Annotated in this window: 48 protein-coding genes and 2 pseudogenes (1 of these 50 running past the window's edge); 30 read left to right on the plus strand and 20 right to left on the minus strand. The window is 72.8% G+C overall.

The genetic code is table 11. The features are described 5' to 3' along the window. Positions 1-82: 82 nt before the first annotated feature. Together ACFWVE_RS19140 and ACFWVE_RS19145 are read right to left on the minus strand one after the other, a co-directional pair. Positions 83-409 (minus strand): ATP-binding protein, encoded by a 327-nt coding sequence (locus ACFWVE_RS19140; RefSeq protein WP_384015395.1) that lies wholly within the window; start codon positions 407-409, stop codon positions 83-85. A gap of 369 nt (positions 410-778) precedes the next feature. Continuing rightward, the gene (locus tag ACFWVE_RS19145) at positions 779-1783 is read right to left on the minus strand and encodes a heavy metal transporter (RefSeq protein ID WP_384015398.1); all 1005 of its coding nucleotides are present in this window, start codon (positions 1781-1783) and stop codon (positions 779-781) included. Positions 1784-1864: 81 nt separating this feature from the next. On the opposite strand from ACFWVE_RS19145, the gene dapE reads away from it, so the two are divergent. Further along, a complete protein-coding gene (dapE, locus tag ACFWVE_RS19150; protein ID WP_384015401.1) occupies positions 1865-2944 on the plus strand; it encodes a succinyl-diaminopimelate desuccinylase in 1080 nt (359 codons plus the stop codon). 156 nt (positions 2945-3100) lie between these two features. Further along, entirely contained in the window at positions 3101-3859 is a 759-nt protein-coding gene (locus ACFWVE_RS19155; protein WP_384015404.1) for a TIGR00730 family Rossman fold protein, read from the plus strand. Between the two features lie 212 nt (positions 3860-4071). Here the strand turns inward: ACFWVE_RS19155 and folP are convergent, their stop codons facing one another. Next, positions 4072-4932 (minus strand): dihydropteroate synthase, encoded by an 861-nt coding sequence (gene folP / locus ACFWVE_RS19160; RefSeq protein WP_384015406.1) that lies wholly within the window; start codon positions 4930-4932, stop codon positions 4072-4074. A gap of 182 nt (positions 4933-5114) precedes the next feature. Here folP and ACFWVE_RS19165 point away from each other — a divergent pair, with 182 nt between their 5' ends. Beyond that, positions 5115-5471, plus strand: coding sequence for a DivIVA domain-containing protein (locus ACFWVE_RS19165; RefSeq protein WP_384015501.1), 357 nt, complete (start codon positions 5115-5117; stop codon positions 5469-5471). Beyond that, positions 5468-6052, plus strand: a complete 585-nt coding sequence (locus tag ACFWVE_RS19170) for a DNA-3-methyladenine glycosylase I (protein WP_384015408.1) — start codon at positions 5468-5470, stop codon at positions 6050-6052. The genes ACFWVE_RS19165 and ACFWVE_RS19170 overlap by 4 nt, the downstream gene beginning before the upstream one ends. 56 nt (positions 6053-6108) lie before the next feature. On the opposite strand, the gene ACFWVE_RS19175 is transcribed toward ACFWVE_RS19170, so the two are convergent. Continuing rightward, positions 6109-6912 (minus strand): enoyl-CoA hydratase/isomerase family protein, encoded by an 804-nt coding sequence (locus tag ACFWVE_RS19175; RefSeq protein WP_384015410.1) that lies wholly within the window; start codon positions 6910-6912, stop codon positions 6109-6111. 379 nt (positions 6913-7291) lie between these two features. Here ACFWVE_RS19175 and ACFWVE_RS19180 point away from each other — a divergent pair, with 379 nt between their 5' ends. Further along, the gene (locus tag ACFWVE_RS19180) at positions 7292-7459 is read left to right on the plus strand and encodes a DUF3117 domain-containing protein (RefSeq protein WP_003966491.1); all 168 of its coding nucleotides are present in this window, start codon (positions 7292-7294) and stop codon (positions 7457-7459) included. A gap of 115 nt (positions 7460-7574) precedes the next feature. Here the strand turns inward: ACFWVE_RS19180 and ACFWVE_RS19185 are convergent, their stop codons facing one another. Further along, positions 7575-8258, minus strand: a complete 684-nt coding sequence (locus tag ACFWVE_RS19185; protein ID WP_384015412.1) for an O-methyltransferase — start codon at positions 8256-8258, stop codon at positions 7575-7577. Positions 8259-8507: 249 nt separating this feature from the next. On the opposite strand from ACFWVE_RS19185, the gene sigE reads away from it, so the two are divergent. The 5 genes from sigE (at position 8508) to ACFWVE_RS19210 (ending at position 13849) form a co-directional block, all read left to right on the plus strand. Beyond that, the gene (sigE, locus tag ACFWVE_RS19190) at positions 8508-9209 is read left to right on the plus strand and encodes an RNA polymerase sigma factor SigE (protein ID WP_384015414.1); all 702 of its coding nucleotides are present in this window, start codon (positions 8508-8510) and stop codon (positions 9207-9209) included. Next, entirely contained in the window at positions 9206-10225 is a 1020-nt protein-coding gene (locus ACFWVE_RS19195) for a zf-HC2 domain-containing protein (RefSeq protein ID WP_384015416.1), read from the plus strand. Before sigE ends, ACFWVE_RS19195 begins: the two co-directional genes overlap by 4 nt. A 171-nt stretch (positions 10226-10396) precedes the next feature. Continuing rightward, positions 10397-12253 carry a trypsin-like peptidase domain-containing protein gene (locus tag ACFWVE_RS19200; protein WP_384015418.1) on the plus strand — a complete coding sequence of 619 codons (1857 nt, stop codon included), beginning with the start codon at positions 10397-10399 and terminating at the stop codon, positions 12251-12253. Positions 12254-12473: 220 nt separating this feature from the next. Beyond that, a complete protein-coding gene (locus ACFWVE_RS19205) occupies positions 12474-12923 on the plus strand; it encodes a sec-independent translocase (protein ID WP_384015420.1) in 450 nt (149 codons plus the stop codon). A gap of 248 nt (positions 12924-13171) precedes the next feature. Further along, positions 13172-13849, plus strand: coding sequence for a hypothetical protein (locus tag ACFWVE_RS19210; RefSeq protein WP_384015421.1), 678 nt, complete (start codon positions 13172-13174; stop codon positions 13847-13849). Positions 13850-13993: 144 nt separating this feature from the next. Here ACFWVE_RS19210 and ACFWVE_RS19215 read toward each other — a convergent pair whose 3' ends face one another. The 3 genes from ACFWVE_RS19215 to ACFWVE_RS19225 are packed head-to-tail and all read right to left on the minus strand — an operon-like array spanning position 13994 to position 17172. Beyond that, a complete protein-coding gene (locus ACFWVE_RS19215; protein ID WP_384015423.1) occupies positions 13994-15127 on the minus strand; it encodes an Mrp/NBP35 family ATP-binding protein in 1134 nt (377 codons plus the stop codon). 43 nt (positions 15128-15170) lie between these two features. Further along, positions 15171-15794 (minus strand): DUF1003 domain-containing protein, encoded by a 624-nt coding sequence (locus ACFWVE_RS19220; protein WP_384015425.1) that lies wholly within the window; start codon positions 15792-15794, stop codon positions 15171-15173. Further along, on the minus strand, positions 15784-17172 hold the full coding sequence (locus tag ACFWVE_RS19225; protein ID WP_384015427.1) for a magnesium transporter MgtE N-terminal domain-containing protein: 1389 nt from the start codon (positions 17170-17172) through the stop codon (positions 15784-15786). The genes ACFWVE_RS19220 and ACFWVE_RS19225 overlap by 11 nt, the downstream gene beginning before the upstream one ends. 262 nt (positions 17173-17434) lie before the next feature. Between ACFWVE_RS19225 and ACFWVE_RS19230 the strand changes: the two genes are divergently transcribed. Then, positions 17435-18223 (plus strand): hypothetical protein, encoded by a 789-nt coding sequence (locus ACFWVE_RS19230; protein ID WP_384015429.1) that lies wholly within the window; start codon positions 17435-17437, stop codon positions 18221-18223. Positions 18224-18244: 21 nt separating this feature from the next. On the opposite strand, the gene ACFWVE_RS19235 is transcribed toward ACFWVE_RS19230, so the two are convergent. Beyond that, a complete protein-coding gene (locus ACFWVE_RS19235; protein WP_384015431.1) occupies positions 18245-18766 on the minus strand; it encodes a hypothetical protein in 522 nt (173 codons plus the stop codon). A gap of 33 nt (positions 18767-18799) precedes the next feature. Then, positions 18800-19918 carry a magnesium and cobalt transport protein CorA gene (locus tag ACFWVE_RS19240; protein WP_384015433.1) on the minus strand — a complete coding sequence of 373 codons (1119 nt, stop codon included), beginning with the start codon at positions 19916-19918 and terminating at the stop codon, positions 18800-18802. Positions 19919-20494: 576 nt separating this feature from the next. On the opposite strand from ACFWVE_RS19240, the gene ACFWVE_RS19245 reads away from it, so the two are divergent. The 4 genes from ACFWVE_RS19245 to ACFWVE_RS19260 all read left to right on the plus strand — a co-directional run bounded on the left by ACFWVE_RS19245 (position 20495) and on the right by ACFWVE_RS19260 (position 23798). After that, positions 20495-21079 carry a suppressor of fused domain protein gene (locus tag ACFWVE_RS19245; RefSeq protein WP_384015435.1) on the plus strand — a complete coding sequence of 195 codons (585 nt, stop codon included), beginning with the start codon at positions 20495-20497 and terminating at the stop codon, positions 21077-21079. Positions 21080-21330: 251 nt separating this feature from the next. Continuing rightward, positions 21331-21975: a DUF6758 family protein gene (locus ACFWVE_RS19250; protein WP_384015437.1), complete on the plus strand. Its 645-nt coding sequence runs from the start codon at positions 21331-21333 to the stop codon at positions 21973-21975. Positions 21976-22139: 164 nt separating this feature from the next. Next, positions 22140-22997 carry a PHP domain-containing protein gene (locus ACFWVE_RS19255; RefSeq protein WP_384015439.1) on the plus strand — a complete coding sequence of 286 codons (858 nt, stop codon included), beginning with the start codon at positions 22140-22142 and terminating at the stop codon, positions 22995-22997. A gap of 195 nt (positions 22998-23192) precedes the next feature. Continuing rightward, positions 23193-23798, plus strand: coding sequence for a MarC family protein (locus tag ACFWVE_RS19260; RefSeq protein ID WP_384015441.1), 606 nt, complete (start codon positions 23193-23195; stop codon positions 23796-23798). A gap of 112 nt (positions 23799-23910) precedes the next feature. On the opposite strand, the gene ACFWVE_RS19265 is transcribed toward ACFWVE_RS19260, so the two are convergent. Next, positions 23911-24063 (minus strand): hypothetical protein, encoded by a 153-nt coding sequence (locus ACFWVE_RS19265; RefSeq protein ID WP_384015443.1) that lies wholly within the window; start codon positions 24061-24063, stop codon positions 23911-23913. A gap of 227 nt (positions 24064-24290) precedes the next feature. Between ACFWVE_RS19265 and ACFWVE_RS19270 the strand changes: the two genes are divergently transcribed. Beyond that, a complete protein-coding gene (locus ACFWVE_RS19270; protein ID WP_384015445.1) occupies positions 24291-25184 on the plus strand; it encodes an NYN domain-containing protein in 894 nt (297 codons plus the stop codon). Here the strand turns inward: ACFWVE_RS19270 and ACFWVE_RS19275 are convergent. Continuing rightward, a complete protein-coding gene (locus ACFWVE_RS19275) occupies positions 25181-26149 on the minus strand; it encodes an alpha/beta fold hydrolase (RefSeq protein ID WP_384015447.1) in 969 nt (322 codons plus the stop codon). The two genes, ACFWVE_RS19270 and ACFWVE_RS19275, sit on opposite strands and share 4 nt — an antisense overlap. A 122-nt stretch (positions 26150-26271) precedes the next feature. Beyond that, on the minus strand, positions 26272-28785 hold the full coding sequence (locus ACFWVE_RS19280) for a DEAD/DEAH box helicase (protein WP_384015448.1): 2514 nt from the start codon (positions 28783-28785) through the stop codon (positions 26272-26274). 475 nt (positions 28786-29260) lie between these two features. Between ACFWVE_RS19280 and ACFWVE_RS19285 the strand changes: the two genes are divergently transcribed. After that, positions 29261-30016: a ferritin-like fold-containing protein gene (locus ACFWVE_RS19285; RefSeq protein WP_384015450.1), complete on the plus strand. Its 756-nt coding sequence runs from the start codon at positions 29261-29263 to the stop codon at positions 30014-30016. Positions 30017-30088: 72 nt separating this feature from the next. On the opposite strand, the gene ACFWVE_RS19290 is transcribed toward ACFWVE_RS19285, so the two are convergent. The 4 genes from ACFWVE_RS19290 to ACFWVE_RS19305 form a co-directional block, all read right to left on the minus strand. Beyond that, on the minus strand, positions 30089-30358 hold the full coding sequence (locus tag ACFWVE_RS19290; RefSeq protein ID WP_384015452.1) for a hypothetical protein: 270 nt from the start codon (positions 30356-30358) through the stop codon (positions 30089-30091). Between the two features lie 362 nt (positions 30359-30720). Further along, entirely contained in the window at positions 30721-30948 is a 228-nt protein-coding gene (locus ACFWVE_RS19295; protein ID WP_384015454.1) for a DUF3107 domain-containing protein, read from the minus strand. Positions 30949-31116: 168 nt separating this feature from the next. Next, a complete protein-coding gene (locus ACFWVE_RS19300) occupies positions 31117-31761 on the minus strand; it encodes a TetR/AcrR family transcriptional regulator (protein WP_384015456.1) in 645 nt (214 codons plus the stop codon). 227 nt (positions 31762-31988) lie between these two features. Continuing rightward, complete coding sequence (locus ACFWVE_RS19305; RefSeq protein ID WP_384015458.1) at positions 31989-32219, minus strand: hypothetical protein; 231 nt, start codon at positions 32217-32219, stop codon at positions 31989-31991. Positions 32220-32418: 199 nt separating this feature from the next. Here ACFWVE_RS19305 and ACFWVE_RS19310 point away from each other — a divergent pair, with 199 nt between their 5' ends. The 7 genes and pseudogenes from ACFWVE_RS19310 (at position 32419) to moeZ (ending at position 41413) form a co-directional block, all read left to right on the plus strand. Then, positions 32419-33492, plus strand: coding sequence for an alpha/beta fold hydrolase (locus ACFWVE_RS19310; RefSeq protein WP_384015460.1), 1074 nt, complete (start codon positions 32419-32421; stop codon positions 33490-33492). Between the two features lie 8 nt (positions 33493-33500). Then, on the plus strand, positions 33501-35069 hold the full coding sequence (locus ACFWVE_RS19315) for a DUF3152 domain-containing protein (RefSeq protein ID WP_384015462.1): 1569 nt from the start codon (positions 33501-33503) through the stop codon (positions 35067-35069). A gap of 176 nt (positions 35070-35245) precedes the next feature. Next, positions 35246-37099 (plus strand): DUF3492 domain-containing protein, encoded by a 1854-nt coding sequence (locus ACFWVE_RS19320; protein WP_384015464.1) that lies wholly within the window; start codon positions 35246-35248, stop codon positions 37097-37099. Next, positions 37096-38280, plus strand: coding sequence for a hypothetical protein (locus ACFWVE_RS19325; RefSeq protein ID WP_384015467.1), 1185 nt, complete (start codon positions 37096-37098; stop codon positions 38278-38280). Before ACFWVE_RS19320 ends, ACFWVE_RS19325 begins: the two co-directional genes overlap by 4 nt. Positions 38281-38320: 40 nt before the next feature. After that, a complete protein-coding gene (locus tag ACFWVE_RS19330; RefSeq protein WP_384015469.1) occupies positions 38321-39349 on the plus strand; it encodes an NAD-dependent epimerase/dehydratase family protein in 1029 nt (342 codons plus the stop codon). Positions 39350-39397: 48 nt separating this feature from the next. Then, positions 39398-40170 (plus strand): annotated as a pseudogene (locus tag ACFWVE_RS19335) (phage tail protein). 64 nt (positions 40171-40234) lie between these two features. After that, entirely contained in the window at positions 40235-41413 is a 1179-nt protein-coding gene (moeZ, locus tag ACFWVE_RS19340) for an adenylyltransferase/sulfurtransferase MoeZ (RefSeq protein ID WP_384015471.1), read from the plus strand. 115 nt (positions 41414-41528) lie between these two features. Here moeZ and ACFWVE_RS19345 read toward each other — a convergent pair whose 3' ends face one another. Beyond that, positions 41529-43019, minus strand: a complete 1491-nt coding sequence (locus ACFWVE_RS19345; RefSeq protein WP_384015473.1) for an alpha/beta hydrolase — start codon at positions 43017-43019, stop codon at positions 41529-41531. Between the two features lie 149 nt (positions 43020-43168). Further along, on the minus strand, positions 43169-46021 hold the full coding sequence (locus ACFWVE_RS19350) for a YbhN family protein (protein ID WP_384015475.1): 2853 nt from the start codon (positions 46019-46021) through the stop codon (positions 43169-43171). Between the two features lie 199 nt (positions 46022-46220). Between ACFWVE_RS19350 and ACFWVE_RS19355 the strand changes: the two genes are divergently transcribed. The 5 genes from ACFWVE_RS19355 to nudC all read left to right on the plus strand — a co-directional run bounded on the left by ACFWVE_RS19355 (position 46221) and on the right by nudC (position 56609). After that, the gene (locus tag ACFWVE_RS19355; protein ID WP_384015477.1) at positions 46221-46643 is read left to right on the plus strand and encodes an MGMT family protein; all 423 of its coding nucleotides are present in this window, start codon (positions 46221-46223) and stop codon (positions 46641-46643) included. A 219-nt stretch (positions 46644-46862) separates the two neighbouring features. Further along, positions 46863-50210 (plus strand): ATP-dependent helicase, encoded by a 3348-nt coding sequence (locus ACFWVE_RS19360; RefSeq protein WP_384015479.1) that lies wholly within the window; start codon positions 46863-46865, stop codon positions 50208-50210. Positions 50211-50352: 142 nt separating this feature from the next. Beyond that, positions 50353-54078, plus strand: coding sequence for a UvrD-helicase domain-containing protein (locus ACFWVE_RS19365; protein ID WP_384015481.1), 3726 nt, complete (start codon positions 50353-50355; stop codon positions 54076-54078). Between the two features lie 10 nt (positions 54079-54088). Further along, a complete protein-coding gene (locus ACFWVE_RS19370) occupies positions 54089-55510 on the plus strand; it encodes a M20/M25/M40 family metallo-hydrolase (RefSeq protein ID WP_384015483.1) in 1422 nt (473 codons plus the stop codon). Between the two features lie 154 nt (positions 55511-55664). Beyond that, positions 55665-56609 carry an NAD(+) diphosphatase gene (nudC, locus tag ACFWVE_RS19375; protein ID WP_384015485.1) on the plus strand — a complete coding sequence of 315 codons (945 nt, stop codon included), beginning with the start codon at positions 55665-55667 and terminating at the stop codon, positions 56607-56609. Between the two features lie 71 nt (positions 56610-56680). Here the strand turns inward: nudC and ACFWVE_RS19380 are convergent. Beyond that, positions 56681-56752, minus strand: a pseudogene (locus ACFWVE_RS19380) (NrdH-redoxin); the annotation flags it as partial. A 285-nt stretch (positions 56753-57037) separates the two neighbouring features. Between ACFWVE_RS19380 and ACFWVE_RS19385 the strand changes: the two are divergent. Continuing rightward, positions 57038-57671 carry the 5' portion of a class I SAM-dependent methyltransferase gene (locus tag ACFWVE_RS19385; protein ID WP_384015487.1) on the plus strand. Its footprint extends 92 nt past the window's final position, so only the first 634 of its 726 coding nucleotides appear in the window; it begins with the start codon at positions 57038-57040; its stop codon lies beyond the right edge, outside the window.

The following is a 57671-nucleotide window of genomic DNA, read 5'->3' on the forward strand; positions in this document are numbered from 1 at the left end:
GGGCCCAGGTTCTTCCTGGGCCCCGACGGCGTTCGCGCGGTCCGGGTGGAGCAGGGTGAAGCCGGGCGTGGATCCGTGCGGGTCAGCCGAGCGGCAGCGCCGTGGCCGGGAGGGTCCGGGCGGCCGGCACGCCGTCCAGGCCGACGGCGTCGGTCGGCAGCGCGTCCCCGGCGGCCTGCTCGAGTGCCTGGCCGCCGGCGTTGCCCGCGGTGTCGGTGACGGTGTGCGTCGCGCCGTCCACGGCGCCGGTCGCGCCGGCCCCGTCCAGGACGGTCAGGCCGCCGAGGCTCGGGGTGGCCGGCAGTTCGGGGGCCGCGCTGGCGGAACCGGCCGCACCGACCCCGGCGGCGGCTCCGGCGGCGACGAGCAGCGCGGCACGGGCGATCCGACGGGTCAGGGGGAGGGACATGGTGCTCCTTCGGCGGGAGAGAACGGTGAAACGTCCAGCCGGACCCGGTGATAGGTCTCCGGGCTCGGACGCAGTGACTACCGCTCGAAGGGCAGGAAGGTTGCGGTGCGGCGACGTAAAGAGTTGGCAATGCGTCGCATTATCGGCTACGCCGAAAAGCGGACGAACAGTGCGTCGTTCGATGGACTGCCGAATGGTTACAGCGCCCAAGCCCCAAGGAGTACGCCCCACCGGGGGCGGGACGCGGAAACCCGCTCGCCTCGTCAAGGGCCCGACCCTCAGGCCAACCCCTGGGGGTGAGTCCTCGGGCAACTGTGCGGACGGCTGTGCGGGGGCCGTGCGGGCATCTCCGCACGGCGGCCGCGCGGACTACCGCGCGGTCGTGATCCGCACCGAGTCCGCACCGCCGCCCGCACCGCCGTCCGAGCCCGCGGAGTTCTTGCCGTCCTCGTCGTCCTCGTCGTCGACCGGGCTCCACCGGCCGTCGTCCCCGGCGGTCCACTCCTGCCCCGCGTACGCGACCCGCTCGATGTGCAGCGCGGAGGCGTTGGCCACGGCCCAGTACGCCAGCTGCCAGCCCTGGTCCCTGCCCTTCCGGCCCGGGTCCGCCCCGGTGGAGACCGGCAGCGTCATGGTCCGCCCGTCCGAGCCGGCGTCCGCGTCCCCGGGAGCGGAGGGGCCCGCCGGGTCGCCGACCTCGGTGCCGGCCGGCTCCAGGGCGTCCCGCCCGAAGTCGCGGGCCAGCGCCTCCCGTACCGCGTCCGTTCCCGCCGCGCGAGTCGCCGCCGGGCGGCCCTCGCAGGTCAGGGTGGCCGCCGAACGGCGGCCGGTGAGGGCGGCGGCCAGCAGGGTGGCGTCGGGCTCGTGCTTGGCGTACGCCTGCGGGAAGCCGCTGAGCTGCACCCGCTGGGCGGCGACGGTGAGCGGCAGCCGGGTGTACCCCGGCACCTCCTCCAGACCGTCGTAGAACTTCCCCGCCGAGTACGCCGGGTCCATGATCTCCTCCGGCGTGCCCCAGCCCTGCGAGGGCCGTTGCTGGAACAGGCCGAGCGAGTCACGGTCCCCGAAGTCGATGTTGCGCAGCGCCGACTCCTGGAGGGCGGTCGCCAGCGCGATCGTCACAGCCCGCTCGGGCAGGTCGCGCGCGGTGCCCACGGCCGTGATCGTCGCCGCGTTCACCGCCTGCTCCGGCGTGAACTCGTACGTGGCCCCGTCGCCCTTGGCGGACACGACCCGGCAGCCCGGCCCGCTCGGACCGCCGCCCGTGTCGTACTGGACCACCAGGTAGCCGACGACTCCGAGAAGGACCACGGAGGCCGCTCCGAAGCGGAAGAAGCGGCCCCGACGCTTGGAAGGAGGCGGTGACTCTGACACGCGTACAAGGTACTGGAGAGTACGAGGCGTGTGTGCCGGGTGTGGACAACGGGCCCGGACCAGCGCGTTAGGGTCGTCGGCATGGCCGACACCCCGCTTGACCTCACCCTGGACGCGGCGCTTCTGACCGCGCGGCTCGTCGACTTCCCCTCCGTCAGCGGCACGGAGAAGCCGCTCGCGGACGCGATCGAATCCGCCCTGCGCACCCTGCCGCACCTCACGGTCGACCGGTACGGCAACAACGTCGTGGCCCGTACGAACCTGGGGCGCGAGGAGCGCGTGATCCTCGCCGGGCACATCGACACGGTCCCGATCGCGGACAACGTCCCCTCCCGGCTCGACGAGGACGGCGTGCTGTGGGGCTGCGGAACCTGCGACATGAAGGCGGGCGTGGCCGTCCAGCTGCGCATCGCGGCCACCGTCCCCGCACCCAACCGGGACCTGACCTTCGTCTTCTACGACAACGAGGAGGTCGACGCGGACCTCAACGGCCTCAAGCACGTCGCCGAGCAGCACCCCGACTGGCTGGAGGGCGACTTCGCGGTCCTCCTCGAGCCCTCCGACGGCCAGGTCGAGGGCGGCTGCCAGGGCACGCTCCGGGTGCTCCTGAAGACCACCGGCGAGCGCGCCCACTCCGCGCGCGGCTGGATGGGCTCCAACGCGATCCACGCGGCGGCCCCCGTCCTCGCCCGCCTCGCCTCCTACGAACCGCGCCACCCGGTGATCGACGGCCTGGAGTACCGCGAGGGCCTGAACGCGGTGGGCGTCTTCGGGGGCGTGGCCGGCAACGTCATCCCCGACGAGTGCGTCGTCACCGTCAACTTCCGCTACGCACCCGACCGTTCGGAGGCCGAGGCCCTCGCCCACGTCCGCGAGGTCTTCGCCGGCTGCGGCGTGAGCGAGTTCGTCGTCGACGACCACAGCGGCGCGGCCCTGCCCGGTCTCTCCCACCCCGCCGCGGCCGCCTTCATCGAGGCGGTGGGCGGCACCCCCCAGCCCAAGTACGGCTGGACGGACGTCTCCCGCTTCTCCGCGCTCGGCGTCCCGGCCGTCAACTACGGCCCCGGCAACCCGCACTTGGCGCACAAGCGGGACGAACGCGTGGAGACGGCGAAGGTCATCGCGGGGGAGGAGCGGCTGCGGACCTGGCTGACCGCGTGAGCGCGCCGCCGTATCAGGGCGTTTGGAACGCTTTTCTGCGGACATGCTGACGTCCCCCAGACGTAACCCGCGTGGATCTACGCTGAAGTGGAACGACCTCTCCTCCGGATCTCGGCATCTCCCGAGCGGGGGAGACCGCAACCGGAGGGAGCACATATGGCTACTGGCAACCCCGAGGGCAAGCAGAGCCCACCGGAGGAGCGGCGGCTGGGTCCGGTGCTCCGCAGACGGGACCAGGTCCAGGCGAGCACCACGGACCAGCGGCTGCTGGACGGGCGCGCGCCCTCGGACTGGGTGCACACCGACCCCTGGCGGGTGCTGCGCATCCAGGCGGAGTTCATCGAGGGCTTCGGCACACTCGCCGAGCTGCCGCCCGCCATCAGCGTCTTCGGATCGGCCCGCACACCGGTGGACTCGCCGGAGTACGAGGCCGGCGTCCGACTGGGCCGGGGCCTGGTCGAGGCGGGCTTCGCCGTCATCACCGGCGGTGGCCCCGGGGCCATGGAGTCGGCCAACAAGGGCGCCTGCGACGCCAACGGCGTCTCGGTCGGCCTCGGCATCGAGCTGCCCTTCGAGCAAGGGCTCAACAGTTATGTCGACATCGGCCTGAACTTCCGGTACTTCTTCGTCCGCAAGCTGATGTTCGTCAAGTACTCGCAGGGCTTCGTCGTCCTGCCCGGCGGCCTCGGCACCCTCGACGAACTCTTCGAGGCGCTGACCCTGGTCCAGACGCAGAAGATCACCCAGTTCCCCATCGTCCTGTTCGGCACCGAGTACTGGGGCGGCCTGGTCGACTGGCTGCGCAGCACGGTCATCGCCCAGGGCAAGGCAGCCGAGAAGGACCTTCTCCTCATCCACGTCACGGACGACGTGGACGAAGCGGTGTCCCTGGTCTCGAAGGAAGCGGGTCGCTGAGGACCACCTTCCGACCGGCCGGGTGCCGGCGTGGGGGTGTGGGGGGGGCTTCGGGGCACCCTGACCGACCGAGTCGGGTGGTGGGCGGGCACAGGCCGGGGCCCAGGGCCGGAGCCCCTGGCGGGGTCCGGGGCGGAGCCCCACGCCCGGAGCCCGGGGGCGGCGCCGACGAAGGGGGGCGTAGGGACAGAGCCGTTCCCCGGGACGGAGCCCTACGCAAGCCCCCGCCGGGCCACCGCCGGCGGGCGACGGCCCGCGATCGACGCCACCATGTCCAGCACCTGCCGCGTCTCCGCCACCTCGTGCACCCGGTACACCCGCGCCCCCAACCACGCCGACACCGCAGTCGTCGCCAACGTCCCCAGCAGCCGCTCCTTGACCGGCCGGTCCAACGTCTCGCCGACGAAGTCCTTGTTGGACAGCGACACCAGCACCGGCCACCCGGTGGCGACCATCTCGTCCAGCCGCCGCGTCGCCTCGAGACTGTGCCGGGTGTTCTTGCCGAAGTCGTGCCCGGGGTCGATCATCACCGACTCCCGCGGCACGCCCAGGGACACCGCACGCTCCGCGAGCCCCAGCGTCCGGTCCAGGATGTCGGCCATCACGTCGTCGTACTCCACCCGGTGCGGCCGGGTCCGCGGCAGCGCGCCTCCCGCGTGGGTGCACACCAGCCCGGCGCCGAACCGCGCGGCGACCTCCGCGAGCCGCGGATCGACCCCGCCCCAGGCATCGTTCAGTACATCCGCCCCCGCCTCGCACACGGCCTCGCCGACCTCGTGCCGCCAGGTGTCCACGCTGATCACGACGTCCGGGAAGCGCCGCCGCACCTCGGCGACGAAACCGACCGTCCGCCGCGCCTCCTCCTCGGCGGACACCTCCTCGCCCGGCCCGGCCTTCACCCCGCCGATGTCGATGATCGCGGCGCCCTCGGCCACAGCCTGCTCCACGCGCGCGAGCGCCGGTTCGTCGCGGAAGGTCGCGCCCCGGTCGTAGAAGGAGTCCGGGGTCCGGTTCACGATCGCCATGATCACCGGCTCGTGCGGTGCGAATTCCCGCCTGCCCAGCCTGAGCATCCCCTGAGACCTCTCCTCGTTCGATTCCTCGTCGGGTCCGGGCCGCGGCCGTACCCGGCTGTCTGCGACCCCGACTGTCAGACTCGCATGGCACGATCGGAGCCACACATCCGACTCCGGCCCGATTCCAGCCCTTCCGATCCAGCCCTCCCGATCCAACCCTGGGGACCTCAGCGATGGTTATGTTCTTGTTCCTGGTCGTCGCGCTCGCCGTCGTGGTCGCCGCGGTGACCCTCGCGGTGGTGGGCGGCGGTGAGAGCGGCCCGCTGCCCGACGCGGCCCCCGACCGTCTGAGGGACACCCTGCCGCCGGACCGCCCGGTCCACCGCGCGGACGTGGACGGCCTCCGCTTCCCGCTCGCCGCCCGCGGCTACCGCATGGCCGACGTGGACGACGCGCTGAGCCGCCTCGGCGCCGAACTCGCCGAGCGCGACGCCCGGATCGCCGACATGGAGTCCGCGCTGGCCGGTGCCCGTGCCGTCGCGGCCCACATCGCCCTGGACAAGTCCGCCGTGCGCCAGGAGGGCGACCAGCCGTGACCGACGGAGCCGCCCTCGCCGGTCCGGACGGCGCCCCGCGCTGCCCCTGGGCCCTGTCCACCGAGGACTACATCGCGTACCACGACGAGGAGTGGGGCCGCCCGGTCCACGGGGACGACGCCCTGTTCGAGCGCCTCAGCCTGGAGGCCTTCCAGTCCGGGCTGTCGTGGATCACGATCCTGCGCCGCCGTCCGGGCTTCCGTACCGCCTTCGCCGGCTTCCGGATCGCGGACGTCGCGGAGTTCACCGACGCCGACCGTGAGCGCCTGCTGGCCGACACCGGGATCATCCGCAATCGCGCCAAGATCGACGCGACCCTGGGCAACGCGCGGGTGCTGGCCGGGTGGGCGCCCGGCGACCTGGACGCCCTGATCTGGTCGCACGCCCCCGACCCGGCCGGCCGGCCGGCGCCGGTGACCCTCGCCGACGTCCCCCCGGTCACCCCCGAGTCGACGGCGCTGTCCAAGGCCCTGAAGAAACAGGGCCTGCGCTTCGTCGGCCCGACCACGGCGTACGCGCTGATGCAGGCCTGCGGCCTGGTCGACGACCACCTGAAGGACTGCGTGGCCCGACAGACCTGAGCCGCGGAGGCGGGCAGACCCCGCCGCAGGCCGCCCGGGACCTCCCGTTCCCTCGGTCAGCGACCCTGGTACTTCGGCTTCTCCTTGTCGACGAAGGCCTGTACGGCGATCGTGTGGTCCTCGGAGGCCCCCGCCCGGGTCTGGAGCTCGTCCTCCTTCTCCAGGGCCTCCTCCAGGGAGTGGGTGAGCCCGTACGCCACCGACTCCTTCAGCGCCGCGTACGCCACTGTCGGCCCCGCGGCCAGTGCCCGCGCCGTCTTCAGGGCCTCCGCGCGCAACTCGGCGGCCGGGACCAGCCGGTTCGCGATCCCGAGGTCGTACGCCTCCTGGGCCGTGATGCTGCGGGGGAAGAGCAGCAGGTCGGTGGCGCGGCTCGGGCCGACGACCCGCGGCAGCGTCCAGGAGATCCCGGAGTCGGCGGTCAGCGCGACCCCGGCGAACGACGTGTTGAACGCCGCCGTGTCGGCCACGATCCGGTAGTCCGCCGCCAGCGCGAAGCCGAAGCCCGCCCCGGCCGCGACCCCGTTCACCGCGGCGACCACCGGCTTCGCGGTCCCGGCGAGCGCCTTCACGATCGGGTTGTAGTGCTCGCGCACCGTGCTCATCGTGCGCCGGCCGCCGTCCTCGCGGTCGGCGGCCAGCAGTCCGACGTGCTCCTTGAGGTCCTGTCCGACGCAGAACGCCCGGTCACCGGCCGCGGTCAGCAGCACGGCCCGTACGCCGTCGTCGTCCGCGGCGGCCCCGACCGCGTCCCGGAGCGCGACCTTCGCCGCCACGTTCAGCGCGTTCATCGCCTCCGGGCGGTTCAGCGTGATCGTCGCGAGTCCGTCGCTCACCTCGTAGAGCACGGTGTCGGCCATGGTGTATCCCTCCGCGTCGCGGCTCGTGGACCTACCCGTCAGTACGTCCCTGTGCAGGACAGCATGACGGAGATCGACGGCGGTGGAACGGAGCCCGTATGTGACCTGCGTCAAAGAATTCCGGTGCGTTTTCCGTCGGTGGAGCGGTGCGCGGTGGCGCAGTATCGCAGCCACATCGCCGAATTGAGTGGTTTTGCTCGCGCGCGTTGCCCAAGCGATGCCGACCGATGTTGGTCATCGGGTCCTGAGATGCGGGATAATGGCCTGGAAGCAATGTGTTCGATGCCGGTGGCGTGTGTCCTGCTTCAAGGACCGCAGGTGCCCTTCAGTGGGCCGTCGGCTTAGACGGTTGAGCTGGGTTTCAGGAAGGGGAACGAGCATGGCGGCCATGAAGCCGCGAACGGGTGATGGCCCGCTCGAGGTGACCAAGGAGGGGCGGGGCATCGTCATGCGCGTTCCGCTCGAAGGCGGCGGTCGGCTCGTCGTCGAGCTGACCCCGGATGAGGCCGACGCGCTCGGCGACGCCCTCAAGAAGGTCGTCGGCTGACGCGCAAGCGACCATACCCTTTCAGTCGCCCCGGTGCCGCATGCGGCACCGGGGCGACTGTTTGCACAGGTCAGAGGTCAGGGCGGAGGCCGCTGCCCCCATCCGAAGCCGTCCGCTACCGCTTCACCGCGCAGAGCAGTCCGTCGCCCACGGGCAGCAGGGACGACACCATCTCCTGGCTCTCGCGCAGGGCCCGCACCAGTTCCCGCAGCCGCAGCACCTCGGTGGGCTGCGGACCGGAGTCCACCGTCCGGCCGTTCGCGAAGACCCCTTCGAAGGCGACCAGACCTCCCGGACGCAGCAGACGCAACGACTCGGCGAGATAGTCCTGGTACTCGAGCCGGTCGCCGTCGCAGAAGACGAGGTCGTAGCCGGAGTCCGCGAGGCGGGGCAGGACGTCCAGCGCCTGGCCCGGGATGAAGCGGGCCCTGTTGGCGGCGAAGCCCGCCGTACGGAAGGCCTGGCGGGCCGACTGCTGGTGCTCCGGCTCCAGGTCGACCGTGGTCAGCACACCGTCCGGCCGCATACCGTGCAGCAGGTGGATCCCGGAGACGCCGCAGCCGGTGCCGATCTCCGCGACCGCCTTGGCGTCCACGGTGGCCGCGAGCAACCGCAGGGCCGCACCCGTACCGGGCGACACCGAGCGCAGCCCTGCTTCACGGGCCCGGTCCCGGGCCCAGTGCAGCGCCTCGTCCTCGGCGACATAGGCGTCCGCGAACGCCCAGCTCGTCTGCCGGTTGGCGGTAATGACCCTCTCCTGTCCCCGTGGTTGCCTCGGCGTGACTTTATCCGTTGACACCGGGAACCCACTGATGGGACCGGTCGTTCAAAGGGAAGAGCGAGCGGCGTGTGTCGTGGAGGGGGTGGGCGGATGAGCGAGGACACCGAGCAAGTGCTGACGCGGGCCCACGAGCCGGGGCAGCCCACATCAATTTCTCGCAAAACCGCTTATCCGGAGCTAACGGGCGAGGTGGCTATGGTAGGGGCTCCACCGGACACCATGAGAGCCGATAGGGGAGGTGCGGCTGCGCCTATGGATCGGGGGGGAGTGCTGAGGCGCTTCCTCGGATCGGCGGGCAGGCCGAAATCCGTGAACGACACCGCTGCTGACCACAGTCACGCCGCTGACCCGGCCCAGACCGCGAGCTTCTCCACCGACGCGGACGGGCAGGCGTGGACTCCGCCCACGTGGGAGGAGATCGTCAGCACGCACAGCGGCCGGGTCTACCGGCTCGCCTACCGCCTCACCGGTAACCAGCACGACGCGGAGGACCTCACCCAGGAGGTCTTCGTCCGCGTCTTCCGCTCGCTGTCGACGTACACGCCGGGCACCTTCGAGGGCTGGCTGCACCGCATTACCACCAACCTCTTCCTGGACATGGTGCGCCGCAAGCAGCGCATCCGTTTCGACTCCCTGGGCGACGACGCGGCCGAGCGGCTCCCCAGCAAGGAGCCCACACCCCAGCAGGTCTTCAACGACACCCACTTCGACGCGGACGTCCAGCAGGCCCTCGACACGCTCGCGCCCGAATTCCGCGCCGCGGTCGTCCTCTGCGACATCGAAGGGCTGTCGTACGAGGAGATCGCCGCGACCCTCGGCGTCAAACTCGGCACGGTCCGGTCCCGGATCCACCGCGGGCGCTCCCAGCTGCGCAAGGCCCTCGCCCACCGCTCGCCCCAGGCGCGGGCGGAGCGCCGCTCCTTCATGCCGCGTGTTCCCGCACTGGGGGGAGGGGGCACGAGCACGTGAGCGGTTCACGGCCGGAACCTGCCGAGGGACACCTCGCAGAGCAGCACCTGGGAGACCGGCTTTCCGCCCTGGTGGACGGAGAGCTCGGTCATGACGCGCGTGAGCGCGTACTGGCGCACGTCGCCACCTGCGCGAAGTGCAAGTCGGAGGTGGACGCGCAGCGCCGCCTGAAGAACGTCTTCGCACACGTCCCGCCCCCGCCCCCGTCCGAGAGCTTCCTGGCCCGCCTCCAGAGCCTTCCCGCGGGCGGTGACCTCGACGGCGGCTCGCCGCCGGCCGGCGGAGGACTGCCGGGCGACCCGCCCGTGCGGCTCGGCGGGATGCCGGGAGCCTTCGGGACCGGCAGGCGCGGCGAGCGGTTCGAGTTCGCCTACACCCCCGCCCGGCGGCCCTCCCCCCTGCTCACGTCCCCGTCGGGCGTGGTCCGGGCGGAGCGGGGCTTCCCCCTCCACGACGTCAGCCGGCACGAGCAGGAGCGGTCCTCCTCACGCGGGATACGGTTCGCCGCAGCGGCGGCGGGAGCGGTGTCCCTCGCGGCGATCGCCCTCGGCGGTGTCGCCACCGTCACCCCCACCGACGCGGAGGTCCGCGGCCCGGGCAACGGCAGCAATGTGACGCCGCTGCGTACCCAGGGCGGCACGGCGACGACGCCCGAGTCCCAGCGACGCCGGGGTGCCGCCCCGCTGCTGGGCCAGCTGCAGGGCCAGAGCGTGCTGGGCGACATTCCGGCCGCCGCGACCCGGGCGTCCGCGCCGCTGCTCCCCGGGGTGCCACCGACCGCCCTCCGGCGCCACAGCCCCCTGGCGGCCACCCCCGTCATGGCCGGCGGGCCACCGATGGCCCCGCTCATAGCGCCGCTGTCCCTGTCGAAGTGGGAGACGACACCGGGGCTCAAGGCCCCCGGCGGCTTCTCCACCGCAGCCGTCTCGGCGCCCCCTGTCTCCTCCGCGCCCTCCGTCGGTGCGACCGCGGCGCCCGACCCCGTCGCCTCCTCCCGCTCCCGCACCATCCGTTGACCGGTGCACCGGCCTGTGCACCGGCCCCGTCCGCTGCGCACGGGCGTGCGAACCTGATTGAATCCAGGGGACGCGCCCAGGCCCATGCGGCCGGGCGCCGCACCAGGAGCTCCTGCGCGGAGGCGTACGGGGCCACGGAGTCGAGGATTCGCGGCCAGCTGTGGGGAGAGCATGAACGAGGGGAAGCCCCCGAAGGCGAGCCCATCGGGGGAGCAGAAACAGCCGGGTGGGGACGGGGACTTCGAGCTGGAGCGCCCGGCGCCGTCGGGAGGCTCCGACGACTTCGAACTCGCGCGCCCCGCCACGCCCCCGGCCGACACGGGGGACGACTACGAACTGCACCGGCCCCTGAACGCCGGGGCGACGGGGACCGGCCTGCCGGAGGACGTCGAGCCCGCGGGGGCCACCGAGCCGCGTGAGTCCGGTGTGGCCCCGGAGTCCGCACGGCCCGCCGGACCCGCCGCACCCGGTTTCCCCGGAGGCCGGTCCGAGCAGCCCCGGCCGTTGCACGACCCCGATCCCTACAGCACCCCGCCGTACGGGGAGCCGGGGCCGTGGGCGCCCGCACCCCCGGTTCAGCACCCGGCGGCAACTCCCGCGCAGGGCACATCGGTTCCGGCCCCGGCGGCGGGCACCCCGCCGCACGGCATGCCCGCCCCCGCCGCCCCCGCCGCCCCCGCAGTGCCTGCCCCCGCCGTGCCCGCCCCCGGCGCCCCGGACGCGAGCCACCCCGCAACCGGGCCCGCGCCCGCAGTGGAACCCGCACCCCCGGCCGTATTCCCGGCCCCGGACGCTCCGGCGGCGGATGCCCAGGTGCCGGCCGACCCCTGGCGGCGTTACGACCCCTGGGCCGCCGCCGCGGCGAGCGCCCCGTTGCAGCAGACCGGGGGCGTGGTCGCCACGGAGGGGCAGCGGCGCAAGCAGGGCAGGAGGGTGCTCGTCGGCCTCATGCTGGTGGTCGCGCTCGTCTCCGGCAGTGTCGGCGGGATCGTCGGCACCCAGCTGGAGCGCAACGGCGGTGTCGGTTCCGTGGAACTCCCGCAGGCCGAGGGGAAGCCCGCCGGACGGGAACCCGGAAGTATCGCCGGGATCGCCGCGCAGGCCCTCCCCAGCGTCGTCACCCTGCACGTCAGCGGGGCGGCGTCGGCGGGCACCGGTACCGGATTCGTGCTCGACGACCGCGGACACATCCTCACCAACGACCACGTCGTGCAGCCCGCCGGACGCGACGGCGAGATCACCGTGACCTTCCACAGCGGCGACACCGCCGAGGCCACGGTCGTCGGCCGGGACAGCGGCTACGACCTCGCCGTGGTGAGGGTCAAGGGCGTCAGCGGGCTGGCCCCCCTGCCCCTCGGCAACTCGGACAACGTGCAGGTGGGCGATCCAGTCGTCGCCATCGGCGCCCCCTTCGACCTGGCCGGCACGGTCACCGCCGGCATCATCAGCGCACGCGAACGCCCCATCACGGCGGGCGGCGAGCAGGGCGACGGCAGTGACGTGTCCTACGTCGACGCCCTGCAGACCGACGCGCCGATCAACCCCGGCAACTCCGGCGGCCCCCTGCTCGACGCCGAGGGCCACGTGATCGGCATCAACTCCGCCATCCGCTCCGCCGGCGGCGGTGGCGACGCCGAGGGCGGCCAGGCCGGCTCCATAGGCCTCGGCTTCGCCATCCCGATCAACCAGGGCAAGCGCGTCGCCGAGGAACTGATCAACACCGGCAGGGCGACCCACCCGGTGATCGGCATCACCCTGGACATGGACTACGCCGGCGACGGCGCCCGTGTCGGCGCCAGGGGCAGCGACGGCGGCCCCCCGGTCAGCAGTGGCGGCCCCGGGGACAAGGCCGGGATCAAGGCCGGCGACGTCATCACGAAGGTCGACGGACAGCGCGTCCACTCCGGTGAGGAACTCATCGTCAAGACCCGCGCCCACCGTCCCGGAGACCGCCTGGAGCTCACCCTGGAACGGGACGGCAAGGAGCGTGAGGTCTCGCTCGTCCTCGGCTCCTCCGGCGGTGACTAGACACAGGGCGGCACACGGAGGCGCGGCAGGGAAGGGAAGGCGAACAGCCGGCGAAGACCGTACGCGTCACGCAGCCGGGGCCCCGGCACAGTACCGGTCGTACGGGGTGGCCGGGTACCGTGGACCCGGCCCGGACCACGGAAGACCGCACGGACGCACGGACGCGTCGACGCACTGACCACCGAGGGCCGAGGGCCGAGGACATCGCAAGGAGCTTCAGGTGTTCAATGACATAGGACCGCTCGAGCTGGTGACGCTCGTCATCCTCGCCGTGCTCGTCTTCGGTCCGGACAAGCTCCCCAAGGTCATCCAGGACGTGACCAGGACGATCCGTAAGATCCGCGACTTCTCGGACAGCGCCAAGCAGGACATCCGCGAGGAACTCGGCCCGGAGTTCAAGGACTTCGAGTTCGAGGACCTCAACCCCAAGACGTTCATCCGCAAGCACCTGGACAACGACGAACTGGGGCTCAAGGAGATCCGCAGCGGATTCGACCTGAAGAAGGACATGACCGAGGTCGCGGACGCCGTCCACGGCCGCGACCCCGAGTCCTCCCCGGCCTCCACGTCCTCCTCTGCCTCCGCCGCGGGCGGTCGCCTCGACATGACGAAGAAGCCCGAGAAGGCGGCCGCCGACGACCGTCCGCCCTTCGACGCGGACGCCACCTGAGCCCCACCGGGCGCCGGCCCGGCCGGACGCGCGGGGCCCCGTACACCCCCTGTACGTGACGCGTTTCATACTCCGTCAGGCCCCCGTACGGCATGAACCGGACGCCCGCGCGGCCCACGCGCCGAGCGGTTTCCCGGCGCGCGCCCACGAGGTGGCTATGCTGCCCGAGTTGTTGTGCGGTCCGGACGAGTACGCCCGAAGGGGGGCGGGCCGCCCCCGGTCCGACGAGAGCGAGGAGGCGTCCGGACATGGAGACGACGAGTCGGGCAGTCGCGCAGGCGTCGGCCGCGGAGGATGGACGACAGGTCCCCTTCGGCCGGCGTACGGTCGACGGCTACCTGAGCGCGCCCTTCCCGTGGTACGGCCTCGACGAGGCGTTCACGGGGCGGCGCTGGCTGATGCAGGTCGGCACCGCGGCCGACGGGGCCGTCGAGCACGGGTCGATCGGGCACGGTGACGAGCCCTCGGTCCGCAGCGAGTACACGGCCCAGACCGGCCAGGACGCGAAGGAGAGGTTCGCGGTCGCCGTGACGGTGGCCGCGAACCCGGTGCGCCGCAGCGCGGACGGCACCGGCACGATGGAGGCCACCTCGGTGTCCTCCGCCGCCTGGCTGGCCGGAGTGGGGCTGCTGTCGTTCACCTGGCCGGGCCAGATGGACCACTCCCTGCGCGACGACTGGCTGGAGCAGCAGACGGAGACGGCCTGGGTGCTGGCGGACGACCTCGACGGACCGGACTGGTCGACGCTGTCCCTCCCCGTGGACGGGGTGCCGACGCCGTTCCGCTACCGGGAGTCCGAGTTCGGCTGGGTGCTCGCGGGATCGACGCGGGCGGGCGTGCACGTCGGCGCGTACGGCAGGGGCATGAGCGCGTACGGCCTGGGCTTCGCCGTGGTCAAGGACATCACCGCCTACACGGCCGCCTGAGCCGCGGAGCGTACCGCTGTCCCCCCGTACGGGCGGTTCCCGTACGGGTGCCCCCTACGGCGAAGGGCGCCGCCCCGACGGACGGCGCCCCGCAGCGCAGCGGATCACGGCACGCTCACGGCCCCGTACGGGCCCCTGGAGCGCTCAGAACTTGTTCCGCGGCGTGATACCCAACGCCAGGCCCGCCAGGCCGCGCCGGCGCCCGCCGAGCTTGCCGGCGATCGAGCGGAGCGCCGCACCCGCGGGGGACTCCGGGTCGGACAGGACGACCGGCCTGCCCTCGTCGCCGCCCTCGCGCAGGCGCACGTCGATGGGGATGGAACCGAGCACCGGGACGTTGGCCCCCGTGGTGCGGGTCAGTCCGTCGGCCACCGACTGGCCGCCACCGGTACCGAAGACGTCGACCATCTCGCCGCAGTGCGGGCAGGGCAGGCCGGACATGTTCTCGACCACGCCGACGATCTTCTGGTGGGTCTGCACGGCGATGGAACCCGCCCGCTCGGCGACCTCGGCCGCCGCCTGCTGAGGCGTGGTGACGACCAGGATCTCGGCGTTCGGCACGAGCTGCGCGACGGAGATCGCGATGTCGCCGGTGCCCGGCGGCAGGTCGAGCAGCAGCACGTCCAGGTCGCCCCAGTACACGTCCGCCAGGAACTGCTGCAGGGCGCGGTGCAGCATCGGGCCGCGCCACACCACCGGGGCGTTGCCCGGGGTGAACATGCCGATGGAGATGACCTTCACGCCGTGCGCGGACGGCGGCATGATCATGTTCTCGACCTGGGTCGGACGCCCGTCGGCACCCAGCATGCGCGGCACCGAGTGACCGTAGATGTCGGCGTCCACGACGCCCACCTTCAGGCCGTCGGCCGCCATCGCCGCCGCCAGGTTCACCGTCACCGACGACTTGCCGACCCCGCCCTTGCCGGAGGCGACCGCGTACACCCGGGTCAGGCTGCCCGGCTTGGCGAAGGGCACCTCGCGCTCGGCCTGGCCGCCGCGCAGGGCGTTCGCCAGTTCCTTGCGCTGCTCGTCGCTCATCACGTCCAGCGTGACGTCGACCCGGGTGACGCCTTCGAGCCGGGAGACCGCGTCCGTCACCCGCTGCGTGATCGTGTCCCGCATCGGGCAGCCGGAGACCGTCAGGTACACGGTGACCGCGACCGCCCCGTCCGCACCGATCTCCACCGATTTGACCATCCCGAGCTCGGTGATGGGCCGGTTGATCTCGGGGTCGTTCACCGTCGCCAGTGCCTCACGCACCGCGTCTTCCGTAGCCATGGTGTCGATGGTACGGCGCCCGGTACGTCCCCCGGTAAGCCCGCTACTGGTCGTCTGCGTCACGTCCCGGAGGCCGTTGTGCCCGCATTGCCGTGATGGTGTCGTGGTGGTCCTGGTGGGCCCGGTGTCCGTTCTGCCGTCCCTCGAGTTCCCTCATCATGTCCTGGAGCTCCGAGCGGATCCAGTCGCGCGTCGCGACCTCCCCGAGCCCGACCCGCAGGGCGGCGATCTCCCGGGTCAGGTACTCGGTGTCCGCGATCACCCGCTCGTCCTGCTTGCGGTCCTGCTCCAGGTTGACCCGGTCGCGGTCGTCCTGCCTGTTCTGCGCGAGCAGGATCAGCGGGGCGGCGTACGAGGCCTGGAGGGACAGCATCAGGGTCAGGAAGATGAACGGGTACTCGTCGAAGCGCAGTTCCTCGGGCGCGGCCACGTTCCACACCAGCCACACGATGACGACGACCGTCATCCAGACGATGAACCGCCCGGTCCCCAGGAACCGCGCGATCCGCTCCGACAGGCGCCCGAAGGCCTCCGGGTCCCACTCGGGCAGCAGCCGGCGCCCGGGCGGGAGCGGCTGGTCCAGCCGGGGCGTACGCGGCCGGTGGCCGGAGGCCGTGGCCCCCGCGGGCTGACGCTGCTCGCGCGCGCCGTCGCGCTCAGGTGCCATCGGTCACCACCCCCTCGTCGTCGTCCCTGACGTCCCTGCCGTCCGCGTCATCGGTACCGCCCGCGTCGTCCGTGCCCGTCGTGCCCTCCGGGCCCCCGATGCCGTCCGGGGCGTCGTCGTCGTTCAGATGGAACTCGGTCTCCCGCCAGTCGTCCGGCAGCATGTGGTCCAGTACGTCGTCCACCGTCACCGCACCCAGCAGCGCGCCCGTCTCGTCGACCACGGGCGCCGCCACCATGTCGTACGCGGCGAAGAACCCGGCGACCACGGGCAGCGCCGCACCCGGCGCCAGTGACTGCAGATCGTCGTCGATGATCGAGCCGACCAGCGTGTACGGGGGGTCGCGCAGCAGCCGCTGGAAGTGGACCGTGCCCAGGTACTTGCCGGTCGGGGTGTCCTCCGGCGGACGGCACACGTAGATCTGGGCCGCGTGCGCCGGGGACAGGTCCGGGTTGCGGATGCGGGCCAGGGCGTCGGCGACGGTCGCGTCGGGCCTGAGCACGATCGGCTCGGTCGTCATCAGACCGCCCGCGGTGCGCTCCTCGTACGCCATCAGGCGCCGCATGTCGGCCGCGTCACCGGGCTTCATCAGGCTCAGCAGCCGCTCCTTGTCCTCCTCGGGCAGCTCGGAGAGCAGGTCGGCGGCGTCGTCCGGGTCCATGGCCTCCAGGACGTCGGCGGCGCGCTCCTCCTTCAGCTTGCCGAGGATCTCCACCTGGTCGTCCTCGGGCAGCTCCTCCAGCACGTCCGCGAGGCGGTCGTCGTCCAGGGCGGCGGCCACCTCGGCGCGGCGCTTGGCGGAGAGGTGGTGCAGGACGTTGGCCAGGTCGGCGGGACGCAGCTGCTCGAACGTGGCGAGCAGACTCTCGGCGCCCTGCCCCTGCTCCTCCAGCGAGAAACCGGTGACCGCCGACCACTCGACGGTCAGCGTCTCCCCCTTGCCCCGCCGAAACGTTCCACCCTTCTTGCCCTTGCGGACGAACACCCGGTCGATCTCCCATTCCCGGCGGGCCTGCAGCTGATGCACCGACAGGTCGAGGACGGTGACCTCCTCACCGGGCTCCACGAGCGTCACCCTGCGGTCCAGGAGCTCGCCGAAGACGAGCCGCTCGGTGGGCCGCTGCTCGAAGCGCCGGACGTTGAGCACCCCGGTGGTGATGACCTGGCCGGACTGCACGGCGGTCACCCGGTTCATGGGCAGGAAGATGCGGCGCCGGCTGGGGAGTTCGACCACCAGACCGAGCAGCCTCGGCGGACGCCCGCCCACCCGCAGCATGACGACCAGGTCGCGCACACGTCCCACCTGGTCACCGGCCGGATCGAAGGCGGCGACGCCGGAGATGTGCGAGACGAAGAACCGGGGGGCGCCCGCTGCCATGACGGCGGCTCCTTTTCGTACGGGGCGGTGCTGCCGTGCCGCCTTGACTGTGCTGCGTGCTGCCTGCTCTGGCCCTGCCGTTTTTCTCCCCCGAGTACCGTGCCGGTGGTCCGGATGCCCCGTTCAGGCGGCTTCAGGCTAGCCCGTCCGGACCGGCGGTGCTTCGGGAGCCGGTCCGGACGGACTGCCTCCGAGGGGCCGGTGCGGTCCCGGTAATCTGCGGTACGCCGTTCAGGTCCCCGTCAGAGAGGCAGCGCAACCTGTGACTCCGATCTCCCCGGGCCGTTCCCGCACAGCCACGCTGGCGAGTGCCGTGTGCGCGCTGCTCGTGACCGGAACGGCGCTCACGGGATGCTCCTCCGAGGAAGAAGACCCGAACAAGGGCACCAACGGCGTCGGCAAGCTGTCCGCCGCCGAGATCCAGAACAGGACACGGACGGCCGCCAAGTCGGTCGACACCGTGCGGCTGCACGGGAACGTGGTCACCAGCGGGCGTACGTACACGCTCGACATGCGCCTCAAGCCCGAGGGCGGCATCGGATCGGTCACCGCCGGTGGACAGACCTTCCGGCTGCTGAAGGTCGACGACGAGCTCTTCCTGAAGGCCGACGCCAAGTTCTGGGGCCAGGCGGAGGGCGGGGCCGGCGGGGCCGATGCGAAGGGCGAGGGCGAGGGTGCGTCGGACGCGGTGGCGGCCGGCAAGCTGGCCGAGAAGTACGTGAAGGTGCCGGAGGGCGACCCGTCGTACAAGAAGTTCATCGGGTTCGCGGACAAGGACCTTCTCCTCGACAGCCTGCTGACCCTGCACGGCACCCTCGCCACCGACGGCCACCACGAGCAGGGCGGCGTCCGCAGCATCCGCGTCACCGGCGACAAGGGCTCCGGCGGCACCCTGGACGTCTCCCTCGAGGGCAAGCCGTACCCGCTGCGCCTGGTGCGCGCCGGCAAGGCCGGCACCCTCACCTTCTCGGCCTGGGGCGCCGACTTCGCCCTGGAGAAGCCGGCCAGGGACGAGACGCTGGATTACGAGGGGCAGCTCCCGACGTCGTAGGAGGCCCGGCACAGCGGCCGGTCAGCGGCGCTTCCTCCGCCCCGCCAGCAGCCGGGGCAGGCCCGCGGGGGCCGGGTGCCGGGTCGTCACCGGGGTCGGCAGCGGGGGCTCGGCCAGGGAACCGTCGGGCAGCGGTGCCGTCACCCCGGTCGGCTCCAGGCGCAGGACCCGGCACTCACGGGCCCAGCGTTGCGTCATCGCCTCGCCGTCGGGCGCGTTGAGCCGCTTGCCCTTGAGCACGGCGACCGCCGCCTCCCACTCCTCGGACCCGGACGGCAGCTCCACGACCGTCGCGCTCCAGGAGACCAGCCGGCCGCCCTTGTCCTTGCTGCGCACCGTCACCTCGGCCGGCCCGCCGTCCACCAGCCCCGGCAGCGGCTGCTCCCCGGGACCGTCGCCGACCAGGCACATCGCACCCTCGTGCCACACGTGCCACAACGGCCGGGCCGGGACACCGTGCCCCCGGACCCAGACGAGGCCGGACTTCTTGGTGGCCTCCTCGACGAGGGCCCGGTCGAACAGCGCACTGGTCGCACTTGTCATGGGCCCAGCCTATCCAGGGCCTCGGGGCCGAGGTCAGAGCCAGCCGTTGCGCTTCAGCGTGCGGTGGATGCCCAGGCAGAGGGCGACGGTCACGCTGAGGATCACCGGGTAGCCGTACTTCCACTGCGTCTCCGGCATGTAGTCGAAGTTCATGCCGTACACCCCGCAGACCATCGTCGGCACGGCGATGATGGCGGCCCACGAGGTGATCTTGCGCATGTCCTCGTTCTGGGCCACGGACGCCTGCGCGAGGTTGGCCTGGAGGATGGAGTTGAGCAGCTCGTCGAAGCCGATCACCTGCTCGTGCACCCGGGCCACGTGGTCGGCGACGTCCCGGAAGTACTTCTGGATCTCCGGGTCGATCAGCCGCATCGGCCGCTCGCTCAGCAGCTGCATGGGCCGCAGCAGTGGTGACACCGCCCGCTTGAACTCCAGCACCTCACGCTTGAGCTGGTAGATCCGTCCGGCGTCGGTGCCGCGCGGGGTGCCCCCCCGGCCCGGCGAGAACACCTCCGTCTCCACCTCGTCGATGTCGTCCTGCACCGCGTCGGCGACCGCGATGTAGCCGTCGACGACGTGGTCGGCGATGGCGTGCAGGACCGCCGAGGGGCCTTTGGCCAGCAGCTCGGGATCCTCCTGGAGGCGGTGCCGCAGGGCCCGCAGGGAGCCCTGGCCGCCGTGCCGGACGGTGATGAAGAAGTCCCGGCCGGTGAAGCACATCACCTCACCGGTCTCGACGACCTCGCTGCTGGAGTTGAGCCGGTCGTGGTCGAGGTAGTGGATGGTCTTGAAGACCGTGAAGAGCGAGTCGTCGTAGCGCTCCAGCTTGGGCCGCTGATGGGCCTGGACGGCGTCCTCCACGGCCAGCGGGTGCAGCCCGAACTCGCGGGCGACACCGGAGAACTCGTCCTCGGTCGGCTCGTGCAGGCCGATCCACACGAAGCCCGAGTCACGGCGCACCAGACGCATCGCCTCCTGCGGGGTGAGCGGGCCCTCGGTCTCCACGCGCCGGCCGTCGCGGTAGATGGCGCAGTCGACGACCGCGGTGGTCGTCGCCGGGTCACGGGTGGTGCCGTACGGGGCGCTGCTCTCCTTGCGCAGCGAGACAAGGGAGGGACGGACCACGGCACGCAGGTCGCGGATCATCGACATGGCGGGCTCCTTCGCGAAACGGGCAACGAAAGGCGCCGGTGCAACGGGTGGAACCACCCGGAATGAGGACGTCCTGACCAGAGACGACCCGGCCTCCGGGAAAGTCGGGGCAGGGATGTTCGGCACGTCCACAAAGCGGGGAGCACCGCATCGTCGCGGTGGCGTGTCTCGTCGCTGATGCAGCTACTGGGGCAGATCGGACGGGACGAAACGAAATGCTCTTCCGATGGAGACGCGATGATGCGAGATGGCAGCCGGAACGGAGCAGCTACATCAACGGGTGGAAGAGCGGGTGCTACTGCACGGTCGACTTCGGTCCATGCCAGCCCCACCTCCTCCGGCCGGTCCCCCGTAAGGGACGATCCTCATCCCCTGAGGGGATTCCCCCGCAGGGGAGTGTCATGGCGGTACCGGGGCTCCGACGGACTCTCCCAGTGCCCTGCAAATGCCCTGACGGGCCTGGGCGTTGCCTGGGGGGCCTCCTGTGTGCTGCCCCGAACCACCGGGCCACACTAGCAGCCGCCCCCGTGTCAAGGCGCCGCCTCGACTGCTGCCGACGAGTTCTATGCTCGCCGCATGGCAGATGTTCTTCCTCTGGTCGAAACCCGGTTGCGTACGGCCCTGGGCGAACCGGACGCGCGCGCGGCGGTCACCTTCCTGGGTACGGACCGCGTCGAGGTGCTGCGCTTCCAGGAGGGCGACATCGTGCGCTACGCCACCCTCGGCATGTCCGCGCAGCCCATGGCCGACCCCACGGCGGTGATCGCGGACCCGGTCGCGGGCCCGCGCGCGGAGCTGGTGCTGTCGGTACGGACCGGGCTCGCCGACACCGACAAGGTGCTCCGCCCGCTCGCGGTGCTCGCCGCGTCCCCGCAGGTCGAGGGCGTGGTCGTGGCACCCGGCGCCTCCCTCGACGTCGGCGGACCGCTGTGGCCCGGGGCCCCGTTCACCTCGGTGCTGGTCGCCGAGCCGGGCGGTCTGGTGGAGGACCTGGAGCTCGACGAGCCCATGGAGCCCGTACGGTTCCTGCCGCTGCTGCCCATGACGCCGAACGAGGCCGCCTGGAAGCGGGTGCACGGCGCCCAGGCCCTCCAGGAGCGCTGGCTGACCCGGGGGACGGACCTGAGGCACCCCGCCCGCGCCTCCGTCGCGCTGGACTGAACGGTTCCCCGGCGGGCGGGCGGCCGCTCGCCGGAGTGAGCAAGCTCACCTGCTCCGGCCCGTCAACGTCGGTCAACGACGCCCCAGTTGGTGAGGGCGACTGCGGCCCAGGGCCATCCTGGGGGCACGGGCGGGCACGGGCGGGCACGGGCGGGCACGGGCGGGCCGGTCGGTCGTGGCGGGCGACCGGTTCGGTCCGGACGGGTGATCGTCCTTGACGTGGCGGTGCGAGGGTAGGACCGTGGGGCCCTATGAGGGGCGAACCCAGTTGCCCGAAGTGTGGTGGCCGGGTCAGGGCTCCCGGCCTCTTCTCCGATGCCTGGCAGTGCGATGCGCACGGCACCGTGCATCCGGTCCAGCCCGTGATACCGCCGAGCGTCGAGGCTCTCGACGTCGTCGTGCACCGTACCCAGGTGCCGGTGTGGATGCCGTGGCCGCTGCCGGTGGGCTGGCTGTTCGCCGGTGTGGCCAGCGCGGGTGACGACCGCAGCGGCGGCCGCGCCACCGCCGTCGCGTGCACCGGACCCGGACCGCTCGGCGGCACGGGCGAGCTGATCCTGGTGGCCGAGGAACTCGGCGTCGGACTCGGCGCGCGGTACGCGGGCGTCGACGGCCCGGACCCGGGGCCGTATCTGGACGTCGAGAAGCCCGCCGACACCAAGGTGCTGGCCGCCGGCCGTCCGACCCCGCTCTGGCACGTCTCCAAGACACCGGACGACCGGGCCGTCTTCGCGGGCGAGGCGCTCGGGATGTGGCTGTGGGCGGTGGTGTGGCCCGAGCAGTCCGGGCTCCTGATGTACGACGAGCTGGTTCTCACCGACCTGCGGGACGCCGGGGCCGAGGTGGAGCTGGTGCCCTGCGGCGCGCTGTCGCCGCGGCTGATGGAGACGCCGTGATCCGGGGCGGCGGCAGGGCCGGCGGGGACCGGTGGCGCGGAACGCGCGGACGAGGAGTGCGCGTGTAGGGGGCGTCGGGCGGGTTCGGGTGTGACGGGAGCGAGCGGAAGTGCGGTTATCCTGAAGCGTCCCTGTCCGCCCGTCACCGCTTGGAGCAACGCGTCGTGCGTATCGACCTGCACACCCACTCCACCGCGTCCGACGGTACGGACTCCCCGGCCGAGCTGGTCCGCGCGGCCGCCGCTGCCGGTCTCGACGTCGTCGCGCTGACCGACCACGACACCACCCGCGGCCACGCCGAGGCCCTCGCCGCACTCCCCGCGGGGCTCACGCTGGTGACCGGCGCCGAGCTCTCCTGCCGCTACGACGGCATCAGCATGCACATGCTGGCCTACCTCTTCGATCCCGAGGAACCGGCGCTGCTCGCCGAGCGCGAGCTGGTCCGGGACGACCGGGTGCCGCGGGCCCGGGGCATGATCGCCAAGCTGAACGATCTGGGGGTGCCCGTCACCTGGGAGCAGGTCGCGCGGATCGCCGGCGACGGTTCGGTCGGCCGCCCGCACATCGCCACGGCACTCGTCGAGCTGGGTGTGGTGGAGACGGTGAACGACGCGTTCACCCCGCAGTGGCTGGCCGACGGCGGCCGGGCCCACATGGCCAAGCACGAGACCAACCCCTTCGAAGCGCTCCGGCTGGTCAAGGGCGCGGGCGGGGTGGCGGTGTTCGCCCACCCGGCCGCGAGCAAGCGCGGCCGGACCGTACCGGAGTCCGCCATCGCCGAACTGGCCGAGGCCGGTCTCGACGGCATCGAGGTCGACCACATGGACCACGACCCCGGGACCCGGGCGCGGCTGCGGGGCCTCGCGAAGGAACTGGGGCTCCTCGTGACCGGGTCCAGCGACTACCACGGCAGCCGGAAGAGCTGCGTGCCCGGCGAGTTCACCACGGACCCCGAGGTGTACGGCGAGATCACACGCCGTGCGACCGGCGCGTTCCCGGTGCCGGGGGCCGGCGGCGCCTGAACCGCCCGTCCGTACGCCCTTGGGCTTCGCCCCTCGCAGGGGCGGCGCCCGCTTTCTTCCCGAGCTTTCCCGCTCCTTGAGGCTCCTCGTTCTGAGCCCGCGCACCGAGCACTCCTGAGCACGCGTCCTTTCGGTGCCCCCTGCTCGCCGCTCTCCTCACCCCTCTCACCTCATTCGTTCCACAGCAAGGCAGTCATGTTCGACGTCGCCGTCTTCGGCTCCCTCTTCCTGACCCTCTTCGTCATCATGGATCCCCCCGGGATCACCCCGATCTTCCTGGCCCTGACCGCGGGCCGGCCCGCCAAGGTGCAGAAGCGGATGGCCTTCCAGGCCGTCTGCGTGGCCGGCGGCGTGATCGCTCTGTTCGGGCTGATCGGACAGCAGATCCTCGACTACCTGCACGTGTCCGTGCCCGCGCTGATGATCGCGGGCGGGCTGCTGCTCCTGCTGATCGCGCTCGACCTGCTCACCGGCAAGACCGACGAGCCCCAGCAGACCAAGGACGTCAACGTCGCTCTGGTCCCGCTCGGCATGCCGCTGCTGGCCGGGCCCGGCGCGATCGTGTCGGTCATCCTCGCCGTGCAGAAGGCCGACAGCAGCCCGGCCCAGGTGTCGGTGTGGGCGGCGATCCTCGCCATCCATGTCGTGCTGTGGCTGGTGATGCGGTACTCGCTGCTGATCATCAGGGTCATCAAGGACGGCGGGGTGGTCCTGGTGACACGGCTCGCGGGCATGATGCTCTCCGCGATCGCCGTGCAGCAGATCATCAACGGGGTCACGCAGGTGATCCAGGGCGGTTGACCGTGTCGTCCGCACCGCGCCGCACGGCAGCGCGCGGGACGCGCGAAGCCCCCGTGTCCGGCGATGGCGGTACGGGGGCTTCGGAAGGTCGGTGCGGACCCGGCGTCCTGCGTTACGAGGCCGGTGTGCCGGCCGGGCGGATCCACAGGCGCTGCCCGATGGCGGCGGCCTGCTGCACGATGTGGTTGACGGAGGCGGCGTCCACGACGGTGGTGTCCACGGCGGTGCCGCTGACGTCGTCGAGTCGCATGATTTCGAAGCGCAAGGGCTTCTCCCTTCGTCTGGTCATCCTCCTGAAGGAGAACTACTGGGGTGGTCGGCCACGGTCCGGAGCGGCCCGTGTTCCACCAGTGCTCAACGAGTTGCCCCCTGCAAACATTCCCTACGCTAAGGAAGTTCTTCGATCGGCTAAATACTGACGAGTAAGGGTTTCACGGGGGACCGACCGGGACCGGTTGTGTTCGCACAGTGACCGCCGGGACAATGGAGGCGATGAACGACGACCTGGCGGACCTGAACTCCCGTATCGACCGCACGAACGAGCTGCTCCAACGCATGCTCGCCGAGGTGGCGAAGACGCCCTCCACGCACGCGATCTTCGTCGACGCGGGCTATCTGTACGCGGCGGCGGGGCGGCTGGTGGCCGGGACGGAGGACCGCCGGGCCTTCGACCTCGACGCCGAGGGACTCATCGACGCGCTCATCGACCGGGCCCGCACCATCTTCGCGGACAGCAGGCTGCTGCGCGTCTACTGGTACGACGGCGCCAGACGCCGCATCCACACCGCCGAGCAGCAGACCATCGCCGAGCTCCCCGACGTCAAGGTCCGCCTGGGCAACCTCAACGCCAACAACCAGCAGAAGGGCGTCGACTCCCTGATCCGCTCCGACCTGGAGTCACTTGCCCGGCACCGCGCCATCAGCGACGCGGCCCTGCTGGGCGGCGACGAGGACCTGGTCTCGGCGGTCGAGGCCGCCCAGGGGTACGGTGCCCGGGTCCACCTCTGGGGCATAGAGGCGCCCGAGGGCCGCAACCAGGCCGAGCCCCTGCTCTGGGAGGTCGACAGCCAGCGCACCTTCGACCTCGACTTCTTCAAGCCGTACGTCTCCCGGCGCACGGGCCCCATGTACGAGTCCGCGACGGGCCGGCCCGCCCGCGAGGACGTCCGCTTCGTCGGCGCGCAGATCGCCGCGAAGTGGCTCTCCGCACGCGGACGGGACTCGCTGGTGGAACTACTGCCGGGCCATCCCTACCTGCCCGGCTCGGTCGACCAGGACCTGCTGGTGGAGGCCGAAGGACTGCTGCAGTACTCCCTGCGCGGCCAGGCCGACCTGCGGCGCGCCCTGCGCGACGGCTTCTGGGCCCACCTCCAGGCGCAGTACTAGGCGAGGGACCCGGTGCCGGTGCTGTTGCCGTGGCCGGTGGGGCGGGCCCGGAGGCCGTCCCAGAAGTCGGCGAGGGCGTGCGCGGTGGGCTCGGGCCGGTCGACGGTGGGGGAGTGCCCGGCCCCGGCGACAACCGTGCGGTGCGCGTTCAGGCGTACGGCCATGGCGTCGAGGTCCGGCACCGGCCAGGTGTCGTCGTGCGCACCCGACAGCACGTGGAACGGCAGCGGTACGGCGGCGAGTTCGGCGACCAGGTCCGGCTCCACGCACAACTGCCGTCCTGTAGCAAGTAGTTGAGCGGGGCTGGTGCCCAACCAGCGGCGACGAAGATGCTCCTGGCCGCCGATTCCGCGCGCGGGCCCGCCGACCTCCTCCGGCGGACCCAGGGCCAGGACCGCCTCCCAGCACTCCGCCATCGTCATATGGGAGAGCGCGTCCCGCAGCAGCTTCACGCGCTGCTCCTGGGAGACCGAGATCCGGGCGGGACCGGACGAGATCAGGGTGAGCGAACGGAAGGGGGAGTGGTCCTCGAGCACCGCAGCACGGGCGATCTGACCGCCGAGCGAGTGCCCGACCAGATGCAGCGGTACGTCCCCTCCGCGCGGAGCGCCGAGAGCCTCCGCCTGCGCGAGCACGTCCAGCGCCAGTTCCGCCCGCGCGTACGCGGACGAGTCGTCCAGGGGCCCGTCCGACTCGTACTGCCCCCGCCCGTCCACGGCGACACTGCGGTAGCCACGTGCGGCGAGCGGCCCGTGCACCAGCGTGAAGTCCTCCTTGCTCCCCGTGAACCCGGGCAGCGACAGCACGACCCCCCTCGGCTCGGCCCCGGCGGCCGGCGGCACGTCGACGACGGCGAACTCCCCACGGGCGGTGCGGAGCCGGTACGTCCGAGCGCCGGCCGGCAGCGCGGAGAAGGGGGAAGGGGCAGGGAAAGGAGGGGGAACGGGGGCAGGGTGGCTGGTCACGGGGTGAGGGTAGCGGGCGTCGGGACACGGGCGGGGTGTCGGGTGACGTCCTGCCGGGTGACGCCGACGGCCCGGCCCCACAGGTGTGGGACCGGGCCGTCGGACGGCGCCTCTGGTGCGCGTCAGGCCTCCGTGGGCTCCGCGGGGGCCGTCACCGCGGCCTTGCGGGTGCGGCGGACCCGGGGCTTGGCCCCGGCCGTCTCCGGCCCGGCCGCGGACGCGGCCTGGGCCGGGATGCCGGCGGTGTCCGCGGTGGCCGTGGTGGCCTTCCGGGTACGGCGGGGCTTGGCCTCGGCGGCCTCAGCGGTGTCGACGGTCTTGGCGGCCGCCGTCTTCCGGGTGCGCTTGGGCTTCGCCTCGGCCGTGGTGACCGCCGGGACCTCCGGCGCGGCTTCCGGCTGCTGCGTGGCGGCGGCCGCCTTGCGGGTGCGGCGGACCCGGGGCTTGGCCTCGGCGGCCTCGGCCGTGTCCACGGCCGTCTCCGCCGTCGCAGCGGCCTTGCGAGTGCGCCGGGGCTTGGCCGCCACGGCTGCCTCCGGCTCGGCCTCGGACGCGGCCTGGGCCGGGATGGGGATGCCGGCGGCGGTCGTGGTGGCCTCGGCCGTCGCGGCCGCCTTGCGGGTGCGGCGACGGGGCTTGGCCTCCGTGCCTTCGGCGGCGTCGAGCACGGCCTCGGCCGCGGCGGCCTCGGGGGCCCTTGCCACGCTCTTGCGGGTGCGGCGCGGCTTGGTCTCCACCGGCTCCGGGGTGGCTGCGGTGGTCACCTCGGCCGTGTCCACCACTGCCTCGGCAGCCGAAGGCGCAGTCGCGGCCGCGGACTTGCGGGTCCGACGACGGCGCGGCTCGGTGGCGGGGGCCTCGGCGGCGGGGGCCTCGGGCTCCCCGATCACCGGGGCCGTCCCGGTCGGGGCGGCGTTCCCGGCCGACGGGGCGACGGCGACCGCCACCGCCGCGTCGGCCGCGGCGTCATCGGCTGCCGTCTCCGCGGACCTGCGGGAACGGCGGCGGCGCGGTTTCGACGAGGTCTCGTCCGACGGGGCCTCGAGGGCTTCCGGGGCCTGCGGAGCGTGTCCGGTCGTGCCCTCCGCCGCGGCGACAGCGGCGTCGGCGGCGGCGTCGGCGGGCTCGACCGCGGTCACCGGGGCCGTCGTCGCCTCGGCCGCGGCCCCACCGCGCATACGGCGACGGCGACGCGGGGTGCGGGAAGCCGTGCCGGCCTCCGCCTCACCGGTGCTTTCGCCGGTGCCCTCGACGGCCGGGGCCGTCGGCTGCTGCGCCGACTCGCTCAGCGGCGTACCGCCCCGCGTACGGCGACGGCGGCGCGGCGTACGGGCCGGACGCTCGTGATCGGCGGACCGGGAGTCGCCCCGCTCACCCCGGTCGCCCCGCTCACTCCGCTCACTCCGGTCGCCGCGGCCACCTCGGCCGCGCGGGCCACGGCCGCCCGGCTCGCCCAGGTCCTCCACCTCTTCCGCGTCGAGTCCGGCGCGGATGCGCTCCGAGCGCGGCAGGACGCCCTTCGTGCGCTCGGGGATACCGAGGTCGGTGAACAGGTGCGGGGAGGTGGAGTACGTCTCCGGCGGGTCGCTGAAGCCCAGGTCCAGTGCCTTGTTGATCAGCTGCCAGCGCGGGATGTCGTCCCAGTCGACCAGCGTGATCGCCGTACCCTTCGCCCCCGCGCGGCCGGTACGGCCGATGCGGTGCAGGTAGGTCTTCTCGTCCTCGGGCGACTGGTAGTTGATGACGTGCGTGACGCCTTCGACGTCGATGCCGCGGGCGGCGACGTCGGTGCAGACGAGGACGTCCACCTTGCCGTTGCGGAAGGCGCGCAGCGCCTGCTCGCGGGCGCCCTGGCCGAGGTCGCCGTGGACCGCGCCGGAGGCGAAGCCGCGCTGCTTGAGCTGGTCGGCGAGATCGGCGGCGGTGCGCTTGGTGCGGCAGAAGACCATGACCAGGCCCCGGCCGTCCGCCTGGAGTATCCGCGAGACCATCTCGGGCTTGTCCATGTTGTGCGCGCGGTAGATGAACTGCGTGGTGTTCGCGACGGTCGCGCCCTCGTCGTCCGGCGAGGTGGCGCTGATGTGCGTGGGCTGCGACATGTAGCGGCGGGCCAGCCCGATGACCGCGCCCGGCATGGTCGCCGAGAACAGCATGGTCTGGCGGCGGGTCGGAAGCAGGTTGATGATCTTCTCGACGTCGGGCAGGAAGCCCAGGTCGAGCATCTCGTCGGCCTCGTCGAGGACGAGGGCCTTGACGTCCTTCAGGTTCAGCTTCTTCTGCCCGGCCAGGTCGAGCAGCCGGCCCGGGGTGCCGACGATCACGTCGACGCCCTTCTTCAGGGCCTCGACCTGCGGCTCGTAGGCCCGTCCGCCGTAGATCGCGGTGACGCGGACATTGCGCACCTTGCCGGCGGTCAGCAGGTCGTTGGTGACCTGCGTGCACAGCTCACGGGTGGGGACGACGACGAGCGCCTGCGGCGTGTCGGTGAGGTCCTCGGGCTTCGCCCGGCCCGCCTCCACGTCCGCGGGGACGGTCACGCGGTCGAGGAGCGGAAGGCCGAAGCCCAGCGTCTTGCCGGTACCGGTCTTGGCCTGGCCGATGACGTCCGCGCCCGAGAGGGCCACGGGGAGCGTCATCTCCTGGATGGGGAAGGCGGTGATGATGCCGACGGCTTCAAGGGCTTCGGCGGTCTCGGGAAGAATTCCGAGCTCTCGGAACGTAGTCAGGGTGCTGCCTCTTCTGTGTGCGCGGTGCGAGGCGAGCGCGGGGGTCGTCCATGGACCGTGACGGGGACGTCGGCTGCCTTACGGGGATGCCGTAGGGCACGGGACCACTGCCGACGCTCTAGCGCTCGTACCGCTGAGGGTCCCTCCGATCGTCGTACGCAATGTGCCGTACGGTCAGGGAGAGCGGTCGGGGCGGAGCCGATCGGGCCTCCGACCGGGCATCCTCATGCGTGCGCCCTGTCGACTACATCAGAGTATTCGGCAGGCGCATTACCACCATACCCCGAATTCGCGCACACGCCATGGCCGATTTGGTCACGTAGTCGTCGTCACACGTGCTGACCAGCACCTTACGGCCCTCGACAAGCGGGCTATTGTGCGGATTATGACGAGCTCTGACATGCCCGACCGCGCCGCGGACACCCCCGACACCCCCGCCGCGCCGACCGGCGTCGCCGCCATGGACTGGGCGGCGGCCTCCGCCGACCCGCAGTACCGCGCCGCCATCGTGGACCTGCTCGGCGCACTCGCGTACGGGGAGCTGGCGGCGTTCGAGCGGCTCGCGGACGACGCCAAGCTGGCGCCCACGCTGGAGGACAAGGCGGAGCTGGCGAAGATGGCGTCGGCCGAGTTCCACCACTTCGAGCGGCTGCGCGACCGGCTGGCCGGGATCGGTCAGGAGCCGACCGTCGCGATGGAGCCGTTCGTGGCCGCGTACGAGGGCTTCCACAAGCAGACGGCGCCCTCCGACTGGCTCGAGGGGCTCGTCAAGGCCTACGTCGGCGACTCGATCGCCAGCGACTTCTACCGGGAGGTCGCGGCCCGGCTGGACTCCGACACCCGCGCGCTGGTGCTGGGCGTGCTCGACGACACCGGGCACGGCGGGTTCGCCGTGGAGAAGGTGCGCGCGGCGATCGACGCGGACCCGCGCCTGGGCGGGCGGCTCGCCCTGTGGGCGCGACGGCTGATGGGTGAGGCACTGTCCCAGTCGCAGCGGGTCGTGGCCGACCGGGACGCGCTGTCGACGATGCTCGTCGGCGGGGTCGCGGACGGCTTCGACCTCGCCGAGGTCGGCCGGATGTTCTCCCGGATCACCGAGGCCCACACCAAGCGGATGGCGGCCCTGGGCCTGGCGGCCTGAGAGCCGCCCGGCTCCGCCCGGCTGCGTAGGGCCTGGGCAGCCGGTGTCGGCAGGGCCGGTGTCGGCGGCCGGTCAGGCGGTCGCCGACCGGCCGCGGAGCCTGCCCGCGGGGCGCAGCAGCAGCGACAGCGACGCCACGGAGACGATCGCCGCCCCGAACAGGACCGTCAGCAGGCGGCCCGCGTCCAGCGCGCTGTGCGTGAGGAACGCGCCGAACAGGGCCCCGGCCACACCGGTCGACAGGACCAGGGTGCGGGCGGGGAGGCGGTGCGGCAGGCGGCGCATGGCCGCCCATGCCAGCGCCAGGCCGAGGATCGCTGAACTGAGCGCTTCCAAGAGCATGTCGGGGTCCCTCCCACATGGCCGGCCTGCTCGCATCGGTCATAGCCCGTCCTACCCCTGACCTGCGGAATCCAATCCTCCCCTGTGAGGGGCCTGTGCCCCGTCCGTGAAGAGCGGAGACGCTGGTGGGCGACGGGGGGAAACGGCCGGGGAGGCAGGGGACAACGGCATGGGGGAGAAGCCGAACGGAGCAGACACGGAGAGCGGTGCGGAGGCGCCGGCCGAAGACGTCGGCGAGGAGAGAGCCGGCGAGGAGAGAGCGGAGCGCCGGAGCACCCGAGAGGGGCGGAGCGCGGACATGGAAGGGCCCGGCGGTTCGAGGTGCCGAGCCGCCGGGCCCTTCCACGTCTGCCGGTCGTCGCCTACAGCGCGCCGAAGCCCACCTTGCGCGGGGCCGGCTCGCCGATCTCGATGTACGCGAGACGGTCGGCCGGGACCAGGATCTTGCGGCCGTGCTCGTCCACGAGGCTCAGCAGCTGAGACTTCCCGGCCAGCGCCTCGGCCACCAAGCGCTCGACCTCCTCGGCGCTCTGACCGCTCTCCAGAACGATCTCGCGGGGCGCGTGCTGCACGCCGATCTTGACCTCCACGGCTATGTCCCTCCGACGGTCAGTGAAGTGCGCGACCTTCCGCGCCGTACCCAGCACACATTAGCCCGGTGAGGGGATGTGCACGCTCAGCCCCCGCAACGCCAGGAGCGAACAACGGACGGGAACAAACGGCCGCCCCCGCCCGCCCGCATCCGCGGCCCGGCACTGTCAGACCTGCTGCTCGCTGCCGTGCAGCGGGAATCCGGCGATGCCCCGCCAGGCCAGCGAGGTCAGCAGCTGGACCGCCTGGTCGCGCGGCACGCTGCGGTCGCTGTGCAGCCAGGAACGCGCGACCACCTGCGCCAGACCGCCCAGCCCCGAGGCGAGCAGCATCGACTCCTGGCGCGACAGCCCGGTGTCCTCGGCGATGACGTCGCAGATCGCCTCGGCGCAGTCGTTGGTGACCCGGTCGACGCGCTCGCGCACCGCGGGCTCGTTCGTCAGGTCCGACTCGAAGACCAGCCGGAAGGCGCCGCCGTCGTCCTCGACGTACGCGAAGTAGGCGTCCATGGTCGCCCGTACGCGCTGCTTGTTGTCGTGCGTCGACGCGAGCGCGTGGCGCACCGACTGGATCAGCGCCTCGCAGTGCTGGTCCAGCAGTGCCAGATACAGGTCGAGCTTGCCCGGGAAGTGCTGGTAGAGCACCGGCTTGCTGACGCCCGCACGCTCGGCGATGTCGTCCATCGCCGCCGCGTGGTACCCCTGCGCGACGAACACTTCCTGGGCGGCGCCCAGCAGCTGGTTCCGTCGGGCACGGCGCGGCAGGCGTGTACCTCTCGGGCGCACGGTCTCTGTCTGCTCGATGGCTGTCACGCCGCCTCCCATTGTCGTCCACATGCGGTGTGAGCCGCGCCGTCATCGTACTTTTCGGTAACCGTGCTGTGCGCGGTGAGAGCGCAGGATTTCACGGACCGGACGACGTCGAAAGCCGTACGGACGGTTTCAAAAGCCGTCAGAGAGGGCAAGGCGAGGCCTCGCTTCCGTGGAGAAGTTTCCCGTGCAGGCGCCCTTGGGCGGCCTCCCCGGCTTCCTCGGCGCCGTCACCGGTAGTCGTCCTCGTCGAGGGAGACGACCCTGGCCTGCTCGGCGAGGTCCGCCTCGTTGGCGCGGTCGGCGTCGGCGTCGGTCAGCGGTTCGTCGCGGTCCGGCGGAGCGAGGCCCGCGTGCTGCTCGGCCCTGTCGGCCTCCGGCGCCTCGACGCCGTACTCCAGGTCTTCGCGGGCGTCGTCGGCTTCCTCGAACGTCTCGGGATCGGTGGGATCTGGGATCATGGCTGGGCTCCCTTCCTACGAACATCCCCGGACCATGCGGGGGTCACATACGGGTGCCCTCGGTTCGACCCTAGGAGACACCCGATCCGGACGCCATGCGATCCGCGACCGGGCGTGACGCGGTGCCCACGCGGCGGGGCCGGCGACCTGTGACCGCCGACACATGAGGCCGGGTGTGATCACCTCGTAACATTGCCGCATGCCTTCGACCGACCTGCCGTCCGTGCCGCCCACGACCGTTCTTCCCGAAGCGGTCGCCGTGAGGGTCGCCGAGGGCGAGCATCTCAGGTCGGTCGAGCTCCCGGGCGTCACCCTGTCCGTGCGGTCGAGGCCGCCCGCGCGCGAAGGGCTGCCGCCCGCACTCCACATCCACGGGCTCGGGGGGTCGTCGCAGAACTGGTCGACGCTGATGCCCCTCCTGGACGACGCCGTCCACAGCGAGGCCGTCGACCTTCCGGGCTTCGGCGACTCGCCGCCCCCGGACGACGGCGACTACTCGATCTCGGCGCACGCCCGCGCGGTGATCCGTTATCTCGACGCGGCCGGGCGCGGCCCCGTGCACCTCCTGGGCAATTCGCTCGGCGGCGCGGTCGCCACCCGTGTCGCCGCCGTACGCCCCGACCTCGTCCGGACGCTCACGCTCGTGTCACCGGCCCTTCCCGAGCTGCGCGTGCAGCGCACCGCCGTGCCGACGGGACTGCTGGCGGTGCCCGGGGTGGCCCCGCTGTTCACCCGGATCACCCGGGGATGGTCGGCGGAACAGCGCGTCCGCGGCGTCGTGGCGCTCTGCTACGGGGACCCCGGGCAGGTGACACCGGAGGCGTTCCGTCACGCCGTGCAGGAGATGGAGCGGCGGCTGCGGCTGCCGTACTTCTGGGACGCCATGAGCCGCTCCGCGCGGGGGCTCGTCAACGCGTACACCCTCGGCGGCCAGCACGGGCTGTGGCGCCAGGCCGAGCGGGTGCTCGCGCCGACCCTGCTGCTGTACGGCGGGCGGGACCAGCTCGTCGGCTTCCGGATGGCCGGGCGCGCGGCCCGCGCGTTCCGCGACTCCAGGCTGGTCACCCTGCCCGACGCGGGGCATGTGGCGATGATGGAATACCCCGAGGCGGTGGCCGCGGCGTTCCGTGAACTCCTCGCGGATGCAACGGATTCGGCGGAGGAGGGGGATACATTGGAGCCGGGCGCGAAGGGCGCCCCGGGCCCGGCCGCCGGTATCGCCGCGGACGGGACCCCCGACGGCGGGCCGACCGCCGACAATCCGAGGGGCTGAGGCGCGACGTGGGACGCCACAGCCGCCGTGGACCCGTGTCCAAGGGCGACGCCCGCCCGGCGCGGGGTACGACGCCCCCGGGACAGGGGGCGACCTCCGGCGGAACCGGTACGTACGGCCCACCCGCCCCGCCCGGCCTGGACGCCCCGCCCGGGCCGGACGGCTCACCCGGGCAGGGAGCGCCGGGTGACGGCATGCCCTCGGGGCCCGGAACCCCTGCCCACGGAGTGCCGCGGCTTCCGGACGGCTGGCTTCCGGGCGGGACGCCGGCGCGTGGAGTGCCCCGCCTGCCCGACGGCACCCCCGCCCATGGCTTCCCCCGCCTGCCCGACGGCACCCCCGCGCACGGCGCTGCGCGGGCCGCCCGTGGCGGCGGCCACCCCGAGCAGCGGGAACCCGGCGGCGGCTGGGGAGAGGTGGGAGGACGCGGCGCGGGTACCGGGTACGCAGGGCCGGCCGGCCGGGCCGTGCCCCTGCCGCGCCAGCGCCAGGCACCGCCCGAGCCACCGCGCGGGCCACGGGGACCGCGCGGGCGGCGGGGGCCGCGGCAGGACTACCTCGACGCCTTCGACGAGGGCGACGACGTCTTCACACCCCGTCCGCCCGCCGCGACCCGCCCGGCCTCCGGCGCGGACTCCGCGCACCCCGCGGATCCCTACGCCGCCGTCACCGACCGGAACGCCGCCTCGGCCGCCGGGGCCCCGGCCGGCCCCGACGACGACGCGCCTCCCACCGGGGCGCCGGAGCAGGGCAAGGGCGCCAAGGGGCGCGCGTTCACCGGGATCGCGGCCGCCGCCGTCACCACCGTGCTGGCGGTCGTCGTGGCCGGCCAGGTCGCCGGCGAACGCGACGGTTCCGACGGCTCCCAGGCGCAGTCCGCCCCCGAACAGGCGGCGCGCGACGTCCGGGACCCCGGCGCGAACGGAGGCGTGGGCGACGAGCAGAACACGGTCCCGGACGCCTCCCGCGCCGAGCCGCTGACGTACGCGCAGAAGATGGACAAGAAGTACCCGCTCAGCGCCACGGCCGAGGGCTCGGGGAAGTTCGACGCGATTCCCGGCATCGCCGACGGGCCGGGCAAGGGGCAGAAGATCACCTACCGAGTGGACGTGGAGCAGGGGCTCGGCCTGGACGGGGCGCTCTTCGCCGAGGCGGTGCACAGGACGCTCAACGACAACCGCAGCTGGGCGCACAACGGCGCCCGCACCTTCGAACGCATCCACTCCGGCCGCCCCGACTTCGTCATCACCCTCGCCAGCCCCGCGACGACCGCCGACTGGTGTGCCAGGTCCGGCCTGGACACCACGGTCGACAACGTGTCCTGCGACTCGGCGGCCACCGAACGCGTGATGATCAACGCGTCCCGCTGGGCGCAGGGCGCCACGACGTACGGCGACGAACTGTTCGCCTACCGCCAGATGCTGATCAACCACGAGGTCGGCCACCGCCTCGGGTACAACCACGTCACCTGTGACAAGGACGGCGATCTGGCCCCGGTCATGCAGCAGCAGACCAAGTTCCTCGACCACGACGGAATCAGCTGTCGGCCCAACGCCTGGGCGTATCCGAACAGCTGACGGTATCCCTGGCGCCACCCAACGCGCCCCGCGCGGGAAAGTTACGACCGTTCACCCCTTCTGATGGCGCGACGGACAACCGTCCATCACGCCACCACCTTGTCCGCATACGTTCGTCCCGCTGCGAGCCGCCGGGTCAACGGCGGCTCTCCCTACGGGAGATCGGGGGTGTACTCGTGCGCATCGGGCTGATTGCGGAGGGTGGTTATCCGTATGTGAGCGGTGACGCCGGACTCTGGTGCGACCGTCTCGTGCGCGGACTCGGGCACCACGAGTTCGACGTCTACGCGTTCAGTCGCAGCGAGGCCCAGGAGGACGACGGCTGGGTGCCGCTGCCGCCGCAGGTCGGCCGGGTGCGTACCGCGTCGCTGTGGACGGCCGAGGACGACGGGGTGGTGTACGGCAGGCGCGCGCGCCGGCGCTTCGCCGAGCACTACGGCGAACTCGCCGCCGTCCTCTGCGCGTCCGATTCCGCTACGGCGACCCCGACGGCGACACCCGACGCGGGCCCGGGCGATCCCGGAGCGGCAGGGACGACCCGTGCCCAGGCCGAGGCGGACCGTTTCGCCGGAGCTCTGTTCGGCCTCGCCGAACTCGCCCGCGACGAGGGCGGTCTCGCAGCCGCCCTCCGCTCCGAAACCGCCGTACGCACCCTGGAACGCGCTTGTCGTGCGCCCCGCGTGCTGCCCGCCGCGCGGGGGGCCCGGGTGCCGGACCTCCTGGCCGTGGCCGCACACCTGCGCCAGGCCCTGCGCCCCCTCTCCCCCGACTGGTACGAGGAGGACGGACTCGGAGCGGTCGACCTGTGCCACGCAGCCTCCGGCGGCACGGCAGCCCTGCCGGGACTGCTCGCCGGGCACTTCTTCGACGTCCCCCTGCTGGTGACCGAGTACGGCGTCCGGCTGCGCACGCACTACCTGACCCGGCCGGACTCCTCACCCGCCGTCCGGTCCCTGCTCGCGGCCTTCCACGGCCGGCTCGCCGCCGAGACCTACCGGCGGGCCGCGTTCATCACCCCGGGCAACTCGCACGCCCGCCGCTGGCAGGAGCGCTGCGGCGCCGACCGGGCGAAGGTCCGTACGGTCCATCCCGGGATGGACGCGGCGCCGTTCGCTGAGGCGGGCGAGTCGCCGGAGCGCGCCGACCCGCACACCCTCGTCTGGACCGGCCGGGTGGAGCCCGCCAAGGACCTGGTCTCGCTGCTGCACGCGTTCGCCGGAGTCCGCACGGCCGAGCCCTCGGCCCGCCTGCGGATCATCGGCGGCCCGGCCGGCCCCGAGGGTGTCCCCTACCTCGAGCACTGCAGGGACCTGGCCGCGCGGCTCTTCCCGGACGGGACCGGGGTCCCGCACGCCGACGGCGCCGGTCCGGTGTCCTTCGAGGAGACCGGCGGCCCGGGACTCACCGGCCCCGCCGACGCGTACGCGGCGGGCGCCGTGACCGTCCTGTCCAGCGTCGTCGAAGGCTTCCCCGCCGGACTCGTCGAGGCGATGTTCGCCGGCCGCGCGACGGTGTCCACGGACGTCGGCGCGGTGGTCGAGGTCATCGGCGGCACCGGACTCGTCGTACCGCCGCGCGATCCGCGAGCGCTCGCCGAGGCGTGCGTGTCGCTGCTGCGCGACCCCGAGCGGCGCACGCGCCTCGGTGCCGCCGCGCGCGCCCGCGCACTCGAACTGTTCACCGTCGAGCAGAACGTCGCCGCGTTCCACGACCTGTACCTGGAGATCGTCGCGCGCACCCCGGTCCGCCGCGTCCTCCTGAACGGCACCGGTGATCCCATGCCCTTCGCCGCCCCCGCCGAGGCCCATGTCCCCGGCCACTGGGCCGCCCTCGCCTCCCACCGGCCGTCCCGCACCGTCCCGGCCTGGGCCACGGACACGCCCATGCGGGCCACCGCACCGGCCCGGCCCGTCACCGTCCCGGTTCGGACGCCTACCGCCCCGGTTCGGGCGGCCGGCGCTCCGGCCCGGCCCGCAACCACCCCGGTGGCGGACGCGTCGTCCCTCCCCGCGAGGGAGGCGGCACGATGACGGGCCTGGACGAACTGGACCGCGAGTCCGCACAACCCGGCGCCGGCCGGGGCACCGCCGACCCCGTGAAGGCGCTGCTGCACCGCCACCGCGAGCTGTGCGAACGCGCGGTGGACCCCCTGGAGATCGCGGCGGGCCTCGAGGCGCACGGCGTCACCGACCGGACCGCCGCACGCTTCCGGCACCGGGACGTCTTCTCCCTCGCGGAGGAGCTGTACGCCCGCATCCCGCGCGACGGCGACACCTCCCGGCCCTCCGCCGACAGGGCCACTCCCGGGCCCCGTGCCGGCTGGGTCGTCCTCACCCTGCTCCCCGGCGCCCTCGGCCTCGTGTCGGTGGCCGCTCTGCGCCTCACCCACGGCCAGACCCGTGTCTACGCGGTCTCCGCGGGCGTCCTCGCCGTCGTCCTGGCCCTGCGCGCGGCCCTGCGACGCGGCGGCCCGCTCGGCACCACGCCCGCCACACCCAACCCACCCACCACGGGCACGGCGGCCTGGGCCTGCTGGCTCGTCGGCTATGCCCTCCTGGGCGACGGTCTGCTCCACACCGCGATCACCGGCGGCCCCGACGGCCTGCCCACCGACGGCACCGGTGCCACCGACGTCACCTCCGACGGCGGCTGGGCGCTCACCGTCGCCCCGGCCCTGGCCCTCACCCTGGCCTTCGCCCCCGGGGCCTGGAGCGCCCGGCTGTTCGCCGTACGGGCCCGCCGCAAGGTCGCGGCCAGCCACGGCCTCGAAGACTTCGCCGATTCCGTGCGTCCCCTGCTGTTCGGCGCCTTCGCCCTGTTCCTGTGCGCCCTGGCCGCTCTCTTCACCCTCTGCGCCACAGTTCTGGACGAGCCCTTCCCCCTCCACGAAGTGCTCACCCTGGGGGCCCTCTTCTTCCTGGCCCGCCTCCTCACCCTCCACGGCTTCACCCACGCGCCGAAGGTGATCCTCGCCGCCGCGGCCCTCGCCCAGGCGGCCGTCCTGGCCGTGGTCCTCACGGCCCGCCTGCCCGGCTGCGGGGCGCTGGCCGCCCCCGTGGAAACCCTGGTCACCGCCTGGGACCCCAGTGCCATCCCCGCCCTCGTCTGCGGCGCGGCCGCCCTGACCCTTCTGATCCACGCAGCACGCACCCTCACCCGAGCCTCGGCCCACGCCCAGCCGGAGGCCCCTTCCCTAGGAGATCCCGCATGATCACCCGCCCAGCAGCCTCGGCCGCCACAGGAGACGCCCGATGAGAGTCCTGCTGATCGGAGCCAACGGCTACCTCGGCCGCTTCGTCGCCGACCGTCTGCTCGCCGACCCGGCCGTCCAGCTCACCGCTCTCGGCCGTGGCGACGACGCCGACGTCCGCTTCGACCTCGCCACCGGCAGCCCCGGCGCGCTCACCCGGTTCCTCGACGCCGTCCACCCCGGCGTCGTGGTCAACTGCGCCGGCACCACCCGCGGCGGAGCCCGCGACCTCACCCGGCACAACACCGTCGCCGTGGCCACCGTCTGCGAGGCCCTGCGCCGCAGCGGCTGCGGCGCCCGGCTCGTGCAGATCGGCTGCAGCGCCGAGTACGGCCCCAGCCAGCCCAACTCCTCCACGGCGGAGGACGCCGTCCCACGCCCCGGCGGTCCGTACGGAGTGAGCAAGCTCGCCGCGACCGAACTCGTCCTCGGCTCCGGCCTGGACGCCGTGGTCCTGCGGGTCTTCTCGCCCGCGGGCCCCGGCACCCCCGCCGGTTCGCCGCTCGGCCGCCTCGCCGAGGCCATGCGCCGCGCCATGCAGTCCGGCGACGGCGAACTGAAGCTCGGCGGTCTCGGCGTCCAGCGCGACTTCGTCGATGTCCGGGACGTGGCCCGCGCCGTCCACGCGGCCTCGCTCTCCGCCGCGCAGGGGGTCATCAACATCGGTTCGGGCCGTGCCGTCCGGCTGCGGGACGCCGCCGGGGTGCTCGCCCGGGTGGCCGGATACAGCGGCATCCTGAACGAGCTCGACGGCCCGCCCGGCGTCCACGTCTCCCACTCCGCGCACGGCGGGCACGGCGGTCACGCGGGGCACACCGCCCACACCCCGCATCCGAGGCCGGCGATCGGGCACCCCCGCGGCGAGTCCGACCATCACACGGCCTCGGTCGCGTTCCCCTACCCGGACGGCTGCGGCAGCTGGCAGCAGGCGGACGTGCGCACCGCGCGCGACCGGCTCGGCTGGCGCCCCCGGATCAATCTCGAGGAGTCCCTCGCCGACATCTGGATGGAGGCGGCATGTCGTATCTGATCAACCGGAGCCATCCGGGCGGTCCGAGCCATCCGGGCGGTCCGAGCCATCCGGGCGGTTCGGCCGTCCCGGCCGGCCGCCGCGGGCGACAGCCGGACTGGGGCCGGCACCGGCAGGGGCCCAAGAACCGGCAGGGGCTCAAGCGTCGGCACCGGTGTCGGTACCGGCTCCGGGGTGCCCGGTCCGGCGCATCCTCTCCTCGCTCCGGCCGAGTGGAACGCGCTCACCCGCCCGGGAGACGCGAGCCCGCCGCACCGGGTCGTCCTGAACGTGGCCGACGGACCCGGAGTGCAACCCGATCCGAACCGCCTGGGAGCGGTCGGCCGCCTGCGCGACGCCGGTGTCCGCATTCCGGGCCATCTCGGCTCGGCACATGGTCTCCGGGATGCCGGCGTGCTGAGCTCGGACGCCCACCGGTTCATCGACTGGTACCGGGCCGACGGATTCCTCCTGGGCCGCTGCCCCGCGGGCCGCGCCGTGCTCCCCGAGGTCCGGCACGCGGTCCGTACGCTCCGGGCCACGCGGGCACCGCCGACCAAGCCGGTCGCCTTCTCCGGCCCGTGGCGCGACCACCGCTGGTCACAGGTGGCCGAGTGGACCGCCGGCCATCCGCCCGAGCGCTTCTGCCACTTCGTCCACGGAGTGCCCCGGCCGCATCTGGAGGAGGCGCTGCGCATCGCCCGCCGACAGGGCGCCGCGGCCTTCCGGTTCATCGGCCACACCGGCCACACCGGCCACACCGGCCACTCGGTCCCCGGGAGCCGCTGCCCGGCTACTGGGACGATGTCGTCTCGCAGGTCGGGATGGGTGTCTCGGAATGAAAAAGGCCATGGCACTGTTGGGGGGAAGAACAACCGTAGTGATTGACCGACCAACGGAGTCCCCGTGTCGTTGCCACCCCTGGTCGAGCCGGCCGCCGAGCTCACCGTAGACGAGGTCCGCAGGTACTCCCGCCACCTGATCATCCCCGACGTGGGGATGGCCGGGCAGAAGCGGCTGAAGAACGCCAAGGTGCTGTTCGTCGGCGCCGGTGGCCTGGGTTCGCCGGGGCTGATGTATCTGGCCGCGGCGGGCGTGGGCACGCTCGGCATCGTGGAGTTCGACGAGGTCGACGAGTCGAACCTGCAGCGGCAGATCATCCACAGCCAGGCCGACATCGGCCGGTCCAAGGCCGAGTCCGCGCGCGACACGATCAAGGGCATCAACCCCTACGTGAACGTGGTCCTCCACGAGGAGCGCCTCGAGGCCGACAACGTGATGGGCCTCTTCAGCGACTACGACCTCATCGTCGACGGCACGGACAACTTCGCGACCCGCTACCTGGTCAACGACGCGTGCGTGCTGCTGAACAAGCCCTACGTCTGGGGCTCCATCTACCGCTTCGACGGCCAGGCCTCCGTGTTCTGGTCCGAGCACGGTCCCTGCTACCGCTGCCTCTACCCGGAGCCCCCGCCCCCCGGCATGGTCCCCTCCTGCGCCGAGGGCGGCGTCCTGGGCGTGCTGTGCGCGTCCATCGGCTCCATCCAGGCCAACGAGGCCATCAAGCTCCTCGCCGGCATCGGTGAGCCGCTGGTCGGCCGTCTGATGATCTACGACGCCCTGGAGATGCAGTACCGCCAGGTCAAGGTCCGCAAGGACCCCGACTGCGCGATCTGCGGCGAGAACCCGACCGTCACCGAGCTCATCGACTACGAGGCCTTCTGCGGCGTCGTCTCCGACGAGGCCCAGGCGGCGGCCGCCGGTTCCACGATCACTCCCAAGCAGCTCAAGGAATGGATCGACGACGGCGAGAACATCGAGATCATCGATGTCCGCGAGCCGAACGAGTTCGAGATCGTCTCCATCCCCGGCGCCCGGCTGATCCCGAAGAACGAGTTCCTCATGGGCAGCGCCCTGGAGAGCCTCCCGCAGGACAAGAAGATCGTCCTGAACTGCAAGACGGGCGTCCGCAGTGCGGAAGTCCTCGCGGTCCTGAAGTCCGCGGGCTTCGCCGACGCCGTCCACGTCGGCGGCGGCGTCGTCGGCTGGGTCAACCAGATCGAGCCGGCCAAGCCGATCTACTGACCGGTCCCCAGGGCGCCTGACGCCGGGTCACCACCGCGATCCCGGACAGGCCCCGGGCCCGGGCGTTTTCGGCGGGGGCTTCGCGCACCACGGGTGCGTGAAGCCCCCGCCGTCGTCATGAGCAGACCTTGCCGTCCTTCGGCACCGTGCCCTCCAGCAGATACGCGTTCACGGTGGAGTCGACACAGTCGCTCCCACTGCCGTACGCGCCGTGGCCCTCGCCCTTCCAGGTGAGCACGGTTCCCACGCCCTCGCCCAGCTCGTCCGCCATCCGCTGCGCGCCCTCGTACGGGGTGGCGGGGTCGCCGGTGTTGCCGATCACCAGGACCGGCGCGGCACCCGGCGCGCTCACCTCCGGGGTGTCGTGCTGACCGGGGACCGGCCAGTCGTGGCACCAGCCGGCCGTGTCCCAGCCGAGGAACGAGCCGAACACCGGCGATATCCGCTCGAACTCCGGCAGCAGTTCCCCCGTCTCGGCCGCCGTCATCCGCTGCTTGTCGTCCAGGCACGATATGGCCCGTTGCGAGTGGGTCGTCGTGCCGTACTTCCCCGACTCGTCCCGTTCGTTGTAGCCGTCGGCCAGCGCCAGCAGTTCCGAGCCGTCGCCCTCCTCGGCCGCCTCCAGGGCGCTGGTCAGCACCGGCCAGCTGGTCCGGCTGTACAGCGGGAGGACGATGCCGGTCAGCGCCAGCGACTGGGTCAGCTCCCGTCCCCGCGAGGACGTCGGCAGCGGCTCGGCGTCGATCCGCTCCAGCAGCTTCGCGATCTCACGCGACCCCTGCCCGGGGTCCCGGCCGGTGGACTTCAGGTAGTTGTCCAGCGCGCGCTGGAACCCGCGCGTCTGGTTCTCGGCGTGGCCCACCGTGTCGGCGCTCGGATCGACCACCGCGTCGAGGGTCAGCCGTCCCACCTTCTTCGGGAACAGATGGGCGTAGACGCCGCCGAGTTCGGTGCCGTAGGAGATCCCGAAGTAGGTGAGCCTGTCGTCGCCCAGAGCCTGCCGGATGCGGTCCATGTCACGGGCGGTGTCGGTGGTCGACACATGGGCCAGCAGCTCGCCGGCCGCCTCCTGGCACCCCTTCCCGAAGTCCGCCGCGTCCGCGAGGTACGCCTGCTCCTCGGCCGGGGTGTCCGGGGTGAGGTCCACCGACTCGGCCGCCTGGATCTCCTCGTCGTCCCGGCAGCGGATGCCCTCGCTGGCGGCCACCCCGCGCGGGTCCCAGCTCACCAGGTCGTACCGCTCGCGCAGCTGCGAGGCGGTGGTGGCGTAGGAGGGCAGCCCGGACACGCCCGAGCCGCCGGGGCCACCGAAGTTGAACAGCAGGGATCCGAGGCGGTCGTCCCCCGTGGCCTTCGCCCGGATCAGCGCCAGCCCGATCGTCCCGCCGTCCGGCTCCGACCAGTCGAGCGGTACCTCGAGCGTGCCGCACTGCCATTCCTCACCGGGTGCGGGCGTGTCCCCGGAGGCCTCGCAGCGCCCCCAGTCGATCGTCGTCCCGCCGCTCCTGTCCTGGCCGTCGGAGCCGTCGTCGGAGGAGCCGCTGCATCCTGCCGTCAGCAGCGCGGTACAGGCCGCCAGAGCCGTCCACCGTACGAAACGCGTCATGTGCACATTCCCCTCGCGGGCCGTCCGCACCGTGCGGCGGATGGCGGTCAAGCCATGGTAGGCAGCTCCCGTGTTCGCCACGGAAGCCTGTGGATAACCCTCCGAGCTGCTGTTTTGTGAAGCTTTTGGTGTCTGCTCGCCGCTGCCGGCTACAGGGCTTCCTTGCGGCTGAGGTGGTTGAAGGCCAGCCATCCCGGCAGAACCGGCAACCACAGGGTCAACAGCCGGAACAGCAGCACCGCCGGCGCGGCGACCTCGCTGGGCAGGCCGACCGCGATCAGACCGACCGTCAGGGTCGCCTCGACCGCACCCACACCACCCGGGGTGGGCGCCGCCGACCCCAGCGCGTTGCCCGCGAGGAAGACCACCGCCACGCCGGCGAGGCTGATCGACGTCGTCCCGTCGCCGAACGCCTGGACGGAGGCGTACAGACACAGCACGAAGCAGGCGGTCAGCAGCAGCATGCCACCGATGCCGGTGACCAGCTTCTGCGGACGTTGCAGCACATCGAGCATCCGCGGCACGACACCCGCGAAGAGCGACCGCACACGCGTGAAGAGGAACTTCCGCAGGAACGGCACCGAGGTCACCACCAGTACCAGCACCGCCACCGTCAGCAGACCCGCGATGACCGTACGGGACGGCGACAGCGAGGGCGTCTTCTCGGTACCGGTCAGATAGCCGAACGCCAGCAGCATCAGGATGTGGCAGCCCAGCCCGAAGAGCTGGGACGCGCCGACACTCGCCACCGCGAGCCCCGGCCGCACCCCGGCACGCTGGAGGAACCGGGTGTTCAGGGCGACACCGCCCACCGCCGCCGGGGCGACGATCTTCACGAAGGAACCGGCGACCTGCGCCGCCACCGTCCTGACGAACGGCACCCGCTCCGGCACGAACCCCAGCAGCGCCAGGGCGGCGGCGAAGTAGCTGGCGGCCGAGAACAGCACGGCCGCCGCCACCCAGCCCCACTCCGCGTTGGCGATCAGCGGCCCGAACTCGATGTGGGTGAGCTGCGTCAGCAGGAAGTATCCGCCGATGGCGCCGGCGATGAAACTGATCAGCGTGCGCGGACGCACCCGTTCGAGGCGGACCGGCTCGACCGGCGCCTGCGGCCTGATCCGCAGCACCTCGTGCCGGATCTGCGTGAGCAGGTCCTCCTCGCGGGCCTCCTCCAGCGCCTCGTCGATCGCCCGCTTCTCGGCCCGCTGTTCCGCGCGTACGGCCTTCTTGTCCGGCTTCCCGCCCTCGGGCTTCCCGTCGGCCGAGGCCCCCCCCACGTGGTCCGCGGCCTGCTCGGTGCGCAGCAGCTTGGCCTGTCGGGAGGCCTCCAGGACCGCCTCACGCTCGCGCTCCGCCCGCTCCCGGGCGAGCCTGCGCAGCGTCGCGCGCGTGGAGCGGCTCAGCGCGATCGGCTGGAGCATCGGCAGGCAGTCCGCCACGGCGTCGGGGCCGAGCACGCTCAGCGCGGAGGCCACCGCGCGTTCGGCGCCCACCCGGAGTCCCAGCGTCACCAGCAGCTGGGAGACGTCCATGCGCAGCAGCACCTCACCGGCCGCGATCTCCCCGATCCGCAGATCGGTGAGGATCACCGAGCCGGAACGGTCCACCAGGATCGCGTCGCCGACCAGCCTGCGGTGCGCGATCCGGCGGGACTGCAGCGCCCGCACCTGACGCCAGGCGCCGCGCAGCAGCTCGTCGGTGATCTCCTCGTCCGGCAGCGAGTCGAGGGTGTGCCCGCCGCTGTGCTCGTAGACGAGCATCACCGCGTCGGGGCCGAGCTCGGACATCGCGATCAGCTTCGGCGCGTTGGCACCGGCCGCGATGGCCGCGTACGCCAGCAGTGCCTCCTGCTCGAGTGCCTGGCGCAGGGACTGGAGACTGCTGCGGGTGGCGAAGCCGCGCAGGGTCAGATTGCGCCACGCGCGGTAGAAGAAGCCCTGTGCCTGCTGTTCGCGGTCGACCACCGTCACGTCCAGCGGCGGACCGTCCTCCAGGGTGACGAAGTACCGGCGGCCCCGGTCCCCGGTCTCGACGGCGTCCGGCGCCTCCTGGCGGGACGCGCTCACCGGATGGAAGCCGACCGTCCGCAGGCCCGCCATCAGGGTCTGTCCGGTGGGACGCACATTGGGCGAACCGACCGCATAGAGCGTGCCGTACGCGACGGTCCAGCCGAGCAGCACCGTCAGGATGACCGAGAACGGGGTCGTGTACCCGGTGACCAGCATGGAGAAGGCGTCGAGGAGCAGCACGACCCACAGCACCGCGCGCCATCTGGGCCTGCGGGACATGCCGACGGCCGTCATGTAGGCGATGACGGGTGCCAGATAGCCGTGCACCGGATCGGTGAGGGCGTGGACGCCGCCGGGGGAGGGCTGGGTCAGCGCCTCCTGGATCGAGCCGGGGGCCGCCCGCGCGACCCACAGATCGGTGGCGAGTGTCACTCCGTGCGCGAGGACGGCGGCGAGCACACCGTCCGCGATCCGCAGCCCGTCCCGTTTGATCAGCCGTTCGATGGCGAAGGCGACCGGTACGAGGAGGATCGCGATGCTGGAGGCCAGACCGGCGATCTTGATGAACAGGTCGGGCGCCTGACCGGTGCCCTTGGTGATGTCCTGTTCCAGCCCCGAGGTGGTGCCGTGGGCGAACGTGGCGATCGCCAGCAGCACCCCGATGGCGAGCATGCCCACCAGGAGCCGCATGAGATCGGACGGACGGTGTACGCGCGCGGGGAGCAGGGGTTCGTCGCCCTCCACCTCGTCGATGTGCGCCGGCTCGGTGCCGTCCTTGCCGTCCTTGCCGGCGGTGCCGTGGGTGTCCAGAGCGGCCTGCTTCCCGGTCCCGGCAGTCCTGGTGCCGGTGTCCTTGGTGTCGGCGTGCTGTGGATCGGCGCCGTGCGGATCGGCGCCCTGTGGGCCGGGGCGATCGGTACGACCGGTGTCCGGGCGCGACGAAGCGTCAGGGGCGCCCGCAGTGTCCCCTGGGTGCGCACCCTGCTCCGTCATCGCCTCTTCTTGATCTCGTATCACCGGTTCACCGCCCGCACGATGGTGGCATGCCGCACCGCCGCGCACGGGCAGCAGGGTCGACGTGCGGGGTCGCACAGTCTGCCCGACACATGGTTCCCCGGCGAGGCGTACGCACGCCCCGGTGCGCGTGACATCGCCGGTCGCGTTGTCGGTGGGGTGGTGCAGGATGAGCAGGATGAGCCAGCAGAGCCTTCCGTCCGACACCGGCCCGGAGTCCGCCGGTGCCCTGCCCGAGTACGCCGAGCGGGTCCTCGACGTGGCCGAGCGGATCCCGCCGGGGCGCGTCCTGACGTACGGCGACGTGGCCGAATGGCTGGAGGAGGGCGGGCCCCGACAGGTCGGGCGCGTGATGGCGCTCTACGGGGGAGCCGTCCCGTGGTGGAGGGTCGTCCGCGCGGACGGAGCGCTGCTGCCGGGCCACGAGCTGAGAGCCCTCGACCACTACCGCGCGGAGGGCACTCCCCTGAGGGAGGCGGGCCGGGCCGCCGAGCGGCACCTGCCACGCCTCGACATGAGGCTCGCGCGGTGGGACGGCGACGGGTCCCCGGAGGACGGCGGCAGGCTTCCGCCCTCGGACGTACCGCCGGGCGACCTGTGATCCACAGGGGGGAAACGGGGTACGTGCGTGCCATGACGTACGTTCGTGAGGCAAGTGACACGTGTGCCGCGTGTGCCGGGAGGGAAGAAACGGAAGCTCTGCTTCCGTACTCTCCGTCGGCGTAGCGTCAACCGCACGTGTCCCTCTCGACCCCGCGGCCATCGCCCTCCACACGCGGTGGAACGGCAACCAGCACACCCACCAGGACCGGCGAACCACGTGAGCTCCTCTTTCTCCACCAACGGCCTGTCGCACCCCCAGGTGCGGCGGGGGAACCGTGGCGCTCATCGACTGGTCCGTACCCCGCCGGCCCGTACATCTCCCCCTCGGCTGGACGCCGCACAGCGCTCCGTGGTTGACCACGGGACCGGACCGATGCTCGTCCTCGCAGGTCCGGGTACTGGGAAGACGACCACACTGGTCGAGTCGGTGGCTGCGCGCATCGCCCGGGGAGGCGATCCCGAACGCATCCTCGTGCTGACGTTCAGCCGCAGGGCGGCGGTCGAACTGCGCGACCGCATGGCCCTGCGCACGGGGGCCGCGCACGCCCCGCAGGCGACCACGTTCCACTCGCTGTGCTACGCCCTGATCCGCGCCCACCAGGACAGCGACCTCTTCGTCGAGCCGCTGCGGCTGCTGTCGGGCCCCGAACAGGACGTCACCGTCCGTGAGCTGCTCGCGGGCCAGATCGACCTGGAGCGCCTGGGCCTGGCGCATGTGCGCTGGCCGGACGAACTGCGCGCCTGCCTGACCACCCGCGGCTTCGCCGACGAGGTCCGCGCGGTGCTCGCCCGCAGCCGCGAGCTGGGCCTCGACCCCGACGCCCTGGACGCCTTCGCCCGCCGCATCGGACGCCCCGACTGGCGTGCCGCGTCCGCCTTCCTCGCCGAGTATCTCGACGTCCTCGACCTGCAGGGCGTCCTCGACTACGCCGAACTGGTCCACCGCGCGGTGCTCCTCGCCCGCCGCCCCGAGACCGCCCGGCAGCTCGCCGCGCGGTACGACGCCGTGTACGTGGACGAGTACCAGGACACCGACCCGGCGCAGGTACGGCTGCTGCAGGCGCTGGCCGGCGGCGGCCGTACCCTGGTCGCCCTCGGCGACCCGGACCAGTCGATCTACGCCTTCCGGGGCGCGGACGTGAACGGCATCCTGGACTTCCCCGACGCGTTCCCCCGCGCGGACGGCCGTCCGGCCCCGGTCGAGGTGCTGCGCGTCGCGCGCCGTTCCGGCGCGGCCCTGCTGGCCGCCACCCGCCTGGTCACCCAGCGCATGCCGCTGCCCCGCCTGCCCGCCGAGAAGGTCCGCGCCCACCGGGAGCTCACCCCGGTACGGGACGGTGGCCGGGTCGAGGTCCACACCTACCCGACCTCCGGCACGGAGCTGGACAACATCGCCGACATCCTGCGCAGGGCCCACCTGGAGGACGGTGTGGCCTGGCGGGACATGGCCGTCCTGGTGCGGGCCGGCTCCCGCACCCTCCCCGTCGTCCGCCGCGCCCTCACCTCGGCGGGCGTCCCGGTGGACGTCGACGGCAACGACCTTCCCCTGCGCCATGAACCGGCGGTGGCCCCACTGCTCACGGCCCTGCGAGCGGTGGCGACGGCGGAGGCGACGGAGACGGCCGACGGGCCGGAGGAGGCGCCGAATGCTTCGGGGCACGGGCAGGCGCAGGGGCGACGCTGCTGGCTCGACACCGAGACCGCGCTCACCCTGCTGGCCTCTCCTCTCGCCGGCATGGACGCCGCCGACCTGCGCCGCCTCGGCCGGGCCCTGCGCGAGGAGGAGCGGGCCGCGGGCAACGCGCTGCCGCCGCCCTCGGACGACCTCCTCGCGCGAGCGCTGGCCGAACCCGAGCGGCTGGTCGTGCACGACCCCACGTACGCGCGCGGAGCCCAGCGGCTCGGCACGCTGCTGCGCACGGCCCGCGAGCGCCTGGCGAACGGCGGCACCGCCGAGGAGGCGTTGTGGGACCTGTGGGACGGCACCCCGTGGCCGACGCGCCTGGAACGCTCCGCCCGCCGTGGCGGCGCGGCCGGACGCAACGCCGACCGGGACCTCGACGCGGTGTGCGCCCTGTTCGCGACCGCCGCCCGCGCGGAGGAACGCACCGGGGGCCGCGGTGCCCTGAACTTCCTGGAGGAGATCGACGCCGAGGACATCGCCGCCGACACCCTCACCCGCCGCGCCGTGCGCCCCGACGCCGTACGCCTGATGACCGCGCACCGCGCGAAGGGCCTGGAGTGGCGGCTGGTCGTCGTGGCCGGTGTCCAGGAGGGCCTGTGGCCCGACCTGCGCCGCCGGGGCTCCCTGCTGGAGGCCGACCGCATCGGCCGCGACGGGCTCGCCGAACCGCTCACCCCCGGCGCGCTCCTCGCCGAGGAACGCCGCCTGTTCTACGTCGCCGCCACCCGTGCGCGTGAACGGCTCGTCGTGACGGCCGTGAAGGCCCCCGCCGACGACGGCGACCAGCCCTCCCGCTTCCTGACCGAACTCGGCGTCGAGCCCAAGGACGTCACCGGGCGCCCGCGCCGCCCGCTGTCCGTCGCCGCGCTCGTCGCCGAGCTGCGCGCCACCACCGTCGACCCGCGCGTCTCCGACACCCTCAGGGAGGCCGCCGCCCGCAGGCTCGCCCGGCTCGCCGCCCTCGCCGACGAGGACGGCCGCCCCCTGGTGCCGTCCGCGCACCCCTACCGCTGGTGGGGCATGTACGAGCCCACCCGGAGCAAGGTGCCGCTGCGCAGCCGCGACCAGCCCGTCGTGCTCTCCGGCAGCGCCCTCGACCAGCTTGCCCACACCTGCGCCCTGCAGTGGTTCCTCGGCAGGGAGGTGAAGGCCGACGCCCCCGCGACCGCCGCCCAGGGCTTCGGCAACGTGGTGCACGTCCTCGCCGACGAAGTGGCCTCCGGACACACCCCGGCCGACCTCGCCGTCCTCATGGAACGGCTCGACTCCGTGTGGAACGCGCTCGCCTTCGACGCGCCGTGGAAGTCCCAGCAGGAGAAGCAGAACGCGCGCGTGGCACTCGAACGCTTTCTGCAATGGCACGTCATGGACCGCACCGGCCGCACCCCGGTGGCCAGCGAGCACGACTTCGACGTCCGCCTCGAAGCAGGCGACTACGAGGTCCGCATCCGCGGCCAGATGGACCGCGTCGAAGCGGACGGCGAGGGCCGCGCCTACGTCGTCGACTTCAAGACCGGCAAGCACGCCCCCAGCTCCGCCGAGGTGGCCCGCCACCCCCAGCTCGCCGTCTACCAGCTCGCCGTGCAGGAGGGTGCCGTCGACGAGGCGTTCGACGGCTCCCGTCCCCGGACGGGCGGCGCCGAACTGGTCCAGCTGCGCCAGCCCGCCGCCAAGCGGGACGGCGGAGAGACCCTGCCCAAGGTGCAGGCCCAGGAGTCGCTGGAGGGAGAGCGGGGGGAGTGGGTCGGTGACCTGCTCGCCACGGCCGCCGGGAAGGTCCTCGACGAACGTTTCACCCCGAGCGCGGGCCAGCACTGCACCCACTGCGCATTCCGCGCCTCGTGCAGCGCCCGCCCCGAGGGGCGGCACGTGATCGAGTGAGTGGTCCGGTGGGGTCCGCCAGGCCGGCGGGGCGCACCGGCGACCGGCGTGACGCATCGCACCACCCGTGCCGACCTGCGGTTCTCCGGCCGCTGAAGGGCGGTACGGCCTTTTTGTCAGTGGCCGCCGCTAACCTCTGCATGTGCATGCACGCATCAGCGATCCCGAGCAGCTCAAGGAGCTCCTCGGGATCCCCTTCACCCCCGAGCAGACGGCCTGCATCATCGCGCCGCCCGCTCCCCAGGTGATCGTGGCCGGAGCCGGTTCCGGCAAGACGACGGTGATGGCGGCACGCGTGGTGTGGCTGGTCGGCACCGGCCAGGTCGCCCCCGAACAGGTACTCGGCCTCACCTTCACCAACAAGGCCGCCGGTGAACTCGCCGAACGCGTCCGCAAGGCGCTGGTCAAGGCAGGCGTCACCGATCCGGACACCATCGACCCCGACAACCCGCCGGGCGAACCGGTGATCTCCACCTACCACGCCTTCGCGGGCCGGCTCCTGACCGACCACGGGCTGCGCATCGGCCTCGAACCGACCTCCCGCCTCCTCGCCGACGCCACCCGCTACCAGCTCGCCGCGCGGGTGCTGCGCGAGGCCCCCGGCCCGTACCCCGCCCTCACCCGCTCCTTCCCCGACCTGGTCGGCGACCTCCTCACCCTCGACGGCGAACTCTCCGAGCACCTCGTGCGGCCCGAGGACCTGCGCGGCCACGACACCGAGCTGCTACGCACCCTGGAGAACACCAAGCTCACCAACGCCGACCTGCGCAAAGTGCCCGAAGCGGCCGCCGCACGGCGCGAACTCGCCGACCTCGTCCTGCGCTACCGGGCCGCCAAACGCGAGCGCGACCTGCTCGACTTCGGCGACCAGATCGCCCTCTCGGCGCGGCTCGGCCGGATCCCCGAGGTGGGCCGCGTCCTGCGCGACGAGTTCCGTGTGGTCCTCCTCGACGAGTACCAGGACACCTCGGTCGCCCAGCGCGTCCTCCTCGCCGGCCTGTTCGGCGGCGGCACCGGCCACCCGGTGACCGCCGTGGGCGACCCCTGCCAGGCGATCTACGGCTGGCGCGGCGCCTCCGTCGCCAACCTCGACGACTTTCCCCAGCACTTCGCGCGGGCCGACGGCGGCCCCGCCACCCGCCAGTCGCTCAGCGAGAACCGCCGCAGCGGCGGCCGCCTGCTGGACCTCGCCAACGGCCTCGCCGAGCCCCTGCGGGCCATGCACGCGGGCGTGGAGGCCCTCCGCCCGGCGCCGGGAGCCGAACGGGACGGCACCGTGCGCTGCGCCCTGCTGCACACCCACGCCGAGGAACTCGACTGGATCGCCGACTCCATCGCCCACCTCGTACGCACCGGCACGGCGCCCGGCGAGATCGCCGTCCTGTGCCGCACGGCGACCGACTTCGCCGAGATCCAGAGCGTCCTCGTCGCCCGGGACGTCCCCGTCGAGGTCGTCGGCCTGTCCGGGCTGCTGCACCTGCCCGAGATCGCCGACCTGGTCGCCGTCTGCGAGGTCCTCCAGGACCCCGGTGCCAACGCCTCACTCGTCCGCCTGCTGACCGGGCCGCGCTGGCGCATCGGCCCGCGCGACCTCGCCCTCCTCGGCCGCCGCGCGCGCCTGCTCGTGTCCCACGCGCGCGTGGACGGCGAGGACGACCCCGACCGCCGTCTCGCCCGGGCCGTCGAGGGGACCGACCCGTCCGAGGTGATCTCGCTCGCCGACGCCCTCGACACGTTCCTGGAAACCCCGTTCGACGGCCACGGGGACGACGACGGGCTGCCCTTCTCGCCGGACGCGCGCGTACGGTTCGCCCGGCTGGCCACCGAACTGCGCGACCTGCGCCGCTCCCTGGCCGACCCGCTGATGGACGTCCTGCACCGCGTCCTCGCCGTCACCGGCCTCGAGATCGAACTGTCGGCGTCCCCGCACGCCCTGGCCGCCCGCCGCCGCGAGACGCTGTCCAACTTCCTGGACATCGCCGCCTCCTTCGCCGCCGGGGACGGCGAGGCGACCCTGCTCGCCTTCCTGGGCTTCCTGCGCACCGCCGCCCAGTACGAGAAGGGCCTCGACAACGCGCTGCCCGGCGGCGAGAACACCGTCAAGGTGCTCACCGCGCACAAGTCCAAGGGTCTGGAGTGGGACGTCGTGGCCGTCCCCGGACTGGTCGCCGGCACCTTCCCCAGCGGCCAGGGCCGCGAGAAGTGGACCGCGCAGGGCAAGGTGCTGCCGCACGGGCTGCGCGGCGACGCCGACACCCTGCCCGACATCGCATCCTGGGACTCCCGGGGCCTGAAGGCCTTCCACGAGGCGATGAAGGACCACCAGCACACCGAGGAGCTCCGCCTCGGCTACGTCACCTTCACCCGTCCCCGCTCGCTGCTGCTCGGCTCCGGACACTGGTGGGGGCCCTCGCAGAAGAAACCGCGCGGGCCGTCCGCGTTCCTCCAGGCCCTCCACGACCACTGCGCCGCCGGGTACGGCGAGACCGAGGCCTGGGCCGACGAGCCCGCCGAGGACGACGAGAACCCCGCCCTGCAGCGGGCCGGTCAGGACCAGATGTGGCCCCTCCCGCTGGACGACGACGCCCTCGCCCGCCGCCGCGCCGCCGCCGACACCGTCCTGGCCCACCTCGAGAGCCTCGCCGGCCACCCCGACGACCGCCCCCCGGCCGTACACGCCCAGGACGCGTACGACGACCCGGACTGGCCCCCTCCCCCGGACGACGAGGACCTCCCGCCCGACGTCGTCGACCCCCTCGCCGACGACGTGGCCGGCGAGGACGACTGGGACTCCTGGACCGCAGACCGCCCCACGGACGGCCTGCCCATCGACGGCCTGCCCATCGACGGCCTGCCCATCGACGGCCTGCCCATCGACGGCCTGCCCATCGACGGCCTGCCCATCGACGGCCTGCCGGCCGGCCGTCCCGCCGACCGCCGTCCCACCGTCCCGCACCAGGCGACGGCCCCGGAGCCCACCGGGTCCCCCGGCACCCCGGAACCCGCTCCGCGCCCGGATTCCGCAGTCCCCGACCCCGCGGCCCCCGACCTCCGGGCGGAGCCCGCCGCGCCCCGCCTCACCCCGGAGGAGGCCCGTACCGTCGCCTCCTGGGACCGCGACCTCGACGCCCTCGCCGGCGAACTGCTGCGCGCCCGCGACAGCGTCACCGAGGTCCTGCTGCCCGCGTCGCTCACCGCGTCCCAACTGCTGCGGCTGGCCGCCGACCCGGACGGCTTCGCGCGGGAACTGGCCCGCCCCATGCCCCGCCCGCCGCAGCCCGCCGCCCGCCGCGGCACCCGCTTCCACGCCTGGGTCGAGGCCCGCTTCGAGGCACTGACGCTGCCCCTGCTCGAACCGGACGACCTCCCGGGCAGCGAGGCCGAGATCGCCGACGAGCACGACCTCGCCGCCCTCAAGGACGCCTTCGAGCGCACCGAGTACGCCCATCGCACGCCCTACCGCGTGGAGGCCCCTTTCCAGCTGGCGATCGCCGGCCGGGTCGTCCGCGGCCGCATCGACGCCGTCTACCGGCAGGACGACAGCGACGCGGGCGAAAACGGCACCGGCGCCGGGACGACGTACGAGATCGTCGACTGGAAGACCGGCCGCGGCCGCACCGCCGACCCGCTCCAGCTCGCCGTCTACCGGCTCGCGTGGGCCGAGCAGCAGGGCATCCCCCTGGAGTCGGTCACCGCCGCCTTCCTGTACGTACGCACCGGCGAGGTCGTACGCCACGACGCGCTGCCGGACCGCGCGGCCATCGAACGGCTGCTCCTGGAGGAACCGTCCGGCGACGCACCGGGCGGTACACCGGGTGATACGCCCGGTGAGATACCGCACTTCGAGGACACCCCCGCGGGCCGATAGGCTCGAAACCATGAGCCAGCCCGTTGACAGTGCCGTCAGCGCCGTCCGTACGTACGTCGAACAGCACAGTGCCGCCTTCCTCGACGACCTCACCGAGTGGCTGCGCATCCCCTCGGTGTCGGCCCGCCCCGATCACGCACCCGACGTGCGCCGCAGCGCCGACTGGCTCGCCGCCGCACTCACCGCGACCGGCTTCCCGACCGCCGAGGTCCGGCCGACCCCGGGCGCCCCCGCCGGCCACGCCGAATGGCCCTCCGCGGACCCCGGGGCACCCACCGTCCTGGTCCACGGCCACCACGACGTGCAGCCCGCCGTCCGCGAGGACGGCCGGCACAGCGAACCCTTCGAACCCGTCGTCCGGGACGACCGGCTGTACGCCCGCGGGGCGGCCGACGACAAGGGCCGGGTGTTCTTCCACACCCTCGGCGTCCGGGCCCACCTCGCCACGACCGGCCGTACCGCCCCCGCAGTGCACCTGAAACTGCTGATCGAGGGCGAGGAGGAATCCGGCTCACCCCACTTCCGGGCCCTCGTCGAGCGGCACACGGACCGGCTCGCCGCCGACGTGGTGATCGTCTCCGACACCGGGATGTGGTCCGAGGACACCCCCACCGTGTGCACCGGCATGCGGGGCCTCGCCGAATGCGAGATCCGGCTGCACGGCCCGGACCAGGACATCCACTCCGGTGCCTTCGGCGGCGCGGTGCCCAACCCGGTCACCGCCGTCGCCCGCCTGGTCGCCGCGCTGCACGACGAGCACGCGCGCGTGGCGGTCCCGGGCTTCTACGACGGTGTCGTCGAACTCACCGACCGCGAACGCGAACTCTTCGCCGAGCTGCCCTTCGACGAGCGGGAGTGGCTGCGCGCCGCCTCCTCCCACGCCACCGGCGGCGAGGCCGGATACAGCACCCTGGAGCGCCGGCCCAAGCCTCCCACCCGCCCCACCGCGGAGGCCAACGGCATCGACGGCGGCCACCAGGGCCCCGGCAGCAAGACGATCATCCCGTCCTCCGCCATGGTCGAACTGTCCTTCCGGCTGGCCGCGGGCCAGGACCCCGGCCACATCGAGAAAGCCGTCCGCGACTGGGTGGCCGGGCAGATCCCCGACGGCATCCGCTGCGAGACCGCCTTCAGCCCCGCCACCCGTCCGTGCCTGACCCCGCTGGACCATCCGGCCCTCGAGTCCGTGACCCGCGCCATGGGCCGCGCCTTCGGCACACCCGTCCGCTTCACGCGCGAGGGCGGTTCCGGACCGGCCGCCGACCTCCAGGACGTGCTCGGCGCCCCCGTGCTCTTCCTCGGCATCTCCGTCCCGTCCGACGGATGGCACGCCCCCGACGAGAAGGTCGAACCGGACCTGCTCCTCAAGGGCGCCGAAGCCGCCGCACACCTCTGGGACGACCTCGCCCAGCACTGGCGGCGCGTGCCCTGAACGCTCTCAGGCCGTCCGACCCCGGCCGCCCGCGCGGGGCACACTGGAAGCACCCCGCCGCCGCGCGCGCCGCCGGGCCCGGCCTTCTCCCGCCGTACGACCCGACCGCCGACCGCCGATCCCATCCGTTTCACCGGGGGAGTTGGAAGCACCCGTGACCACCTGGACCGACCACACCGCCGACCGCCCCGTCTCGCTCACCGCCCCGAGCGGCATCGACCGCGCCGCCCACCACCGGCTCGACGAAGCATGGCTCGCGGCGGCCTGGAGCCACCCCTCGACGCGCTGCTTCGTGGTCTCCGGCGGCCAGGTCCTCATCGACGAGACGGCCGACGGCCGCACCGAACTCGTCATGACACCCTCCTTCGAGGCACCGCTCACCGAAGCACACCGCTACTTCCTGGGCATCGACGAGGACGGCGTCAGCTACTTCGCCCTGCAGAAGGACGCCCTGCCCGGACGTATGGACGACTCCGCCCGCCCGGCCGGGCTGCGTGAGGCGGGCCTGCTCCTGTCACCCCGCGACGCGGGCCTGATGGTGCACGCGGTCGCCCTGGAGAACTGGCAGCGTCTGCACCGCTTCTGCTCCCGCTGCGGCGAGCGCACCGTCATCGCCGCCGCAGGCCACATCCGTCGCTGCCCGGCCTGCGGCGCCGAGCACTACCCGCGTACCGACCCCGCGGTGATCATGTCCGTCGTCGACGACCAGGACCGCATCCTGCTCGGCCGCCAGGTCCACTGGCCCGAGGGCCGCTTCTCGACGCTCGCCGGCTTCGTCGAGCCGGGGGAGGCCATCGAGCAGTCGGTGCGCCGCGAGGTCCACGAGGAGGTCGGCATCAGCGTCGGCGAGGTCGAGTACATCGCCAGCCAGCCCTGGCCGTTCCCCTCCAGCCTCATGCTGGGCTTCGTCGCCCGCGCCACCTCGACCGACATCGACGTCGACGGGGACGAGATCCACGAGGCCCGCTGGTTCTCCCGGGACGAACTGGGCGCAGCCTTCGAGTCCGGCGAGGTGCTCCCGCCCTACGGCATCTCGATCGCGGCCCGCCTGATCGAGCGCTGGTACGGCAAGCCCCTCCCGACCCGCGGCGCCTTCTGACACACGGAAGCGGGGTGGGCGTCCCCCGACCAAGGACGCCCACCCCGCTCCGGGTGACCGCTCGCTCGGACGCCGATCTTCTGCTTCACCTGCGCCGACGACGGGTTGGTGAGCGTCGGGCCGTCCGCGAAGAGCACAGTGGGGAAGGCCGTAAGGCTCCGTTCCGTGCACTCCTACGCCGTTGCCAAGGAGTCAGCGGAAGCCTGTGGCCAGGCGCTACGCCGCAGCCGGCTGGAGTACGGGCCGGCCTGAAGACCCCTGAAACCGTGGCAGGATCCGAGCCGGTAGGACCTGGCTGTCGGCAAGCACTGGTCAGGGGGTCATACTCCACCCCTCCGCCGCCGCGCTCTGCCGTGCGCTGGTGCCGTGGGAGAACCGTCGGCGAAACTCAGTAGTGGTTCGGCCCAGCTCTGCATACGTTCGGCCGCATGGCTGACGACTGCTTCGCGCATCCACGACTCGCCGCAATCCAGGATCCGCTCGACCCCGACCGCAGCGACCTCGACGCGTACCTGCAGATGGCAGACGAGTTCGAGGCACAACGAGTACTGGATATCGGCTGCGGCACAGGGGTGTTCGCACTTCTCCTGGCCGACCGTGGGATCGAGGTCGTCGGCGTGGATCCCGCCCGGGCGTCCATCGACGTCGCTCGGGCCGAACCGGGAAGTGAGCGAGTGCGCTGGATCTGCGGTGACGCGACAGACCTTCCACCGCTGCAGTTCGACCTCGCGACGATGACAGCGAACGTCGCCCAGGCCATCGCCGATCCGCAGACATGGCAGAAGACGCTACGGGGAGCCCATGAAGCACTGCGGCCTGGCGGGCATCTGGTCTTCGAGACGCGCGATCCGGCCAGACGCGCCTGGGAGGAGTGGACTCGCGAGAACTCCTACCGCGTGACCGGGATACCAGGCGTCGGCTCCGTCGAGAGCTGGGTTCAGCTGGTTGAGGTGAGCCTGCCTCTGGTGACGTTCCGCTGGACCTACGGGTTCGCAGTGGACGGACAGGTGCTGACGTCGGACTCGACGCTGCGTTTCCGCGAGCGGGAGGAAGTCGAGCGGG

It is taken from the genome of Streptomyces sp. NPDC058632 (assembly GCF_042717095.1).
Taxonomy (GTDB): domain Bacteria; phylum Actinomycetota; class Actinomycetes; order Streptomycetales; family Streptomycetaceae; genus Streptomyces.

Coding starts and splice junctions, on each gene's coding strand:
- ACFWVE_RS19140 (WP_384015395.1), bottom strand. CDS start 409: ATGTCCCTCCCCCTGACCCGTCGGATCGCCCGTGCCGCGCTGCTCGTC.
- dapE (WP_384015401.1), top strand. CDS start 1,865: ATGGCCGACACCCCGCTTGACCTCACCCTGGACGCGGCGCTTCTGACC.
- ACFWVE_RS19155 (WP_384015404.1), top strand. CDS start 3,101: ATGGCTACTGGCAACCCCGAGGGCAAGCAGAGCCCACCGGAGGAGCGG.
- folP (WP_384015406.1), bottom strand. CDS start 4,932: ATGCTCAGGCTGGGCAGGCGGGAATTCGCACCGCACGAGCCGGTGATC.
- ACFWVE_RS19165 (WP_384015501.1), top strand. CDS start 5,115: ATGTTCTTGTTCCTGGTCGTCGCGCTCGCCGTCGTGGTCGCCGCGGTG.
- ACFWVE_RS19175 (WP_384015410.1), bottom strand. CDS start 6,912: ATGGCCGACACCGTGCTCTACGAGGTGAGCGACGGACTCGCGACGATC.
- ACFWVE_RS19180 (WP_003966491.1), top strand. CDS start 7,292: ATGGCGGCCATGAAGCCGCGAACGGGTGATGGCCCGCTCGAGGTGACC.
- ACFWVE_RS19200 (WP_384015418.1), top strand. CDS start 10,397: ATGAACGAGGGGAAGCCCCCGAAGGCGAGCCCATCGGGGGAGCAGAAA.
- ACFWVE_RS19210 (WP_384015421.1), top strand. CDS start 13,172: ATGGAGACGACGAGTCGGGCAGTCGCGCAGGCGTCGGCCGCGGAGGAT.
- ACFWVE_RS19215 (WP_384015423.1), bottom strand. CDS start 15,127: ATGGCTACGGAAGACGCGGTGCGTGAGGCACTGGCGACGGTGAACGAC.
- ACFWVE_RS19220 (WP_384015425.1), bottom strand. CDS start 15,794: ATGGCACCTGAGCGCGACGGCGCGCGCGAGCAGCGTCAGCCCGCGGGG.
- ACFWVE_RS19225 (WP_384015427.1), bottom strand. CDS start 17,172: ATGGCAGCGGGCGCCCCCCGGTTCTTCGTCTCGCACATCTCCGGCGTC.
- ACFWVE_RS19235 (WP_384015431.1), bottom strand. CDS start 18,766: ATGACAAGTGCGACCAGTGCGCTGTTCGACCGGGCCCTCGTCGAGGAG.
- ACFWVE_RS19240 (WP_384015433.1), bottom strand. CDS start 19,918: ATGTCGATGATCCGCGACCTGCGTGCCGTGGTCCGTCCCTCCCTTGTC.
- ACFWVE_RS19245 (WP_384015435.1), top strand. CDS start 20,495: ATGGCAGATGTTCTTCCTCTGGTCGAAACCCGGTTGCGTACGGCCCTG.
- ACFWVE_RS19250 (WP_384015437.1), top strand. CDS start 21,331: ATGAGGGGCGAACCCAGTTGCCCGAAGTGTGGTGGCCGGGTCAGGGCT.
- ACFWVE_RS19260 (WP_384015441.1), top strand. CDS start 23,193: ATGTTCGACGTCGCCGTCTTCGGCTCCCTCTTCCTGACCCTCTTCGTC.
- ACFWVE_RS19270 (WP_384015445.1), top strand. CDS start 24,291: ATGAACGACGACCTGGCGGACCTGAACTCCCGTATCGACCGCACGAAC.
- ACFWVE_RS19280 (WP_384015448.1), bottom strand. CDS start 28,785: ATGACGCTCCCCGTGGCCCTCTCGGGCGCGGACGTCATCGGCCAGGCC.
- ACFWVE_RS19285 (WP_384015450.1), top strand. CDS start 29,261: ATGACGAGCTCTGACATGCCCGACCGCGCCGCGGACACCCCCGACACC.
- ACFWVE_RS19290 (WP_384015452.1), bottom strand. CDS start 30,358: ATGCTCTTGGAAGCGCTCAGTTCAGCGATCCTCGGCCTGGCGCTGGCA.
- ACFWVE_RS19305 (WP_384015458.1), bottom strand. CDS start 32,219: ATGATCCCAGATCCCACCGATCCCGAGACGTTCGAGGAAGCCGACGAC.
- ACFWVE_RS19310 (WP_384015460.1), top strand. CDS start 32,419: ATGCCTTCGACCGACCTGCCGTCCGTGCCGCCCACGACCGTTCTTCCC.
- ACFWVE_RS19325 (WP_384015467.1), top strand. CDS start 37,096: ATGACGGGCCTGGACGAACTGGACCGCGAGTCCGCACAACCCGGCGCC.
- ACFWVE_RS19330 (WP_384015469.1), top strand. CDS start 38,321: ATGAGAGTCCTGCTGATCGGAGCCAACGGCTACCTCGGCCGCTTCGTC.
- ACFWVE_RS19345 (WP_384015473.1), bottom strand. CDS start 43,019: ATGACGCGTTTCGTACGGTGGACGGCTCTGGCGGCCTGTACCGCGCTG.
- ACFWVE_RS19350 (WP_384015475.1), bottom strand. CDS start 46,021: ATGACGGAGCAGGGTGCGCACCCAGGGGACACTGCGGGCGCCCCTGAC.
- ACFWVE_RS19355 (WP_384015477.1), top strand. CDS start 46,221: ATGAGCCAGCAGAGCCTTCCGTCCGACACCGGCCCGGAGTCCGCCGGT.
- ACFWVE_RS19370 (WP_384015483.1), top strand. CDS start 54,089: ATGAGCCAGCCCGTTGACAGTGCCGTCAGCGCCGTCCGTACGTACGTC.